Annotated in this window: 48 protein-coding genes and 3 tRNA genes (1 of these 51 cut by a window edge); 7 read left to right on the forward strand and 44 right to left on the reverse strand. The window is 56.6% G+C overall.

The window, feature by feature from the left end:
- Position 1: 1 nt before the first annotated feature.
- From NR195_RS21050 to tam, 9 genes are all read right to left on the reverse strand, one after another.
- Positions 2–75, reverse strand: a tRNA-Arg gene (locus tag NR195_RS21050).
- A 209-nt stretch (positions 76–284) separates the two neighbouring features.
- A tRNA-Arg gene (locus tag NR195_RS21055) sits at positions 285–361 on the reverse strand.
- An 8-nt stretch (positions 362–369) separates the two neighbouring features.
- Positions 370–462 (reverse strand) — tRNA-Ser (locus NR195_RS21060).
- Positions 463–745: 283 nt separating this feature from the next.
- Positions 746–931, reverse strand: a complete 186-nt coding sequence (csrA, locus tag NR195_RS21065) for a carbon storage regulator CsrA (protein ID WP_008927091.1) — start codon at positions 929–931, stop codon at positions 746–748.
- A gap of 250 nt (positions 932–1,181) precedes the next feature.
- Positions 1,182–3,809: an alanine--tRNA ligase gene (gene alaS, locus NR195_RS21070; protein WP_010248506.1), complete on the reverse strand. Its 2,628-nt coding sequence runs from the start codon at positions 3,807–3,809 to the stop codon at positions 1,182–1,184.
- A gap of 133 nt (positions 3,810–3,942) precedes the next feature.
- The gene (locus NR195_RS21075; RefSeq protein ID WP_010248508.1) at positions 3,943–4,461 is read right to left on the reverse strand and encodes a regulatory protein RecX; all 519 of its coding nucleotides are present in this window, start codon (positions 4,459–4,461) and stop codon (positions 3,943–3,945) included.
- Between the two features lie 123 nt (positions 4,462–4,584).
- Positions 4,585–5,652 carry a recombinase RecA gene (recA, locus tag NR195_RS21080; protein ID WP_010248510.1) on the reverse strand — a complete coding sequence of 356 codons (1,068 nt, stop codon included), beginning with the start codon at positions 5,650–5,652 and terminating at the stop codon, positions 4,585–4,587.
- A gap of 95 nt (positions 5,653–5,747) precedes the next feature.
- Entirely contained in the window at positions 5,748–6,242 is a 495-nt protein-coding gene (gene pncC / locus NR195_RS21085) for a nicotinamide-nucleotide amidase (RefSeq protein WP_033770019.1), read from the reverse strand.
- A 105-nt stretch (positions 6,243–6,347) separates the two neighbouring features.
- Positions 6,348–7,124 carry a trans-aconitate 2-methyltransferase gene (tam, locus tag NR195_RS21090; RefSeq protein WP_256844890.1) on the reverse strand — a complete coding sequence of 259 codons (777 nt, stop codon included), beginning with the start codon at positions 7,122–7,124 and terminating at the stop codon, positions 6,348–6,350.
- Between the two features lie 167 nt (positions 7,125–7,291).
- On the opposite strand from tam, the gene NR195_RS21095 reads away from it, so the two are divergent.
- Positions 7,292–8,179: a dihydrodipicolinate synthase family protein gene (locus NR195_RS21095; RefSeq protein WP_228312474.1), complete on the forward strand. Its 888-nt coding sequence runs from the start codon at positions 7,292–7,294 to the stop codon at positions 8,177–8,179.
- Positions 8,180–8,213: 34 nt separating this feature from the next.
- Here the strand turns inward: NR195_RS21095 and NR195_RS21100 are convergent, their stop codons facing one another.
- The 7 genes from NR195_RS21100 to NR195_RS21130 form a co-directional block, all read right to left on the reverse strand.
- Positions 8,214–8,549: a zinc ribbon domain-containing protein YjdM gene (locus NR195_RS21100; protein WP_064703503.1), complete on the reverse strand. Its 336-nt coding sequence runs from the start codon at positions 8,547–8,549 to the stop codon at positions 8,214–8,216.
- An 80-nt stretch (positions 8,550–8,629) separates the two neighbouring features.
- On the reverse strand, positions 8,630–9,712 hold the full coding sequence (gene mltB, locus NR195_RS21105) for a lytic murein transglycosylase B (RefSeq protein WP_010248519.1): 1,083 nt from the start codon (positions 9,710–9,712) through the stop codon (positions 8,630–8,632).
- Between the two features lie 149 nt (positions 9,713–9,861).
- Positions 9,862–10,539, reverse strand: a complete 678-nt coding sequence (gene narI, locus NR195_RS21110; protein WP_154210496.1) for a respiratory nitrate reductase subunit gamma — start codon at positions 10,537–10,539, stop codon at positions 9,862–9,864.
- Positions 10,536–11,264 carry a nitrate reductase molybdenum cofactor assembly chaperone gene (narJ, locus tag NR195_RS21115; RefSeq protein ID WP_256844879.1) on the reverse strand — a complete coding sequence of 243 codons (729 nt, stop codon included), beginning with the start codon at positions 11,262–11,264 and terminating at the stop codon, positions 10,536–10,538. The genes narI and narJ overlap by 4 nt, the downstream gene beginning before the upstream one ends.
- Entirely contained in the window at positions 11,261–12,805 is a 1,545-nt protein-coding gene (gene narH, locus NR195_RS21120) for a nitrate reductase subunit beta (RefSeq protein ID WP_010248525.1), read from the reverse strand. Before narH ends, narJ begins: the two co-directional genes overlap by 4 nt.
- Entirely contained in the window at positions 12,802–16,563 is a 3,762-nt protein-coding gene (locus tag NR195_RS21125) for a nitrate reductase subunit alpha (RefSeq protein WP_256844880.1), read from the reverse strand. The genes narH and NR195_RS21125 overlap by 4 nt, the downstream gene beginning before the upstream one ends.
- 101 nt (positions 16,564–16,664) lie before the next feature.
- A complete protein-coding gene (locus NR195_RS21130; protein ID WP_167423911.1) occupies positions 16,665–18,056 on the reverse strand; it encodes a NarK family nitrate/nitrite MFS transporter in 1,392 nt (463 codons plus the stop codon).
- A 316-nt stretch (positions 18,057–18,372) separates the two neighbouring features.
- On the opposite strand from NR195_RS21130, the gene narL reads away from it, so the two are divergent.
- Both narL and mutS read left to right on the forward strand, forming a co-directional pair.
- Positions 18,373–19,020, forward strand: a complete 648-nt coding sequence (gene narL / locus NR195_RS21135) for a two-component system response regulator NarL (protein ID WP_010248531.1) — start codon at positions 18,373–18,375, stop codon at positions 19,018–19,020.
- 306 nt (positions 19,021–19,326) lie between these two features.
- Positions 19,327–21,888 (forward strand): DNA mismatch repair protein MutS, encoded by a 2,562-nt coding sequence (gene mutS, locus NR195_RS21140; RefSeq protein ID WP_010248533.1) that lies wholly within the window; start codon positions 19,327–19,329, stop codon positions 21,886–21,888.
- 139 nt (positions 21,889–22,027) lie between these two features.
- Here mutS and rpoS read toward each other — a convergent pair whose 3' ends face one another.
- The 13 genes from rpoS to cysG all read right to left on the reverse strand — a co-directional run bounded on the left by rpoS (position 22,028) and on the right by cysG (position 33,400).
- Entirely contained in the window at positions 22,028–23,020 is a 993-nt protein-coding gene (gene rpoS / locus NR195_RS21145) for an RNA polymerase sigma factor RpoS (RefSeq protein ID WP_003849090.1), read from the reverse strand.
- A gap of 57 nt (positions 23,021–23,077) precedes the next feature.
- Positions 23,078–24,178 carry a murein hydrolase activator NlpD gene (gene nlpD, locus NR195_RS21150; RefSeq protein WP_010248535.1) on the reverse strand — a complete coding sequence of 367 codons (1,101 nt, stop codon included), beginning with the start codon at positions 24,176–24,178 and terminating at the stop codon, positions 23,078–23,080.
- 162 nt (positions 24,179–24,340) lie between these two features.
- Complete coding sequence (locus tag NR195_RS21155) at positions 24,341–24,967, reverse strand: protein-L-isoaspartate(D-aspartate) O-methyltransferase (RefSeq protein WP_010248537.1); 627 nt, start codon at positions 24,965–24,967, stop codon at positions 24,341–24,343.
- On the reverse strand, positions 24,961–25,722 hold the full coding sequence (gene surE / locus NR195_RS21160) for a 5'/3'-nucleotidase SurE (RefSeq protein ID WP_256844881.1): 762 nt from the start codon (positions 25,720–25,722) through the stop codon (positions 24,961–24,963). The genes NR195_RS21155 and surE overlap by 7 nt, the downstream gene beginning before the upstream one ends.
- Positions 25,723–25,913: 191 nt before the next feature.
- Positions 25,914–26,954, reverse strand: a complete 1,041-nt coding sequence (truD, locus tag NR195_RS21165; protein WP_122889666.1) for a tRNA pseudouridine(13) synthase TruD — start codon at positions 26,952–26,954, stop codon at positions 25,914–25,916.
- On the reverse strand, positions 26,951–27,433 hold the full coding sequence (gene ispF / locus NR195_RS21170) for a 2-C-methyl-D-erythritol 2,4-cyclodiphosphate synthase (RefSeq protein WP_010248541.1): 483 nt from the start codon (positions 27,431–27,433) through the stop codon (positions 26,951–26,953). The genes truD and ispF overlap by 4 nt, the downstream gene beginning before the upstream one ends.
- Positions 27,433–28,149, reverse strand: coding sequence for a 2-C-methyl-D-erythritol 4-phosphate cytidylyltransferase (gene ispD, locus NR195_RS21175; RefSeq protein WP_010248543.1), 717 nt, complete (start codon positions 28,147–28,149; stop codon positions 27,433–27,435). Before ispD ends, ispF begins: the two co-directional genes overlap by 1 nt.
- 3 nt (positions 28,150–28,152) lie before the next feature.
- Entirely contained in the window at positions 28,153–28,470 is a 318-nt protein-coding gene (ftsB, locus tag NR195_RS21180; RefSeq protein ID WP_010248545.1) for a cell division protein FtsB, read from the reverse strand.
- A 177-nt stretch (positions 28,471–28,647) separates the two neighbouring features.
- Positions 28,648–28,968: a DUF3561 family protein gene (locus NR195_RS21185; RefSeq protein WP_010248547.1), complete on the reverse strand. Its 321-nt coding sequence runs from the start codon at positions 28,966–28,968 to the stop codon at positions 28,648–28,650.
- A 54-nt stretch (positions 28,969–29,022) separates the two neighbouring features.
- Positions 29,023–29,628 (reverse strand): adenylyl-sulfate kinase, encoded by a 606-nt coding sequence (cysC, locus tag NR195_RS21190; protein WP_061703047.1) that lies wholly within the window; start codon positions 29,626–29,628, stop codon positions 29,023–29,025.
- Positions 29,628–31,055 (reverse strand): sulfate adenylyltransferase subunit CysN, encoded by a 1,428-nt coding sequence (gene cysN / locus NR195_RS21195; protein WP_010248552.1) that lies wholly within the window; start codon positions 31,053–31,055, stop codon positions 29,628–29,630. Before cysN ends, cysC begins: the two co-directional genes overlap by 1 nt.
- An 11-nt stretch (positions 31,056–31,066) precedes the next feature.
- On the reverse strand, positions 31,067–31,975 hold the full coding sequence (gene cysD / locus NR195_RS21200; RefSeq protein WP_010248554.1) for a sulfate adenylyltransferase subunit CysD: 909 nt from the start codon (positions 31,973–31,975) through the stop codon (positions 31,067–31,069).
- A gap of 9 nt (positions 31,976–31,984) precedes the next feature.
- On the reverse strand, positions 31,985–33,400 hold the full coding sequence (gene cysG / locus NR195_RS21205; RefSeq protein WP_010672131.1) for a siroheme synthase CysG: 1,416 nt from the start codon (positions 33,398–33,400) through the stop codon (positions 31,985–31,987).
- Between the two features lie 363 nt (positions 33,401–33,763).
- Here cysG and NR195_RS21210 point away from each other — a divergent pair, with 363 nt between their 5' ends.
- The gene (locus tag NR195_RS21210) at positions 33,764–34,777 is read left to right on the forward strand and encodes an aminopeptidase (protein ID WP_010672132.1); all 1,014 of its coding nucleotides are present in this window, start codon (positions 33,764–33,766) and stop codon (positions 34,775–34,777) included.
- Between the two features lie 9 nt (positions 34,778–34,786).
- Complete coding sequence (locus NR195_RS21215; protein WP_010248560.1) at positions 34,787–35,071, forward strand: YciI family protein; 285 nt, start codon at positions 34,787–34,789, stop codon at positions 35,069–35,071.
- Between the two features lie 60 nt (positions 35,072–35,131).
- On the opposite strand, the gene NR195_RS21220 is transcribed toward NR195_RS21215, so the two are convergent.
- The 3 genes from NR195_RS21220 to cysJ are packed head-to-tail and all read right to left on the reverse strand — an operon-like array spanning position 35,132 to position 39,395.
- Positions 35,132–35,866 (reverse strand): phosphoadenylyl-sulfate reductase, encoded by a 735-nt coding sequence (locus tag NR195_RS21220; protein WP_010672133.1) that lies wholly within the window; start codon positions 35,864–35,866, stop codon positions 35,132–35,134.
- On the reverse strand, positions 35,863–37,584 hold the full coding sequence (cysI, locus tag NR195_RS21225) for an assimilatory sulfite reductase (NADPH) hemoprotein subunit (RefSeq protein WP_256844882.1): 1,722 nt from the start codon (positions 37,582–37,584) through the stop codon (positions 35,863–35,865). Before cysI ends, NR195_RS21220 begins: the two co-directional genes overlap by 4 nt.
- On the reverse strand, positions 37,584–39,395 hold the full coding sequence (gene cysJ / locus NR195_RS21230; RefSeq protein WP_256844883.1) for an NADPH-dependent assimilatory sulfite reductase flavoprotein subunit: 1,812 nt from the start codon (positions 39,393–39,395) through the stop codon (positions 37,584–37,586). Before cysJ ends, cysI begins: the two co-directional genes overlap by 1 nt.
- A 299-nt stretch (positions 39,396–39,694) precedes the next feature.
- Between cysJ and queD the strand changes: the two genes are divergently transcribed.
- Complete coding sequence (gene queD / locus NR195_RS21235; protein ID WP_010248568.1) at positions 39,695–40,054, forward strand: 6-carboxytetrahydropterin synthase QueD; 360 nt, start codon at positions 39,695–39,697, stop codon at positions 40,052–40,054.
- Between the two features lie 109 nt (positions 40,055–40,163).
- Here the strand turns inward: queD and queE are convergent, their stop codons facing one another.
- From queE to rlmD, 6 genes are all read right to left on the reverse strand, one after another.
- Complete coding sequence (gene queE, locus NR195_RS21240) at positions 40,164–40,835, reverse strand: 7-carboxy-7-deazaguanine synthase QueE (protein WP_010248569.1); 672 nt, start codon at positions 40,833–40,835, stop codon at positions 40,164–40,166.
- Positions 40,836–41,235: 400 nt separating this feature from the next.
- The gene (eno, locus tag NR195_RS21245; RefSeq protein WP_256844884.1) at positions 41,236–42,531 is read right to left on the reverse strand and encodes a phosphopyruvate hydratase; all 1,296 of its coding nucleotides are present in this window, start codon (positions 42,529–42,531) and stop codon (positions 41,236–41,238) included.
- A gap of 76 nt (positions 42,532–42,607) precedes the next feature.
- On the reverse strand, positions 42,608–44,245 hold the full coding sequence (pyrG, locus tag NR195_RS21250) for a glutamine hydrolyzing CTP synthase (protein WP_010248572.1): 1,638 nt from the start codon (positions 44,243–44,245) through the stop codon (positions 42,608–42,610).
- A gap of 229 nt (positions 44,246–44,474) precedes the next feature.
- A complete protein-coding gene (mazG, locus tag NR195_RS21255; protein WP_050680051.1) occupies positions 44,475–45,263 on the reverse strand; it encodes a nucleoside triphosphate pyrophosphohydrolase in 789 nt (262 codons plus the stop codon).
- Between the two features lie 158 nt (positions 45,264–45,421).
- On the reverse strand, positions 45,422–47,653 hold the full coding sequence (relA, locus tag NR195_RS21260; protein ID WP_010248576.1) for a GTP diphosphokinase: 2,232 nt from the start codon (positions 47,651–47,653) through the stop codon (positions 45,422–45,424).
- A gap of 29 nt (positions 47,654–47,682) precedes the next feature.
- Positions 47,683–48,999, reverse strand: coding sequence for a 23S rRNA (uracil(1939)-C(5))-methyltransferase RlmD (gene rlmD / locus NR195_RS21265; RefSeq protein WP_256844885.1), 1,317 nt, complete (start codon positions 48,997–48,999; stop codon positions 47,683–47,685).
- A gap of 94 nt (positions 49,000–49,093) precedes the next feature.
- Here rlmD and barA point away from each other — a divergent pair, with 94 nt between their 5' ends.
- A complete protein-coding gene (gene barA / locus NR195_RS21270) occupies positions 49,094–51,823 on the forward strand; it encodes a two-component sensor histidine kinase BarA (RefSeq protein ID WP_069025325.1) in 2,730 nt (909 codons plus the stop codon).
- A gap of 54 nt (positions 51,824–51,877) precedes the next feature.
- On the opposite strand, the gene NR195_RS21275 is transcribed toward barA, so the two are convergent.
- From NR195_RS21275 to NR195_RS21300, 6 genes are all read right to left on the reverse strand, one after another.
- Complete coding sequence (locus NR195_RS21275) at positions 51,878–53,017, reverse strand: glycerate kinase (protein WP_031291930.1); 1,140 nt, start codon at positions 53,015–53,017, stop codon at positions 51,878–51,880.
- Positions 53,018–53,092: 75 nt separating this feature from the next.
- A complete protein-coding gene (gene garR / locus NR195_RS21280; protein ID WP_010248583.1) occupies positions 53,093–53,977 on the reverse strand; it encodes a 2-hydroxy-3-oxopropionate reductase in 885 nt (294 codons plus the stop codon).
- A gap of 19 nt (positions 53,978–53,996) precedes the next feature.
- A complete protein-coding gene (gene garL / locus NR195_RS21285) occupies positions 53,997–54,767 on the reverse strand; it encodes a 2-dehydro-3-deoxyglucarate aldolase (RefSeq protein ID WP_256844886.1) in 771 nt (256 codons plus the stop codon).
- Between the two features lie 45 nt (positions 54,768–54,812).
- On the reverse strand, positions 54,813–56,144 hold the full coding sequence (gene gudD / locus NR195_RS21290; RefSeq protein WP_256844887.1) for a glucarate dehydratase: 1,332 nt from the start codon (positions 56,142–56,144) through the stop codon (positions 54,813–54,815).
- A 10-nt stretch (positions 56,145–56,154) separates the two neighbouring features.
- Positions 56,155–57,501, reverse strand: coding sequence for an enolase C-terminal domain-like protein (locus tag NR195_RS21295; protein WP_010248589.1), 1,347 nt, complete (start codon positions 57,499–57,501; stop codon positions 56,155–56,157).
- A protein-coding gene (locus tag NR195_RS21300) for an MFS transporter (protein WP_010248591.1) crosses the window boundary here: on the reverse strand, positions 57,498–57,671 show its 3' end. 1,188 nt of this gene lie beyond the right edge of the window; the window shows 174 of its 1,362 coding nt (coding positions 1,189–1,362); its start codon lies beyond the right edge, outside the window; the stop codon is at positions 57,498–57,500. The genes NR195_RS21295 and NR195_RS21300 overlap by 4 nt, the downstream gene beginning before the upstream one ends.

Here is a 57,671-nt window from a genome sequence, read left to right on the forward strand (position 1 = left end):
GTGCATCCAGGAGGATTCGAACCTCCGACCGCTCGGTTCGTAGCCGAGTACTCTATCCAGCTGAGCTATGGATGCATAAATCAAATTCTTGTACAACGCAGGGTGCTAACTACTCACCATGAAAGGAATTGCTAATTCGCTTTGTTTCGATGGTGCATCCAGGAGGATTACTCAGCTTGCGCTTCGCCCTGTGGGCCGTTGCTGATGCAACGTTATCCTCCTTAGTGCGGCCTGTACGCTAATGCGTCATGTCACACCGAGGCACTTCTCCATATTCGAAAATATGGTGCATCCAGGAGGATTCGAACCTCCGACCGCTCGGTTCGTAGCCGAGTACTCTATCCAGCTGAGCTATGGATGCATCGAAAATGGCGGTGAGGGAGGGATTCGAACCCTCGATACAGCTTTTGACCGTATACTCCCTTAGCAGGGGAGCGCCTTCAGCCTCTCGGCCACCTCACCTTACGCTTTCTTTCGAACTGTGCGTCTGAACGTTGTTTCTGCTCATCGGCACTGCGTGGCGCACATATTACTTTCCCGGACTTTTAAGTCAAACAATTTTTCCGAAACTTTGTTTGATTGAGCAAATCACACACAATTGGGACAAAATGGCGACAAAAAGAGTGAATTATCAACAATGAAAGATGATGGCGTTAACAAAACAGAGGAGGAACAGGTAGAAAGAAAAGGCAGGATTTTTACAGAAAGCGGTAGCGCCTCGCACAGGTGCGAGACGCTGAATCCGTTAAACGCTGGTTTGTTGCGTTTTTTCAGCCTGGATGCGTTGATAAATCTCTTCGCGATGCACAGACACTTCTTTCGGCGCGTTAACACCGATACGAACCTGGTTACCCTTAACACCCAGCACCGTTACAGTTACCTCATCACCGATCATGAGGGTTTCACCAACTCGACGAGTTAGAATAAGCATTCTTTGCTCCTTGAAAGATTAAAAGAGTCGGGCTTGTACAGGCTCCCGGCATTATCCATCATTTAACGCTGCACAATGTGTATGAGAAATACACCAATGCACATCGATGCGCCAATACATTCTGCTGATAGTTAGTTTAGCCGAAATACACTACATCAACCTGACTTTGTCATTTGCTGCTTTAGCATCGTATTAAAAAGCGCCGGAACAACCGTTCTGACGCTTTTTACGATGCCTTGTTTTAATTCACTTACAGACGGCTGCTGACCCAGTCCTCAACCCCTGCTAATGCGCCTTTCAGAGCACCCGCATCGTTACCACCAGCTTGTGCCATATCAGGACGGCCACCGCCCTTCCCGCCAACCTGCTGAGCCAGACCGGCAATCAACTCACCCGCTTTAACACGGTCAGTCAGATCTTTGGTCACACCCGCAATCAGCGACACCTTACCTTCAGTAACCGTTGCCAGCACAATAATCGCCGAACCCAGCTGATTCTTAAGATCATCAACCATGGTACGCAACATTTTAGGTTCAACATTGTTGAGCTCACTGACCAGCAGTTTCACTCCCTTAATGTCGATAGCATTGCTGCTCAGTGAAGCGCTCTCCTGCGCGGCTTGCTGATCGCGCAGTTGCTGCAACTCTTTCTCCAGAGCCCGTACATGATCGACCAGACCACGCACTTTCTCATTCAGGTTGCTGCTGTTCGCTTTTACCAGCTGCGCAAGATCCTGCAGCTGGCTGCTCTGCGCATTGACCTGCGCCAGCGCGCCTTCACCCGTAATCGCTTCGATACGACGAATACCGGCTGCGGTACCTGACTCCGCCTGAATACGGAACAGCCCGATGTCACCCGTGCGCGCAGCATGGGTACCACCACACAGCTCAACAGAGAAATCACCCATGGTCAGAACACGCACGCGCTGATCATATTTCTCGCCAAACAGTGCCATTGCCCCTTTAGACTTCGCCGCATCCAGATCCATCACTTCGGTTTCAACCGGCAGGTTGCGACGAATTTGCGCATTGACGATATCTTCGACCTGACGAATCTCCTGAGGTTTCATCGCTTCGAAATGCGAGAAATCGAAACGCAGGTACTTGTCGTTAACCAGCGAGCCTTTCTGCGCCACATGCTCACCTAAAACCTGACGCAAGGCGGCATGCAGTAAGTGAGTAGCAGAGTGGTTAAGACGGATGCGCGCACGGCGTGCTGCATCAACCTGCGCCTCAAGGCGATCACCGATACGCAACTGCCCTGCGGTCAGCTTACCGACATGACCGATTGCCTGACCATATTTTTGTGTATCCTGGACGCTAAATTCAGCATTCTTCCCTTTCAGCAGACCGGTATCGCCTACCTGGCCACCCGATTCGCCATAGAATGGCGTTTCATCCAGCACGACCACGGCATCCTGACCCGCGGTCACTTCATCAACCGCCTCGCCTGCAACATAGAGCGCTTTCACCGTGGCAGCTAAATCGAGCTGGTCGTAGCCTTTGAAGGATGAGGCGGCATCAATACGAATAACGTTGCTGTAGTCAGCGCCGAAGCCACTCGCTTCACGTGCGCGCTGACGCTGCTGCTCCATCGCCCGCTCAAAGCCGGCTTCGTCGATCTTCAGATTGCGTTCGCGGCAGACGTCAGCCGTTAAATCAGCCGGGAAACCAAAGGTATCGTAGAGACGGAAGACGATTTCACCATCCAGCGTGTCGCCCTGCAGTTTTTCCAGCTCTTCGTCCAGCAGCGCCAGTCCGCGCTCCAGGGTTCTGGCAAACTGATCTTCTTCGCTTTTCAGCACCTGCTCAACCTGAGCCTGCTGGCGCTGTAACTCTTCACCTGCGGCACCCATGACCTCAATCAGTGGCGCAACCAGTTTATAGAAGAAGGCCTCTTTGGCGCCCAGCATGTTGCCATGACGCACGGCACGACGAATGATACGACGCAGCACGTAGCCACGGTTCTCATTAGACGGGATGACGCCATCGGCAATCAGGAATGCACAGGAGCGAATGTGGTCGGCAATGACACGCAGCGATTTGTTACTGAGGTCAGTGGCACCGGTAACCTGTGCCACGGCCTGAATCAGTTTCTGGAAAAGGTCGATTTCATAGTTGGAGTTGACGTGTTGCAGAACGGCAGAAATACGCTCAAGGCCCATTCCGGTATCAACCGACGGTTTTGGCAGCGGCAGCATGGTGCCATCAGCCTGACGGTTGAACTGCATAAAGACGATGTTCCAGATCTCAATGTAACGGTCACCATCTTCTTCCGGGCTGCCCGGCGGGCCACCCCAGATGTGATCGCCATGATCGTAGAAAATCTCGCTGCACGGACCACAAGGACCGGTATCGCCCATCTGCCAGAAGTTATCTGACGCATACGCGCTGCCCTTGTTGTCGCCGATGCGAATAATGCGTTCACGTGGCACACCGATTTCGTTCGCCCAGATATCAAAGGCTTCATCGTCGGTTTCATAGATCGTCACCCACAGACGCTCTTTTGGCAGGCTGAACCACTGCTCGCTCGTCAGCAGTTCCCAGGCAAAACCAATCGCCTCTCTCTTGAAGTAGTCACCAAAGCTGAAGTTACCCAGCATTTCAAAGAAGGTGTGGTGACGTGCGGTGTAACCGACGTTTTCAAGATCGTTGTGTTTACCGCCTGCGCGTACACAGCGCTGTGACGTGGTCGCACGTGTGTAGTCACGTTTGTCCTGACCGAGGAACACATCTTTAAACTGGTTCATCCCGGCGTTAGTAAACAACAACGTTGGATCGTTATTCGGTACGAGGGAGCTGCTGGTTACAACCTCATGTCCCTTGCTATGAAAAAAGTCGAGAAACGCTTGACGGATCTCAGCAGTGCTCTTGCTCATATATATCCTGGAATCACGCTAACGAACGTTCCCTCTGATCGGCGCGACCACATTCTGGTGGTGCCTGATTAGCGGAACAAAAAGTGGGAATAAGATAAATTTTCTTCAGTGGGAAGTAAAATTACATCGGCTTTTAGTCATCAAAATTTCTGAAAATGGACTGGATATCTTCGCTCATAAAACCCTTTGACTGCAGATAGCGTAGTACTTTCGCTTTCTCTTTCCACTCTGTGGGCAGCGGGTGTCCGAATTTTCGTTCAGCCAGCTGAGCCGCACACGCCGCCCAGTCTACCTCTGTCTCTTCCATTGCAAGATCAATGGCTTCACGGTCGATGCCTTTCTGGCCCAGTTCAAGGCGCACGCGCTGCGATCCAAAGCCCTTACGGCTCCGGCTCTGAATAAATCGTTCGGTGAAACGCTCGTCGTTTAACCAGCCGCTTTCCTGACACCAGTTAAGAACCTGTTCCAGCAACGCTTCGGTAACAATTTCGGGCTCTTTTTTCTGCGCCCACGCAGCACGCTGCGCTGATTGTTGCAGTTTACGCGCTAACTCTGCACGGCTGTGGTCGCGCTGACCCAGAATACGCATCGCACGGTCAAGCAAACGAGAGTAAGAGACGACATTAGGTTGGGGCTGAGAGGGTTCAGTCATACTGCGCACCTTTTACAAACAGAGGGAGATTATGGCGACAGAACAGGACAGAGGAAAGGCAAGAAAGGTAATAGAGGGGGATAAAAACTACGGGAGAGGCTTTCGCCCCTCCCGCATCAGAGATTAGAAGTCTTCGTTCGCTTCAGCCGCGTCTTCTTTCTCAGCAGCCTTGTCGGCTGCTGCGAGTTTTTCATCCGCGCCGTTGAGCAACATCTCACGTAACTTCAGATCAATCTCGTTTGCCACAGCAGCATTCTCTTTCAGGAAGTTGCCGGCATTCGATTTACCCTGACCAATCTTGTCGCCATTGTAGCTGTACCATGCACCCGCTTTTTCAATCAGCTTGTGCTTCACGCCCAGGTCGACCAGCTCACCAAAGGTATTGATACCTTCGCCGTACATGATCTGGAACTCAGCCTGTTTGAATGGCGCGGCGATTTTGTTTTTCACCACTTTAACGCGGGTCTCACTGCCGACCACGTTATCGCCCTCTTTGATTGCACCGATACGGCGGATATCAAGACGGACAGAGGCGTAGAACTTCAGCGCGTTACCACCAGTGGTGGTTTCCGGGTTACCAAACATCACACCAATTTTCATACGGATCTGGTTGATGAAAATCAGCAGGGTATTGGACTGCTTCAGGTTACCGGCCAGTTTACGCATCGCCTGGCTCATCATACGTGCCGCGAGGCCCATGTGTGAGTCACCGATTTCACCTTCGATTTCCGCTTTAGGCGTCAGCGCCGCGACGGAGTCGACGATGATCACGTCAACGGCACCAGAGCGCGCCAGCGCATCACAAATTTCCAGCGCCTGCTCACCAGTGTCTGGCTGAGAGCAGAGCAGGTTATCAATGTCTACGCCGAGTTTCTTGGCGTAAACCGGATCAAGCGCATGCTCGGCATCGATAAAGGCACAGGTTTTACCTTTACGCTGTGCAGATGCGATAACCTGCAGAGTCAGCGTGGTTTTACCTGAAGACTCAGGTCCGTAGATCTCAACGATACGGCCCATTGGCAGACCGCCTGCGCCTAATGCGATATCCAGCGACAGCGAGCCGGTAGAGATAGTTTCCACATCCATTGAGCGGTCTTCACCCAAGCGCATGATGGAGCCTTTACCAAATTGCTTCTCAATCTGGCCAAGCGCGGCAGCTAAAGCCTTCTGTTTGTTTTCATCAATCGCCATTTCAACTCCTAATCAAGCCGGGTAAACACGCACTCAGGGTGCCTGTACTCTTTCTGTTGCCGACAATTATACTGTATAGTCATACAGTATCAAGTTTAATTTGTCAGAAATTCGCCATACAGTTTCTGCAGGGCCCATGCCACCGACTGGCGGCGTACGGCATCACGATCGCCGCTAAAATGCTGCTGAAAAGTCAATACGTTACCCTGCGGCCCGGCAAAGCCAAACCACACCGTGCCCACCGGTTTTTCTTCACTGCCGCCATCCGGACCGGCAATACCGCTGACGGAGATCGCGTAGTCAGCATGGGCCGCCCTGCGGGCACCCAGCGCCATCTCCCGCACCACCACATCACTTACCGCACCATACTGCAACAGGGAAGCAGCCTGAACACTGACCATCTGCTGTTTGGCCTGGTTACTGTAGGTCACAAAACCCCGCTCGAACCAGGCGGAGCTGCCGCTGATATCGGTAAAGACTTTGGCAATCCATCCCCCCGTGCAGGATTCCGCACAGGTTACGGTGGCATTGCGCTGCTTCAGCTTCTCACCTATCTGCGCACTAAGCGCCTGCAATTGCTGATCATCCATTGCGATTCTCCCTTTGGCTGTGGGTTGAAGGTGGTGCAGAAAAACTGCTTTTTCAAGGTCACTCACCATTATTACGCTGTTTTTGCGGTCAGCTTTCCACTGCACCTACCGGTTTTTCACCGCAACCATAAAAAGACGCGGGAAGGCGAGCAACACCTGACCATCGGCCTGAGCCGGATAAGCCGCGAGCAGACGCTGATGATAATCGGTCAGAAACGCCGTCTGTTCGGTCTCATCCAGCGTTGCCAGGAAAGGCCGTAAACCGGTCGCCTGCAGCCAGCTGATAATTGCCTGCGCATCGGCCATCACGTGATAATAGGTGGTACGCCAGATATCCACCTCACAGCCGGCCTGCGTCAGCAGATCGTAATACTCGCCCGTGGAAAGCAGCTGTGTACGTTCAGCGGCATCGGCATTGATGCGTGAACGCCAGCGATCCGTTGCCGCCACCTCGCGCATCAGCCGGTGCGACGGCTCATTGAGGTTATCAGGCATCTGGATCGCTAACACGCCACCGGGCGCCAGCTGGCTGACCAGATGGGGAAACAGCGCTGCGTGATTATCCAGCCATTGCAGAGACGCATTGGCGTAGACCACCTGCTGCGGCACATCGGCCTGCCAGTTGCGGATGTCCGCCTGGATAAAACGACAGTGCGGCAGGCGTTCAGCGGCCTGAGTTAACATCGTGGCGGAACTGTCCAGCCCGGTAATCTGCGCCAGTGGCCAGGCATCGGCGAGCAGTTCAGTGCTGTTACCGGGCCCGCATCCCAGATCGGTCACCTGCTCAACCTGTTCCAGGCTGAGGCGCGCCAGAAGTTCGCGGGCTGGACGGGTTCTTTCCGCTTCAAACTTACGGTACAGCACAGGATCCCACTCTTTCATCATGACCTCTCGCTCAGTTATCAGATGCATCCGCTTACTGAGACGGATGAAAAAGGAAAAAGTGCGACCCGTTGCTCATTTTTGAATCATGCGCTGGCAGAGACCTGCCGGAGTCATTAAGTTAAAACACTGTTTCATTTTTTTAACATCTGTTTCAGGAGTCATTTATGAGTGAAGAATCGCCCTTTGCCGGTGTCTGGTGCCCTTCAGTCACCCCGTTCAATGCGCAGGGTGCGGTCGATATTGATGCGCTCGGGCGACATTTCTCCCGCCTCAATGACTCCGGTATTGATACCTTACTGGTGATGGGCAGCATTGGCGAGTTCGCCTCACTGACGCAGCAGGAACGCTTACAACTGATTAAGGAAGCCAGACCCTTGTCATCGCTGAAGATGGTGGCGAACGTCTCGGCAACCTGCATTCCTGACATGCTGGAGCTGGCTGAAGCCGCCTGGAAAAATGATTTTGACGCGGTGATGGTGCTGCCACCCTACTATTACGGCCAGACGCAAAACCAGCTGATGCACTACTTCGAAACACTGGACGCCCAACTGGGTGGTAAATGGTTTGCCTACAACTTTCCGGCCCGCACCGGCTGCGATCTGACGCCCGCGCTGATTGCCGCCCTGGCGGCAAAGCTGCCCAACTTCGCCGGCATTAAAGATACGGTGGATTGCCTGTCGCACAACCGGATGATGATTGAAGAGACCCGCAAGGTGCGTAGCGATTTCGCCGTACTGTCGGGGTATGACGAGTACCTGCTACCGAACCTGCTGGCGGGCGGTGCCGGTGTAATTTCAGGACTGAATAATATTGTGCCGGAGTACTTTGCGCAGATGATGACGGCATGGCGAAGTGGCAATCTGCCGGAGCTGACGCACCTGCAGCAGCAGATCGGCCGTCTGATGGCGATTTACAGTATCGGAGATGATTTCGTAACAACAATTAAAACGGCCGTGGCACGGCGCTATGACTCGATGAGCAGCGGCTCACGAAACTACGGTGGCACGCTGAATGCGGAGCAGTGTGACGCAATTGATAAGCTGTTCAGCTAAGCAGGAAAGCGGGCGCATCCCTGCGCCCCCGATCTCAGTTCTTTTTCACAAACTCAGATTTTAATTTCATCGGGCCAAAACCGTCGATTTTACAATCGATGTTGTGGTCCCCTTCAACCAGACGAATGCTTTTCACTTTGGTGCCGATCTTCAGCGATGAAGAACTGCCCTTCACCTTGAGATCTTTGATCACCGTGACGCTGTCGCCATCTGCCAGCAGATTGCCGTTGGCATCACGCACTTCCAGTGTTGCGTTGCTGCTGTCAACTTCTCCCTCGGTCCAGATGTGACCGCAGGAGGGGCAGTTAAGGTTATCGCCATCTTGCCAGGTGTAATCGGCGTGACAAGCCGGGCAGGCAGGTAAAGACATAGTGACTCCAGAAATATCAGTGGCTGTGTGGCCTGAAAAAGGGCGTCATCATATAACCTTACAGTTAACAAGGATAGCCTTTATAACAGGCCGCCCTGGCGTGCCTTGCTCACCGCCTCACCCAGCTGCCACACCGCCATCGCATAATGGGTACTGTGGTTGTAGCGGGTAATGACATAGAAATTGGGTAAGCCGTACCAGTACTGGTAGCTGGTGCCCAAATCCAGGCGTAGCAGACTGACCTGATCGTTACCGTTCAGCGAGCCCTGTGGGGACAATCCTGACGCCGCCAGCATGCTCACGCTGTAACGGGTTTTGAAGCCATCTTCCAGCATCGGCGCCTGACCGCTGGCCGGTACCGCCACATTTTCGCCGCTGCGCCAGCCATGCTTCTGAAAATAGTGCGCCACGCTGCCGATAGCATCCACCGGATCCCACAGGTTTGCATGACCGTCGCCGTTGAAATCAACCGCATAATCATTGTAAGAGGAGGGCATAAACTGACCATAGCCCATCGCCCCGGCAAAGGAGCCTTTCAACGCCAGCGGGTCATCCTGCTCTTTGCGCGACATCAACAGAAAGGTTTCCAGCTCGCTGCTGAAGTACTCTGCGCGGCGCGGATAGTTAAAGGATAAGGTCGCAAGCGCATCCAGAATCCGCGTTTTCCCCATCACGCGCCCCCAGCGGGTTTCCACACCAATGATGCCCACGATAATTTCCGGTGGCACACCATAAACCTGCTGTGCGCGTTGCAGGGCATCCTGATACTGATTCCAGAACGCAACCCCATTCTGCACGTTATCGGGCGTAATGAACTTGTTGCGATAGCGGATCCAGGCGCCATTAGGTCCTGGCGCTGGCGTATAGCTTGGTGCCTGACGATCCATCAGTCGCAGCACATAATCCAGTCGTTTGGCCTGACCGATGATGTTGTGCAGTTGCTGACGGTCAAAGTCATGCTTCTCCACCATCTTATCGATAAATTGCTCTGCTGCCGGGTTACCGGCAAAGTCGCCAAACATCGCCTGTCCGCTGTGCGACGGCTGCAGTAAAAAACCGCCCTGTGGCGCAGCCAGCATCTTCTGCTGGGACGGGACTTCAGGTTTGCTGCTGCAGGAGGCCAGAAGCGGGATGAACGCAAGGAAGGCTAACTTGAGGCGCATCGGTTATCCATAAACGAGGGGTAATTTCAGATGCGGTAATAGTAGACGTTCAGCGCAATGACATACAGGGCAAAATCTTAAAAAAACGTCAAGGCAGCCGTGGGCTAAAATGGCTGCGGGGCTCTCTCTGCCCCGCAGCCATCATGCGCTTAGCGGCGGTTTCTCACCAGCTGATAGCGACGGGTCAGATACTCAACCGGCGCGCTCCAGATATGCACCAGCCGGCAGAACGGGAACAGCAGGAACAGCGTCATTCCCAGCACCATGTGCACGCGGTAGATAAACGCCACGCCGTTGAGATGCTGCGAAGCGCCACCGTGGAAGGTCACCACCGCCTGCGCCCAGCCCACCAGCTTCATCATTTCACTGCCGTCCATATGCTGGGCGGAGAAGGGAATGGTCAGCAGGCCCAGCGTCGCCTGAGCCACCAGCAGGGTCATGATCAGAATATCACCGACGCTACTGGTCGCCCGCACCCGTGGATTGGTCAGACGGCGCTTCAGCAGCAGTCCACCGCCCACCAGTGTCATCGCCCCGAACAGGCCACCGGCAATCATCGCCAGTTTCTGCTTCACGTCGATCGGCAGGAAGGATTCATACATCCAGTGCGGCGTCAGCATCCCGACGATATGACCGAAGAAAATACCGATGATGCCGATGTGAAACAGGTTGGAGGCGAGACGCATCCCTTTTTTGTCCAGCATCTGACTGGAACCGGCACGCCAGCTGTACTGCCCGTAGTCATAGCGCAGCCAGCTTCCCACCAGGAAGACCGTTCCGGCGAGATAGGGGTAAATATCGAAGAAGAAAGTGTTAATAAAATTCATGCTGATTCTCCTGTGGTACGCGCCGTCGCCGCGGCGATGTCCAGATACTGCGGCGCTACCGCCTCGGCGAAGCGACGCTGATGCATCGCCTGCTGCGCCGAGGCGCAGCCCTGCTCGCCGAGAAATTTAATCTGCTCCTCTTCCCAGACAGCATCCAGTGCTGCCGGCGTATCGTCGCGCGCTTCCTGCGCCACCTGTGGCTTGAGGGCCGCAGGATCAACCGCGCTACCGGACAGCGTCAGTAATACTGTGAAGAGATCGGCGTAGGGGCTCTGACGCTCTTCAAGCCGCGCCGCCAGCAAGGCCAGGATAGGCACGATGTCGTCCAGTCCCTGACACGCGGCCTCATCGCTTTTACAGGCGAGATACTCCAGGTAGAGCGGCAGGAAATCGGGCAGCTCTTTGCTGTCCAGCTCCAGACCATCGGCACGATACTGTTCCAGCAGATCAACCATCGCCTGACCGCGATCGCGTGACTCACCGTGCACGTGTTCAAACAGCAGCAGCGAGGTGGCGCGGCCACGATCAAACAGTTCGCAGTAGTCAGCCTGCACGTCGAGCAGTGGCCGGGCACAGAGCTGATTGATAAAACGCACCAGCCGTGCACTCTGCTGCAGGTTGAGTTCAGTGGCGTCATCCAGCGCCGCGATCAGGTCGGAAGAGTGGGTAAACAGCGCCTCGTCCGGGTAGTCCAGCAGCCGCGAAAGAATCCGTAACGTCATCATGAGGCATCCTCCGGACGAATGGTTTTCTTACTGACGTCGATGGCATCAATACGGCGGCTGTTGAACAGGTTGAATTTGCTGTCGCTGCCGTGACAGCCATCGCCAAAGCTAAAGCCGCAGCCTTTGCTTTCCGGGAAGGCTTCACGCGCCAGTTCGCGATGGCTGGAGGGCACCACAAAGCGATCTTCATAGTTCGCGATCGCCAGATAGCGGTACATCTCCTGCGCCTGCGCTTCGGTCAGGCCGACCTGCTCCAGCGCCCGGATATCATGCTCACCGTCCACGCTTTCTGCGCGTTTGTAATGACGCATTGCCAGCATCCGCTTCAGTGCCAGCAGCACCGGTGCGGTGTCGCCTGCGGTCAGCAGGTTCGCCAGATACTCAACCGGAATGCGCAGGCTTTCCACATCCGGCAGCACGCCGGTGTGCGCCAGCGCCCCGCCATCCACCGCCGACTGAATCGGTGACAGTGGTGGCACATACCAGACCATCGGCAGCGTGCGGTATTCAGGGTGAAGTGGCAGCGCCAGCTTCCACTCCATCGCCATTTTATAGACCGGTGAACGCTGTGCTGCGTCGATCACGCTCTGCGCAACGCCATCTTTCAGCGCCTGCGCAATCACCGCCGGATCGTTGGGATCAAGGAAGATATCCAGCTGGCTCTGATAGAGATCTTTCTCGTTTTCCGCTGCGGCCGCCTGTTCAATGCGGTCAGCGTCATAGAGCAACACGCCGAGATAGCGGATACGGCCGACACAGGTTTCTGAACAGACGGTGGGCTGGCCCGCTTCAATGCGCGGATAACAGAAAATGCATTTTTCTGATTTGCCGCTTTTCCAGTTGAAGTAGATCTTCTTGTACGGACAGCCGGTGAGGCACATCCGCCAGCCGCGACATTTATCCTGGTCGATCAGTACGATGCCATCTTCGCCGCGTTTGTAGATCGCGCCGCTTGGGCAGGTCGCCACACACGCCGGGTTGAGGCAGTGCTCACACAGGCGCGGCAGGTACATCATGAAGGTGTGCTCAAACTGACCGTAAATCTCCTTCTGGATGTTATCGAAGTTCTTATCCTGCGAACGTTTGGCAAACTCGCCGCCGAGGATCTCTTCCCAGTTCGGGCCGTTTTCGATCTTTTTCATCCGCTGACCGGTGATCAGCGAGCGCGGACGCGCAATCGGCTGATGCTTACCGGCGGGCGCATTGTGCAGATGCTGATAATCAAAATCGAACGGTTCGTAGTAATCATCCAGCGCGGGCACATCCGGGTTGGCGAAGATCTTCGACAGCAGACCGATGCGACTGCCCATGCGCGGCTCCAGCTTACCGTTGATCTTACGGATCCAGCCGCCCTTCCACTTCTGCTGATCTTCCCAGGCGTGCGGATAGCCGACGCCAGGCTTGCTTTCGACATTGTTAAACCAGGCGTACTCCATGCCCTCGCGGCTGGTCCAGACGTTTTTACAGGTCACCGAGCAGGTGTGGCAGCCGATACATTTGTCGAGGTTCAGCACCATGCCGACCTGTGAACGAATTTTCATGGTTTTACCTCCTGCTGGCTGCCCTGGCAGGCATCGTTGCCTTCCCCATCTAACCAGTTAACGTTGTTCATTTTTCTCACTACCACGAACTCATCGCGGTTCGAGCCAACGGTGCCGTAGTAGTTAAAGCCCCAGGAGAGCTGCGCATAACCGCCGATCATATGGGTCGGTTTCGGGCAGGTCCGCGTCACCGAGTTATGGATCCCGCCGCGCTGGCTGGTGATCTCCGAGCCAGGGATATTCACGATACGTTCCTGCGCGTGGTACATCATGGTCATACCGGCCGGGATGCGCTGGCTCACTACTGCACGTGCGGTCAGCGCACCGTTGGCATTGAACGCCTCGATCCAGTCGTTATCCACGATACCCAGCTCACGAGCGTCATCTTCACTCATCCAGACAATCGGTCCGCCGCGCGACAGTGTCAGCATCAGCAGGTTGTCGCTGTAGGTGGAGTGAATGCCCCACTTCTGGTGTGGCGTCAGGAAGTTCAGCGCCTTCTCCGGGTTACCGTTGGGTTTGCTGTTCAGCAACGGCTTCGCCGCGCGGGTATCGATTGGCGGACGATAGACCATCAGGCTCTCACCGAAGGCGCGCATCCACTCATGATCCTGATAGAGCTGCTGACGGCCGCTCAGGGTTCGCCACGGGATCAGCTCATGAACGTTGGTGTAGCAGGCGTTGTAAGAGACATGTTCATCTTCCAGCCCTGACCAGGTCGGACTAGAGATAATTTTGCGCGGCTGCGCCTGGATATCGCGGAAGCGAATCTTCTCATCTTCTTTATTGAGCGCCAGGTGGGTGTGGTCACGACCAGTAATCACGCCCAGTGCCTGCCAGGCTTTCACCGCCACCTGACCATTGGTTTCCGGTGCCAGCGCCAGGATCACTTCTGCCGCATCGATCGCCGTGTCGATATTCGGCCGCCCCGCTGCCGGGCCATCCGCTTTGACGTAGTTCAGTTGCTTGAGGAAATCGACCTCTTTGCTGGTGTTCCAGCTGATACCTTTGCCGCCGTTACCCAGGGTCTCCAGCAACGGTCCCAGCGAGGTAAAGCGCTCCCAGGTCGCCGGATAGTCGCGCTCCACCACCATAATGTGTGGCGCGGTTTTACCCGGAATCAGATCGCATTCGCCTTTTTTCCAGTCTTTCGCCTCAAAAGGCTGCGCCAGTTCCGCGGGTGAGTCATGCAACACCGGCAGAGTAACGACGTCCGTTTCAACGCCTAAATGACCCGGGCAGAGATCGGAGAAGGCTTTGGCGATGCCTTTGTAGATCTCCCAGTCACTTTTTGAGTCCCAGGCAGGATCGACGGCCGCCGAAAGCGGATGAATAAACGGATGCATATCCGAGGTATTCATATCGTCTTTTTCATACCAGGTCGCCGTTGGCAGCACGACATCGGAGTAGAGACAGGTGCTCGACATGCGGAAGTCGAGTGTGACCACCAGATCCAGTTTGCCTTCGGCACCCTGATCCAGCCACTCCACCTCTTCCGGCTTCACGCGGCCCTGCTGGCCTAAATCTTTGCCCTGAATGCCGTTTTCCGTGCCCAGCAGATACTTCAGCATGTACTCATGCCCTTTACCGGATGAGCCGAGCAGATTGGAGCGCCAGACAAACAGGTTACGCGGGAAGTTCTGCGGCTCGTCCGGCTGTTCAGCGGCAAACCGCATGGTGCCCTGCTTCAGGCTTTCCACGGTGTAATCCAGCGGCGACTGACCGGCGGCTTTCGCCTGCGCCGCGATGTGCAGCGGGTTGACGTTAAGCTGCGGCGCTGAAGGCAGCCAGCCCATACGTTCGGAACGGACGTTAAGGTCGATCAGGCTGCCGCTGTAGCGACTTTTATCCGCCAGCGGGGAGAGCAATTCGCTGGTGGCCAGGGTTTCATAGCGCCACTGACTGGAGTGGTTGTAGAAGAAGGAGGTGCTGTTCATCTGGCGTGGCGGACGCTGCCAGTCCAGGCCAAAGGCCAGCGGGGTCCAGCCGGTCTGCGGACGGAGTTTCTCCTGGCCGACATAGTGCGCCCAGCCACCGCCGCTCTGACCGACGCAGCCGCAGAAAATCAGCATGTTCATCAGGCCACGATAGTTCATGTCCATGTGATACCAGTGGTTCATACCGGCACCGACGATGATCATCGAACGACCGCGGGTCTTCTCGGCGTTTTCGGCAAATTCACGGGCAATGCGAATGATGTTCTGACGGGAGACACCCGTAATCTGCTCCGCCCAGGCCGGGCTGTACGCTTTGATGTCGTCGTAGGTTTGCGCGCAGTTGGCATCATCCAGACCGCGATCCAGACCATAATTCGCCAGCGTCAGATCGTAGACGCTGGTGACCAGTGCTTCACTGCCATCCGCCAGTTGCAGGCGTTTCACCGGCAGCTTATGCAGCAGGATTTCGTCCAGCGCAACGCTGTTGAAATGCTCGCTGGTAATGCCACCGAAGTAAGGGAAACCGACCTCGACCACCTCATCGTGGCTGCCGAGCAGGCTGAGCTGCAGTTCAACTTCCTGATGTGACGCCCCATCACGCTGCTCGAGGTTCCATTTGCCTTTTTCGCCCCAGCGGAAGCCGATAGATCCCTGCGGCGCGGTCAGTTCCCCGGTCGCCTCGTTGATCGCGACGGTTTTCCACTCCGGGTTATTCTCCTGACCGAGCCCATCCACCAGATCGCTGGCGCGCAGCTGACGGCCGGCGGCGTAAAAACCGCCCTCACGGGGTTCCAGCAGTACCAGCATCGGCATATCGGTGTAACGGCGCACATAGTCGCGGAAATAGCCAACTTCGCGATCAAGATGAAACTCTTTCAGCATCACGTGGCCCATCGCCAGCGCCATCGCGCTGTCGGTGCCCTGCTTCGGACTCAGCCACTGGTCACACAGCTTCGCGACCTCAGCATAGTCCGGCGTGATCGCCACGGTTTTCGTCCCTCTATAGCGGACTTCCGTAAAGAAGTGCGCATCCGGGGTACGGGTCTGCGGCACGTTAGAGCCCCAGGCAATAATGTAGGAGGAGTTGTACCAGTCAGCCGATTCCGGCACGTCGGTCTGCTCGCCCCAGGTCATCGGTGAGGCCGGCGGCAGATCGCAGTACCAGTCGTAGAAGCTCAGACAGGTTCCGCCAATCAGTGACAGGTAACGTGCGCCCGCAGCGTAAGAGACCATCGACATCGCCGGAATCGGTGAGAATCCCATAATGCGGTCAGGGCCGTAGGTCTTCGCGGTGCAGATGTTCGCGGCGGCGATCATCTCGTTGACTTCCTGCCAGCTGGAGCGGACAAAGCCGCCGCGTCCACGCGCCTGTTTGTAGCTTCTGGCCTTTTCAGGATTACTGATGATGGATGCCCAGGCGTCCACCGGGTCGCTGTGCTGCGCTTTCGCGTCGCGCCAGAGCTGAATCAGCTTCTTGCGCATTAACGGATATTTCAGGCGGTTAGCGCTGTAGAGATACCACGAGTAGCTGGCACCGCGTGGGCAGCCACGCGGCTCATGGTTTGGCAGATCGGGACGGGTACGCGGATAGTCAGTCTGCTGGGTCTCCCAGGTGACCAGTCCATTTTTGACGTAGATTTTCCAGCTGCATGAGCCGGTACAGTTAACGCCGTGCGTGGAGCGCACGATTTTATCGTGCTGCCAGCGACTGCGATAGCCATCTTCCCAGTCGCGGTTGCTGTTTAACGTCTGGCCATGCTGGCCAGAAAAGGGTTCGGCCAGCTGTTTGAAATAGCGAAACCGATCAAGAAACTTGCTCATCCGGAATACTCCTGAAGGCTTAATGTGACATTGCTGACTCTGCATCTGTCCCGACACAGAAAGTGAAATTGTGCCGGTGCGCCACACCGGCTTTGTCGTTATCAGGCGCGTGATTTTCGGCCGTAAACCAGCCAGGTCACCGCGATGCAGCAGAGATAAAAGACCAGGAAGATTTTCATCGCGCCGGCGGGTGAACCGGTCATGGCGAGCGACAGGCCAAAAGTCTGCGGAATAAAGAAACCGCCCAGCGCGCCAATGGCGGAGATAAAGCCGAGCGCAGCAGAGGTTTCTGTTGCCGCTTCGCGCTGTGCCAGCGCATCGTCGCCGCCCTCAGCTTTGATACGTTCCAGCGTCAGCTTACGGAAGATCACCGCAATCATCTGGTAGGTGGAGCCGCTGCCCAGCCCGGACGTCAGGAACAGGCCCATAAACACGGCGAAGAAGGCCACGAACGAGCCATCATGTCCGGCACCCGGCAGGGTAAGGAACAGCAGCGCAGCAAACAGCGCCATCAGCACGTAGTTGATCAGCGTGACGCGGGTACCGCCGAAGCGGTCAGAAATGATGCCGCCTGCTGAACGGGCCAGCGCGCCAATAAAGGGGCCGAAAAAGGCGTAATGCATGATCACGACATCAGGAAATTGCGTCTTCGTCAGCATGGCAAAACCGGCAGAGAAACCGATAAATGAGCCAAAGGTGGCCAGATAGAGCAGCGCCATAACCCACAGGTGTGGACGTTTCAGCACCGGCAACTGCTCACGCAGCGAGGATTTCGCCGCCGCCAGGTCGTTCATGCCGAACCAGGCCGCCAGCGTGCCGATCGCCAGGAACGGCACCCAGATCCAGGCGGCATTTTCCAGCCAGATGCTGTCGCCGGTGACGGTGGTCTGACCCACATCGGCAAAACCAAAAATGGCACAGGAGATCGCCAGCGGGGCGACAAACTGCATTACGCTGACGCCAAGATTACCGAGGCCGCCGTTGATACCCAGCGCGCCGCCCTGACGGGCTTTGGGAAAGAAGAAGCTGATATTGCCCATGCTCGACGCGAAGTTAGCGCCACCAAAACCGCACAGCAGGGAAATCACCATAAAAGTGGTGAATGAGGTCTGGCTGTCCTGTACGGCAAAGCCGAGCCACAGGCAGGGAATGATCAGGATGCCGGTGCTGAAGGCGGTCCAGCGACGTCCCCCAAAGATGGGAATAACAAAAGAGTAAGGCACACGCAGCAACGCGCCAGAAACCGACGGCAGTGCGGTCAGTAAAAAGAGCTGCTCAGTGCTGAAGGTAAAGCCAACTTTATTCAGGTTAACCGCAACGGTGCTGAACAGCATCCAGACGCAGAAGCCCAGCAGCAGACAGAAGACAGAAATCCACAGGTTACGGCTGGCGATACGTTTACCACGCGCCTGCCAGAACGCATCGTTTTCCGGTTGCCAGTCCTGAATTAACGCGCCGCGCGTCGGGGTTTGCAAAGAGGTGGATTGGGTCATAAATCTCTCATCAGCAGAATAATAATTGTGCGTATCCTGCGCATCCGTCGTGGTGTCGGGCTTGATACAAATCAACGGCAATGCAGGTTACAGAGGCGCGGCGCCCTCTCTTCACCCCGGTTAAGTAGTTGACTGAATTCAGATAACCCTTATAAATCATAAGGTTTAAACACGGTCGCCCATGCCTTCTGTAAAAGGGTGTCCAACTGGAAATAAAGGAGTAGTCCATTGGGGGTATATAGCGACCCCGCTTCACCGGTAAGATAGGCTCTCCGCCCGCTCAGGGCTGGCGTATGTGACAGGAACAGGAGCCATTGTGACGGCAGAGAAATTTACGCTTTTATTGATCGACGACCATCCCATGCTGCGCAACGGCCTGAAGCAGCTGATTGCTCTGGATGAAAGACTGCAGGTGGTTGCCGAAGCGGGTAATGGCATTGATGGCCTGGCGCTGGCACAGCAGCATGATCCCGACCTGATCCTGCTTGATCTTAATATGCCAGGTCTGAACGGACTGGATACCCTGACCCAGCTGCGTGAGATAGCCCTTTCTGGCCGGGTAGTGGTGTTCAGCGTTTCAGATAATGAAGAGGATGTGGTCAGCGCGTTGAAGCGCGGCGCTGATGGTTATCTGCTGAAAGATATGGAACCGGAAGCCTTACTGAAAGCGCTGCATCAGGCTGCTGCCGGTCAGATCGTGCTGAGCGAGGCGTTAACCCCGATTCTGGTCGCCCGGTTGCGTGAAGCGCAGCCTGCTCAGACGCGCGACATCAATCAGCTGACCCGGCGCGAGCGCGATATTCTGCAACTGATCAGCGACGGGATGACCAATAAAGCGATTGCCCGCAAGCTGGCCATCAGTGAAAGCACGGTCAAGGTTCACGTTAAATATCTGCTGAAAAAGATGAACCTTAAATCCCGACTTGAAGCCGCCGTCTGGGCGCTGCAGAACGGGCTGCACTGACCTTTCCCCCTTCCCGATGCGGCGCAGTGCCGTCCTGCCGGCCATAAACTGCCGCAGAAATCGCGAGCCGCCTCGCAGCCCCGCATCAGCGTCATGAGAACAGGCACTTTTTTGTCGCCAGCCGCCGCCACATTTGCCAGGATGCCTGTCAGGTTACACCCGGTCAGGATCGCGGCTGTGCATCACGCTGGCATATGCCCTGCCCTATTCGTTATCATCTGATTATCCTGCGCGCCTGGAATCCCTTTCGGTTTCATGGGCGTTGACCGCCAGAAATTTACCGCATTAAAAATGAGCTAAAACCTTATGCAAGAGCCAACCGAAAAGGACTTTCCTTCCCACACGCCGATGATGCAGCAGTACCTGCGTCTCAAGGCGGAGCATCCTGACATTCTGCTGTTTTACCGTATGGGTGACTTCTACGAGCTGTTTTATGACGACGCAAAACGTGCCTCGCAGCTGCTGGAGATTTCACTCACCAAGCGCGGTGCGTCAGCGGGCGAACCGATTCCGATGGCGGGTGTGCCCTATCATGCGGTTGAAGGTTACCTGGCTAAACTGGTGCAGCTGGGCGAATCCGTTGCCATCTGCGAGCAGATAGGCGATCCGGCGCTGAGCAAAGGCCCGGTCGAACGCAAAGTGGTGCGCATCGTTACCCCAGGTACCATCAGTGATGAGGCGCTGTTGCAGGAGCGGCACGACAATCTGCTGGCGGCAATTGTGCAAAGCCCGCGCGGTTTTGGCTACGCCACGCTGGATATCAGCTCAGGCCGTTTTCGCCTCAGCGAACCTGCCGATGCTGAAACCATGGCGGCAGAACTGCAGCGCACCAATCCGGCGGAGCTGCTCTACCCCGAAGATTTCCAGGCGATGTCGCTGATCGATCAGCGACGCGGCCTGCGACGCCGTCCGCTGTGGGAGTTTGAGATCGACACCGCGCGCCAGCAGCTGAACCTGCAGTTCGGCACCCGCGATCTCAATGGCTTCGGCGTGGAGAATGCGCACCTTGGACTGAGCGCGGCGGGCTGCCTGCTGCAGTATGTTAAAGATACCCAGCGCACCACGCTGCCCCACATTCGCTCGCTGAGCATGGAGCGGCAGCAGGACAGCATCATCATGGATGCGGCCACCCGCCGTAATCTGGAGATCACCCAGAACCTGGCAGGCGGCACTGACAACACCTTAGCGGCGGTGCTGGATAAAACGGTCACCCCGATGGGTAGCCGGATGCTGAAACGCTGGCTGCATATGCCGCTGCGCGATGCGCGCATCATTAACCAGCGTCAGGAGTCGATTGCTGAGCTGCAAAATCTCAGCGACGTGCTGCAACCGGTGCTGCGTCAGGTCGGCGATCTGGAGCGAATCCTGGCTCGCCTGGCCCTGCGCACCGCACGTCCGCGCGATCTGGCTCGCATGCGTCATGCGTTTCAGCAACTGCCGGAACTTAACCAGCTGCTGGCCGATGTTGAGGCACCGCAGTTGCAAAAGCTGCGCACGCAGATGGGCGAGTTCACTGCGTTACGTGAGCTGCTGGAACAGGCGGTGATTGAGTCACCGCCGGTGCTGATCCGCGACGGCGGAGTCATTGCGCCCGGCTACAACGCGGAGCTGGATGAGTGGCGCGCACTGGCAGATGGCGCAACCGACTATCTAGACCGGCTGGAGATCCGCGAACGCGAGAAGCTGGGACTGGATACCCTGAAGGTCGGCTTTAACGGCGTGCATGGTTATTACATCCAGGTAAGCCGCGGACAGAGCCATCAGGTACCGATGCACTATGTGCGTCGTCAGACCCTGAAAAATGCTGAACGCTATATCATTCCGGAGCTGAAAGAGTACGAAGACAAAGTACTCACCTCCAAAGGTAAAGCGCTGTCGCTGGAAAAAAGCCTGTATGAGGCGCTGTTCGATCAGTTGCTGCCGCATCTTGAAGCGCTGCAGCTGAGTGCCGCCGCGCTGGCAGAGCTGGATGTGTTAAGCAACCTGGCTGAACGCGCCTGGTCCCTGAACTATTGCCGCCCGGTATTGCAGGATAAAGCCGGGATTAAAATCAGCGGCGGACGCCATCCGGTGGTGGAACAGGTTCTGAAAGAGCCGTTTATTGCCAACCCACTGTCACTGGCACCCCAGCGCAGAATGCTGATTATTACCGGCCCCAATATGGGCGGTAAAAGTACCTATATGCGCCAGGCGGCGCTGATTGCGCTGATGGCATGGATTGGCAGTTTTGTTCCTGCCGATGAGACGCTGATCGGCCCGCTGGATCGCATCTTTACCCGTGTCGGTGCCGCTGACGATCTCGCCTCCGGGCGCTCGACCTTTATGGTTGAGATGACCGAAACCGCTAACATCCTGCACAACGCCACCGAAAACAGCCTGGTGCTGATGGATGAGATTGGACGCGGAACATCCACCTACGACGGTTTATCGCTCGCCTGGGCCTGCGCCGAAAACCTGGCGAACCGTATCAAGGCGATGACGCTGTTTGCCACCCATTACTTCGAGCTGACAACCCTGCCGGAAAAAATGGAAGGCGTGGTCAACGTCCATCTGGATGCCGTTGAGCATGGCGACACGATCGCCTTTATGCACAGCGTCCAGGAGGGTGCGGCAAGTAAGAGCTATGGTCTGGCGGTGGCGGCGCTGGCCGGCGTACCCAAAGAGGTGATTAAGCGGGCGCGCAATAAGCTGAAGGAACTTGAGACCGTTTCAAACCACTCCGCGTCATCGACGGTCGATGGCTCTCAGCTGCCGCTGCTGGTTGAAGAGACCTCGCCTGCCATGGAGGCGCTTGAGGCGCTGGATCCGGATACGCTGACACCGCGTCAGGCACTCGACTGGATTTATCGTCTTAAATCGCTGGTCTGATATTACATCCCTTACATCGCACCGCGTTAATGCGCGGTGCGATGCTTGCTCGCCCGCAAATCACTTTTCTGCAGACATAAAAAAAGCGATGGTTTTCACCATCGCTTTTCGCATTCAAACTCAGATTTACTGTTAACGATTATTCACGAAACAGTGCTTCAATGCTGAGGCCCTGCGCCTGCAGGATTTCACGCAGACGGCGTAAACCTTCAACCTGAATCTGGCGTACACGCTCGCGGGTTAAGCCGATTTCACGACCCACATCCTCAAGTGTTGCCGCTTCATAGCCCAACAGGCCGAAACGACGTGCCAGCACTTCACGCTGCTTGGCGTTCAGTTCGAACAGCCATTTAACGATGCTTTGTTTCATATCATCGTCCTGCGTGGTGTCTTCCGGTCCGTTGTCTTTCTCATCGGCCAGAATATCCAGCAGCGCTTTTTCAGAATCACCGCCTAATGGCGTATCAACCGAGGTAATGCGTTCGTTGAGACGTAACATGCGGCTTACGTCATCAACCGGTTTATCAAGCTGCTCTGCGATCTCTTCCGCACTCGGCTCATGGTCGAGCTTGTGGGAAAGTTCACGCGCAGTACGCAGATAAACATTCAGTTCTTTCACAATGTGAATCGGCAGACGGATGGTACGGGTTTGATTCATGATCGCCCGTTCAATAGTCTGACGAATCCACCAGGTGGCGTACGTTGAGAAACGGAACCCGCGCTCCGGGTCAAATTTCTCTACGGCGCGAATCAGGCCGAGGTTACCTTCTTCAATCAGGTCCAGCAGAGCTAAACCACGATTGCTGTAACGACGAGCGATTTTCACCACCAGGCGTAAGTTACTTTCGATCATACGGCGACGGGAAGGGATATCACCCCGCAATGCACGGCGCGCGAAGAAGACTTCTTCCTCTGCCGTTAACAACGGAGAATAGCCAATCTCCCCGAGATAGAGCTGCGTCGCATCTAACACACGTTGCGTCGCACCCTGTGATAGCAACTCTTCTTCCGCTACGTCGCTATCACTGGCTTCATTTTCAACGAGTGCCTTCTCGTCAAAAATTTCAGCTCCGTTCTCATCGAATTCCGCGTTCTCATGTAACTCGTTTACTTTCAGCGTATTCTGGCTCATAAGCGGCTCCTACCCGTGATTCCAGGGCAGAACATAAACCTGTTTTGTTCTGCCGGATTATCGCTGCGGTAAATAACGCAACGGGTTTACGGATTTCCCCTTGTAACGAATTTCAAAGTGTAATCTGACTGAACTGGTTCCGGTGCTACCCATGGTAGCGATCTTTTGCCCCGCCTTAACTTCCTGTTGTTCCCGGACCAGCATTGTATCGTTGTGGGCGTAGGCGCTCAGGTAATCATCGTTGTGTTTAATGATGATTAAATTACCGTAACCCCGGAGTGCGTTACCTGCGTAAACCACTCGTCCTGAAGCAGTGGCGACCACAGATTGTCCGCGCGTCCCGGCGATATCGATACCTTTATTGCCACCTTCGGCGGCAGAGAAGTTATCGATGATCTTCCCGTCAGTCGGCCAGCGCCAGCTTCCGACCGGCGTTGAACTGTTGGTTGTACTGCTAACCGTTGGGGGTGCGGTAACGACTGGAGCTGTTGTCGTTGCAACATTTGCTCCATTCGAAGGCAACATTTTGCTGCCACCCGAATTACCTGAATCATCAGAATACGTAATAACAGGTTGCTGTGCAACAGCAGGCGATTTAATTTGTGGCGCCGCCGGAACGCCGCCCTGCGTTGCATCAGCAACGGTAATGGGATTGCCGCCAGTAATCGGCTGACCCGACCCATTGCCAATCTGCAAAGTTTGTCCGACATTCAGGCCATATGGCGCCGGAACATTGTTGCGCTGGGCTAAATCACGGAAATCGTTGCCGGTAATCCAGGCGATGTAAAACAATGTGTCGCCACGCTTAACGGTATAAGTTTCACCGGAGTAGCTACCCTTAGGAATGTTCTGATAACTGCGATTGTAAACAATCCGGCCATTCTGCGTCTCAACATTGCTGTTGGTACTAATCATTCCACCACTAGCGGGGGCAGATGCTGAATTTTTGCTTAACATTTGTCCCTGGGCTGGCGTGGCAGGAACGCCGCCTGAACTCATGTCTGCTCCAGACTGGTTAGTGTTCATGCCACCATTGTCGCCAACGCGACTGATGGGTGCCTGTGAGTTGTCGCTGGAGCTACAGCCTGCCAGCCAAAAACCTACCAGTGAAAGCGCCGCCAGACGGCGTAACTGAAAAAGTGTGCTTCCCGTGCTCATTAATCCCCCGTGATGGCAACTCTGATCTATCTGTTTCACTGTATCTGCCAGCAGGATACTCTGCGCGGCGCGATAAAATCTGCGTTTTCGATGAATAAACTGGATAGTAACAACATCAGGTACGTGGTGCTATGAAACAGTTGTGAAGAAATACGAAGAGGGTCAGGCCAGATCGCCCTGCACCAGCGGGACAAAACGCACTGGTTCGATGGTCTCTTCCATCACCTCTTCGCCCTGACGACGCAGGCGCTTCAGTACCTGCTGATCTTCACCAACCGGCAGCACCATGATGCCGCCTTCTGCCAGTTGTGCTATCAGCGCAATCGGAATTTCAGGCGGTGCAGCCGTGACGATGATGGCATCGAAGGGGCCACGTGAAGGCCAGCCCTGCCAGCCATCACCATGACGGGTTGAGACATTATGCAGATCCAGCTGTTTCAGACGGCGCTTGGCCTGCCACTGCAGCCCTTTGATGCGTTCCACTGAATAAACATGGTCCACCAGGTGGGCAAGAATCGCCGTCTGATAACCTGAACCCGTACCAATCTCCAGCACACGCGAATGCGGATTAAGTCCGAGCAGCGCGGTCATCCGCGCGACCATGTAGGGCTGTGATATCGTCTGACCGGAGCCGATGGGCAAGGCAACATTGTCCCAGGCTTTATGCTCGAACGCTTCGTCGATAAAACGTTCGCGCGGCACCTCGCTGATGGCTTTCAGCAGGTTTTCATCATCGATGCCCTGCTGACGCAGTTGTGACAGCAACGTCTCAATACGCCGATTCACCATGCCAGGTTCACCTCAGCTTTAGCCAGCCAGTCACTAAGCACGTTCTGCGCGCTGTGCGCCGTTAAATCGACATGGAGTGCCGTGACAGAGACGTAGCCCTGATCCACGGCGGCGAAGTCCGTATCGGGGCCCGCATCCAGTTTTTCGCCTGGCGGACCAATCCAGTAGAGTGTATTGCCACGCGGATCCTGCTGCGCAATCACCTGATCCGCCGGATGGCGACTGCCACAGCGCGTCACGCGGATGCCTTTGAGTTCAGACAACGGCAGATCGGGAACGTTGATATTGAGAATGCGGCCGGTGCGCAGCGGTTCATGCGTCAGCGCCCTGAGGAGCGCGCAGGTCACGGCCGCCGCGGTGGCGTAGTGCTGATGGCCATTGAGCGAAACCGCGATAGCCGGTAAGCCAAGATGTCGCCCTTCCATCGATGCCGCCACCGTGCCGGAGTAGATCACATCATCGCCCAGATTGGGGCCGGCATTGATGCCCGACACCACAATGTCGGGACGCGGCTGCATCAGCGCATTCACCCCCAGATAGACGCAGTCGGTCGGCGTCCCCATCTGGACGGCGATATCGCCGTTTTCATGGGTGAAGGTGCGCAGAGGCGTTTCCAGCGTTAATGAGTTCGAGGCACCGCTTCGGTTACGATCGGGGGCAACAACCTGCACGTCAGCAATCTGCCGCAGGGCTTTCGCCAGAGTCTGAATGCCTGGCGCATGAATGCCGTCATCGTTACTGAGCAATATCCGCATTTCGTTCTGACCTTTTTTTATTCGACTGGTCGCCGTGACGGAACCTGTTTTAACGGCATGGCAACAGGTGAGGAATGGACGGCGATTTTTGCATTCTAGCGAGGCGCGCAAGGAAGTGGTAGGCGTAAATCACACGACGGTGGGGGTTTGCCGCAACATTACCCACACTGCGGGTCAGGTTGCGGCGAAGATTACTCATCAATCTGATCGGGCGAGTCCGCGTGGGTCAGCAGCTCCCGGACCACGCTGGTGGCAAAGCTGCCCGCTGGCAGCCAGAATGCCAGTTCCAGCGTGACATCATCCCACCAGCTCCACTGCATATCGCGCGGCACCATCAACATAGCACGGCGTGCAGCATCGACCTTTTCACGTTCAATCAGTCCCAGCAGCAGCGTCTCATCAGCCAGCGCCTGCTGTTCAAAGGCCAGCGCGTCAGCCTGCGGGCCAGGCTCGCCCCGTCCCGGCAGCGGCGCGGTGATGCGCAGCTCATGCTGCTCAACCCGGCGCTGTGACTCTGCCAGTTCATCAGGCTGGGCGACAAACCAGCTGCCTCGTCCGGTCAGCTGCAACGCATCGCCGTTGAGCACCTGAGTCAGCCCACCCTGCTGTTGCAGACGCGCACTGGTCACCTGATTAAACAGCGCACTGCGCGCGGCAGAGAGCATCAGGCTGCGCTTGTTGCGGTCGCGAATAATGATCTCATTGCGCGCCCACTTTTCAGCCATCACCAGGTTATTGCCGCCGCGGCCAAAGCGCTGTTCACCAAAATAGTTGGGCACGCCCGCATCGCGAATCTGCGCCAGACGCATTTCAACCGCATCACGGTCACTGATCTGGCGGATGATCAGCCGGAACGCGTTCCCCGCCAGTGCGCCGATGCGCAGCTTACGTTTGTGGCGCACCGCCTGCAGAATCTCGACCCCTTCCAGCTCAAAACCGCGCAGATCGGGCATCGCATTACCCGGCAGGCGAAAACAGAGAGTCTGTTCCGTCACCGCATGGCGATCTTTCATTCCGGCATAACTCATGTCGCGCTGATGAATACCGAGATACTTCGCCAGTGCCTCAGCCACAAAGCGGGTATTTGCCCCCACTTTACGGATACGCACCAGCAGGTGCTCACCTTCACCATCCGCGCCATAACCGAGATCCTCAACCACCACGAAATCTTCCGGATTGGCTTTGATCACGCCGGAGGCCACGGGTGTGCCGTGCAGGTAATTCAGCATCATTGGCTGTCAGCTTTCAGGACTAACGCCACCGCTTCACAGGCGATGCCTTCGCCGCGCCCGGTAAAGCCCAGCTTTTCGGTGGTGGTCGCTTTGACGTTGACCGCATCCATATGGCAGCCCAGATCTTCTGCAATATTGATCCGCATCTGTGGCACGTGCGGCAGCATTTTCGGTGCCTGAGCAATAATCGTGACGTCGACATTACCGATGCGATAGCCTTTGGCTTCGATACGGCGCCAGGCCTCACGCAGCAGGCCGCGGCTGTCCGCCCCTTTAAAGGCCGGATCGGTGTCAGGAAACAGCTTGCCGATATCGCCCATCGCCACTGCGCCCAGCAGCGCGTCAGTCAGCGCATGCAGTGCCACATCGCCATCCGAATGGGCGATAAAACCCTGCTCAAACGGGATCCGCACACCGCCAATCACTAACGGACCCTCTCCGCCAAAGGCGTGAACGTCAAAACCGTGACCGATACGCATCATGCGCTCTCCTTTAATTGAATCTGACTCAGATAAAAAGCCGCCAGCGCCAGATCTTCTGGCCGGGTGACTTTGATGTTATCACTGCGTCCGCTGACTAACAGCGGGTGGTAGCCGCAATACTCCAGCGCCGAGGCTTCATCGGTGATGGTCGCGCCTTCTGCCAGCGCCCGCGTCAGGCAGGCGGTGAGCAGCGCATGAGGGAAAAATTGCGGCGTTAAGGCGTGCCAGAGATCGTCGCGCTCTACGGTATGGGCCACCGCGGCTTTGCCCGGCTCGCCCCGTTTCATGGTGTCACGCACTGGCGCGGCCAGAATCCCGCCAACGTGGCTCTGTTCACGCACGTTGAGCAGTTGCTGGAGATCGTCGGGATGCAGACAGGGACGCGCGGCATCATGGACCAGCACCCAGGCGGAACCCTGTGCGGCCTGCAATCCGGCCAGCACCGATTCGGCGCGGGTCTCTCCGCCTGTTACCCTGAGCACGCGCGGATCGCGTGCCAGCGGCAGTGAAGCGAAGTGCTGGTCATCAGGACTGAGGGCGACAATCACCTGTTTGATAGCGGGATGGGAAAACAGACGCGCAATGCTGTGTTCCAGAAGGGTGTGCTGACCAATCGTCAGATACTGCTTCGGACAGGTTGCCTGCATGCGGCTGCCGATCCCGGCAGCGGGCACCACGGCAATCACATCCGCAAGGGAGGCCAGAGTGTTCATGTTTTATCGTTGTTGGTTAAGCGCTGCTTGTTGCGCGTTGCGTTTGTTCTGGTCAGGCACCAGACGATAGAAAGTCTCACCGGGCTTAATCATGCCCAGTTCATTGCGTGCACGCTCCTCGATCGCTTCCGAGCCGCCATTGAGATCGTCAATTTCGGCAAACAGCTGATCGTTTCGCGATTTCAGTTTGGCATTGTTTGCCTGTTGCACCGCGACATCATCATTGACGCGCGTATAGTCATGGATGCCATTTTTCCCCAGCCACAACGAATATTGCAGCCAGCCAAGCAGCACCAATAACAGTAACGTCAGTTTTCCCATCCCGCCCCCTAAAAACGGCCCAATCATCCCATAACTTTGCACAGGACTCCACACCAGCGGAGAAAATGGCGCGCTTTGCTGCGCGTCTGCGCAAAATATGAATCAGTACCGATTCAGACAGGAAAAGATTTGTAACCTGCCGATGCGTTTGCACATCAGCGCGGGCGCACTGAGGGCTTACCAGCCAGAGAGAAAAGAGAACATTAACCAGAAGAGCGTGACCACCATGATCACCGTGGCGAGCGCGGCCCACAGCCACTGTCCACTCAGCAGCGTATTCAGCGCGATACCCGTGACCACCGCAACCGGCAGCAGCGCCAGAAAGAATGGCCAGGTATAAAGAAAGAAGAACAGCGTGTTAGAGCCGAACAGCAGGAAAGGAATCGCCAGCGCGCACCAGTAAGCGAGAAAGCCGATAACGCCGCCCGGCAGCAATGAGCGCGGCTCATCCGGGGAGGAGTCATCTTTTCGAGCGAGCATTGGGGTAATGTTCTGCATAGGCATCCTGTTGGCGCGAGGGCGGCAAATCAGAAACGATTTGCCGCTGTCTCTTCAGGATTTGATGATATCGCGGTCACGCAGCAGGTCTAACAATTGGGCGGCGAGTTTTGTAACCAATTGTTCGCCATCCAGCTGGATTTCCGGGCTATCGGGCGCCTCATAGACGCTGTCGATGCCGGTGAAATTACGCAGTTCACCGGCGCGCGCTTTGCGATACAACCCTTTCGGATCACGCACTTCACACACGGCTAACGGCGTATCGACAAATACCTCGATAAACTGTCCCGGCTCCAGCAGATCGCGCACCATCTGACGCTCGGCGCGATGCGGCGAAATAAAGGCAGTGAGCACCACGAGTCCGGCATCCACCATCAGTTTCGCCACTTCACCGACGCGACGGATATTCTCTTTACGGTCATCATCGCTGAAACCGAGGTCACGACAGAGGCCGTGACGCACATTGTCACCATCCAGCAGATAGGTGCTGACGCCGATGCGGTGCAGCGCCTGCTCCAGCGCACCGGCAACGGTGGATTTCCCCGAGCCCGAAAGGCCGGTGAACCACAGCACCACGCCCTGATGGCCATGCTGCTGTTCGCGTGAGGCGCGTGTCACCGGATGATCATGCCACACCACGTTATCGTCGTGCTGAGCCATTACTGACCGCCCAGCAGGTCGCGCGCATTCCAGTGTGGGAAGTGGCGGCGCACCAGCGCATTCAGTTCCAGCTCAAACGCGCTGAACTCGCCGGTATTAACCGGGGCATCATGGTTTGGCTGATGGATCATGCCGGCACCCACGGTGACGTTGCTCAGGCGATCGATAAAGATCATGCCGCCGGTTACCGGGTTCTGCTGATAGCTGTCGAGCACCATCGGTTCATCAAAGGTGATCTCAATGCGACCGATACCGTTCAGCGGCAGCGTATCGACCTGACGCGTCTCCAGTGAGTTGATCTCGACCTGATGCAGCACCTTCTCTACCCGGCCACGGGTTTTCTTACCGGCGATTTTCAGGTCATAACTCTGACCGGCCTGCAGCGGCTGTTCTGCCATCCAGACCACGTCAACGCTGGCAGACTGAACCGCTGCCAGCTCTTCACTGGCATCCACCAGCAGATCGCCACGGCTGATATCAATCTCATCCTGCAGCACCAGGGTAATCGCTTCGCCTGCACCCGCTTCCTGCAGATCGCCATCGAAGGTCACAATGCGGGCAATGGTCGACTCCACGCCAGAAGGCAGCACTTTAACGCGCTGGCCTACCTGCACGCTGCCCGACGCCAGGGTGCCGGCATAGCCACGAAAATCGAGGTTCGGACGGTTGACATACTGCACCGGGAAACGCATCGGCTGATGATCGACGACGCGCTTCAGCTCCACGGTCTCCAGCACATCCAGCAGCGTCGGGCCGCTATACCACGGCATGGTCTGACTGGCAGAAGCGACGTTATCCCCTTCCAGCGCCGACATCGGCACAAAGCGGATATCGAGGTCTTCCGGCAGCTGCGCAGCAAAGTCGAGGTAATCCTGTTTGATCTGTTCGAAGCGCTCCTGATTGTACTCCACCAGATCCATCTTATTGATCGCCACCACCAGGTGTTTGATCCCCAGCAGCGTCGAGATAAAGCTGTGGCGGCGGGTCTGATCCAGTACGCCTTTACGCGCATCGATCAGCAGGATCGCCAGATCGCAGGTTGACGCGCCGGTCGCCATGTTACGGGTGTACTGCTCATGTCCCGGCGTGTCGGCGATAATAAATTTACGCTTTTCGGTCGAGAAGTAGCGGTAGGCCACATCAATGGTAATGCCCTGCTCACGCTCAGCCTGCAGACCATCCACCAGCAGCGCCAGATCGAGCTTCTCGCCCTGGGTGCCGTGACGTTTGCTGTCGTTGTGCAGCGATGAGAGCTGATCTTCATAGATCTGACGGGTGTCGTGTAGCAGACGTCCAATCAGGGTACTTTTTCCGTCGTCAACGCTGCCGCAGGTCAGAAAACGCAGCAGGCTCTTGTGTTGTTGCGTGGTCAGCCAGGCTTCAACGCCGCCCTGGTCGGCAATCTGTTGTGCAATTACGGTATTCATCTGGCGTCTCCTTAGAAATAACCCTGGCGTTTTTTCAGTTCCATCGAACCGGACTGATCGCGATCGATCATGCGGCCCTGACGCTCGCTGGTGGTGGAAACCAGCATCTCTTCGATGATCTCCGGCAGCGTCTGCGCCTCGGACTCTACCGCGCCGGTCAGCGGCCAGCAGCCGAGCGTACGGAAACGGACCATCCGTTCGGTGATCTCTTCACCCGGCTGCAGGTTGATGCGATCGTCATCGATCATCATCAGCATGCCATCACGCTCCAGCACCGGACGCGGTGCGGCGAGATAGAGCGGCACGATCTCGATGTTTTCCAGGAAGATGTACTGCCAGATATCCAGTTCGGTCCAGTTCGACAGCGGGAAGACGCGGATGCTTTCACCCTTGTTGATCTGACCGTTGTAGTTGTGCCACAGCTCAGGGCGCTGGTTTTTCGGATCCCAGCGATGGAAGCGGTCACGGAATGAGTAGATACGCTCTTTGGCGCGTGACTTCTCTTCATCACGACGTGCGCCGCCAAAGGCCGCATCAAAACCATATTTGTTCAGCGCCTGCTTCAGCCCTTCGGTTTTCATGATGTCAGTGTGTTTGGCACTGCCGTGAACAAAGGGGTTGATGCCCATCGCCACGCCTTCCGGGTTGCGGTGAACCAGCAACTCTGCGCCCATCGCTTTCACGGTGCGATCGCGAAATTCGTACATTTCACGGAATTTCCAGCCGGTATCCACATGCAGCAATGGGAACGGCAACGTGCCTGGGTAGAAGGCTTTACGCGCCAGATGGAGCATGACCGAGGAGTCTTTGCCGATGGAGTACATCATCACCGGATTGCTGAACTCCGCCGCCACTTCGCGAATGATGTGGATACTCTCCGCCTCCAGCTGACGCAGATGAGTGAGTCGTTTTTGGTCCATGATTTTCCCTCAAGCCAGATTGACAACGGCGGACTCGCGAGCCCCCTGCTGTGCTGAATGTTTAAACCAGGCGAGTTGCCCGTGCAGATTAACCACCTCTCCGATCACCAGCAGCGCCGGAGTGGGTGCCGAGGCGGCCAGCGCCTCAAGTTGTTCTAAGGTGCCGGTCAGCACCTGTTGATCCTGACGGGTGCCGCGACTGATCACCGCCACCGGCGTTGATGGCGCGCGACCGTGCTGAATCAGCGCCTCGCTGATGGCAGCGGCTTTAACGGTTCCCATGTAGATCGCCAGCGTCTGACGCGCACGCGCCAGCGATGGCCAGTCAATGTCATCCCCATCGGGACGGCAGTGACCGGTAATAAACATCACGCTCTGCGCGTAGTCACGGTGGGTCAGCGGAATACCGGCATAAGCCGTCGCACCGGCTGCCGCGGTGACGCCCGGCACCACCTGGAACGGCACACCCGCCTGCTGAGCCGCCTGCAGCTCTTCGCCGCCGCGGCCAAAGATAAAGGGATCGCCGCCCTTGAGGCGCACGACGCGCTTGCCTTTCAGCGCCAGTGAAACCAGCATCTGATTGATCTCTTCCTGCGGCAACGTGTGCGCGCTGGCCCGTTTGCCGACGCAGATGCGATCGGCATCGCGGCGCACCAGATCCAGCACCTCTTCGCTGACCAGATGGTCGTAGAGCACCACATCGGCTAACTGCATCACCTGCAGGCCACGCAGCGTCAGCAGACCGCTGTCGCCCGGCCCGGCGCCCACCAGAAAGATCTCGCCCTGACGGGTCGGCTCTTCCTGCAGTTCGCGGTCCAGCGTGCGTTTCGCCTCTTCGACGTTACCGGCAGACATCTCACTGGCGAACCGGCCGTCGAAAGCGCGTTCCCAGAAGCGCCGACGGTCAGACATGCGGCTGAAGCGCTGTTTGACTTTATCGCGCCAGAGTCCGGCCACTTCAGCCATCTGACCCAGACTGGCAGGCAGCAGCGTTTCGATTTTTTCGCGCAGCATGCGTGCCAGCACCGGTGCGGTGCCGCTGGAGGAGATCGCCACCACCAGCGGTGAGCGGTCAACAATCGAGGGGAAGATAAAGGTGCATTTTGGCTGGTCATCCACCACGTTAACCAGCTTATGCCGCGCATTGGCGGCTTCAAACACCTGGGTGTTGAGATGGTTGTCGTCGGTGGCGGCAATCACCAGGAAAACGCCATCCAGCTGGGCCGGGTCAAATTCGGTCGCCAGCCACTCCAGCTCCTGCTTATCCAGCAGTGCCTGCAGTTCAGGGCAGAGTTCACGAGATGCGATCAGAACGCGCGCGCGTGCACGGCGCAGCAGTTCAATTTTTCGCGCCGCAATATCTCCCCCGCCGACAACCAGAACCGGGCGGCCAGAAAGATCGGCAAAAAGAGGCAAATAGTCCACGTTAACCCTGATGTTTTAACTTTGTATTAACGCGACTATACGTCGCTGGGTTTATCCAGATGAAATTACGAATTGGAATGAGTAGTTACCGAATGGAATAACGACGCCGCAAAGCACAGAACAATTTGGTCTTAGCAGATGAAATTTAATGGCTTTTTCGTGAACAGGCTCACATATTGAAAGCCACACCTGCGGCAGCAAAAGCAGATAAGTGCCAGCGATAATGGTCCGTTACGCCTTTCGGTAGTGACAGCGCCCGATTCCACTAACAAAGTCACGGGACAAAAAGGATATAATGCGCGCGGCATGGCTGGCCCTGGTCCCCATGCGGAACGGCTCCCGAATAATGAAAAAGGATGCACTATGTTTTATTCCCTCCGCTTGAGGGTAGCGACAATTTTATTTGGCGCACTCATTTCTCCGCTGGCTCTGGCCACTCCGCCTGGCCAGTTTGCCGAACAGCAGGTCCGGCACATCGCCACCTTGTTTCCTGGCCGGATGAGCGGCAGCCCGGCTGAGCTGATGGCAGCCGACTACCTGCAACAGCAATTTACCGCGCTGGGGTATAAGACCAATACCCGCCAGTTCAGGACCGGCTATAAGTGGCAGGAAGAGGACGGCACGCAGCGCTGGCATAAGCTCACGGCAACCTCGGTGATTGCCGCGCGTGCAGGCAGCGTGCCGCAGGAGATTCTGATCGTGGCACATCTGGATACCTGGACGCCGCAAAATAGCAGCCAGGCCCAGCACAACCTGGGCGGCTTACGCCTGCAGGGCGTCGATGATAATGCTTCGGGTCTTGGCGTAATGCTGGAGCTGGCGCAGCAGCTGAGCCGCAAACCGCTGCATTACGGCATACGCTTTGTGGCGCTGAGCGCCGGAGAGGCGGATCTGCACGGCATGGATGATTATGTTGAGCGGATGAGCACGCGTGAGAAGAAGAATACCCTGCTGGTCATCGATCTGAATAGCCTGATCACCGGCGATCATCTCTATTTTAACAGCGGCATGAATACGCCCCGGGCGGTGCGCAAGCAGACCAGCGAACGAGCCCTGTTACTGGCACGCCAGCAGGGCATTCCCGCCGCCAGTCATCAGCTGAACCGTAAAGATTTTGACGCTCTTAATGCCTTCGACAAGGCGGGCTTTCCGCTGCTGGATGTGACCGCCAGCAACTGGACGCTGGGTAATAAAGATGGTGCGCTGCAGCGTCATCGTAGTCCCCACTTTCCTGATGGCGTTACCCGCCATCAGACTGACCTGGATAATCTGAGCTATCTCGACCGCTGGCTGCCGGGGCAGATAACCTTGCGAACCCGCGACAGCGTTCGCGTGCTGCTGCCGCTGCTCAGTGAACTGACCAATCCCAAAGTGTAAGGATCTGACATGTACGTGGTCTTTCTGAATTACGTTCGTCCGGTAGAAGAAGTTGAAGCGCTGCTGGCAGCCCATATCGAATGGCTGGATCGCTATTTTGACGCGGGCTTTTTTATTGCAGCGGGACGTAAAGATCCGCGCACGGGCGGCATGTTACTGGTCAGGGAGATGGAACGAGAAGAGCTGGATGCAATTTTAGCGGAAGATCCGTTTGTCACGGTGGCAGAGTATGAGGTGACGAAAGTGAATGTGACCCGTGCAGCAGAGGCGTTTGCCGGATTAAAAGGCGCTTAGCTTTCCGCCTGACTGCAGCCAAAAACTTCTCTCCCTGTGTGCGGGGAGAGAAGTCCTGCGTCAGCCTTCGTGCAGACCACACTCGCGCTTGAGGCCGAAGAAGCGCGTCTCTTCTTCTGCCATACCCGGCTCCCACTTGCGGGTGGTATGGGTATCGCCCACCGATAGATAGCCTTCATCCCACAGCGGATGGTACTTCAGCTTATGCTGCTCCAGATACTGATGAATCTGGCGGTTATCCCAGTCGATAATCGGCAGCAGCTTAAAGACGCCACGCTGGACGCCCAGCACCGGCAGATTCGCCCGGCTGCCCGACTGGTCGCGGCGCAATCCGGCAAACCAGGTCTGCGCGCCCAGGGTTTCAATGGCGCGATTCATCGGCTCAACTTTGTTGATCTCGTTATATTTCTCAATCCCCTCGACGCCCTGCTCCCACAGTTTGCCGTAGCGCGCTTCCTGCCAGGCCGGTGAGGTTTCGGCACGGAACACTTTAAGGTTGAGATTGAGCTGGTCCGCCAGCTCATCAATAAAACGATAGGTCTCCGGGAACAGATAGCCGGTGTCGGTCAGGATCACCGGAATATCGGGCTGCAGACGCGTCACCAGATGCAGCGACACCGCGGCCTGAATACCGAAACTGGAGGAGAGCACATAGGCACCCGGCAGATTCTCCAGCGCCCAGCTGACCCGCTCTTCCGCAGATGACTTCTCCAGCTGCGCATTGGTCGCGGCCAGCGCCATAGCACGCTGGACTTTGGACATCTCATTCAGTGCTGCGAGGTCGGGGTGACTCATTTTGCTTCCTCCCAAAAATCGCGTGCCGGGTCCAGCACCGGCGCAACAATGCCCGCGCGGATGGTGAAGTCACCAAAGCCTTCAGCGGCCTGGCGCTCAGTGGCCCAGCGTCCCACCAGCTCATCAATGGTGGCGAGAATTTCGCTTTCGTTAATGTTTTCACGGTACATGCGGGGAATACGCGTTCCGCTGCGGTTTCCACCCAGATGCAGGTTGTAGCGACCTGGCGCTTTACCCACCAGCCCCAGCTCAGCCAGCATGGCACGGCCACACCCATTGGGACAACCGGTAACGCGTAACACTATGTGCTCATCGCCAACGCCATGCGCATGCATGATCCCTTCTACTTTGGTCACGAAGGCAGGCAGGAAGCGCTCGGCTTCTGCCATCGCCAGCGGACAGGTCGGGAACGCCACGCAGGCCATCGAGTTTTCGCGCTGTGCCGTAACGTGATCCATCAGACCATGTTCGCGCGCGATTGCTTCGATCTGCGCTTTTTCGCTTTCCGGCACGCCCGCCACAATCAGGTTCTGGTTAGCGGTCAGGCGGAAATCGCCCTGATGAATTTTCGCAATTTCAGCGATGCCGCTTTTCAGCGGTCGGCCCGGATAGTCGAGCAGGCGACCATTTTCGATAAACAGCGTCAGGTGCCATTTGTTGTCGATGCCTTTAATCCAGCCAATGCGATCGCCACGGGTGGTGAACTCATAAGGACGGATCGGCTCAAACGTCACGCCTGCCCGTTTTTCAACTTCGGCTTTAAAGGTCTCGACGCCAACGCGTTCCAGCGTGTACTTGGTTTTGGCGTTTTTACGGTCGGTGCGGTTGCCCCAGTCGCGCTGCGTCGTGACCACCGCCTCGGCAACGTTGAGGATCTTCTCCACCGGGAAATAGCCAAACTCGCTGGCGGTGCGCGCATAGGTCGCTTTGTTACCGTGCTCAATCGACAGCCCGCCACCCACCAGCAGGTTAAAGCCCACCAGCTTGCCGTGCTCGGCGACAGCGACAAAGTTCAGATCGTTGGCGTGCAGATCCACGTCGTTATGCGGCGGGATCACCACAGTAGTTTTGAATTTACGCGGCAGATACGTTTCACCGAGGATCGGCTCTTCGTCGGTGGTGGCGACTTTTTCTTTATCCCACCAGATCTCCGCATAGGCACGGGTGCGTGGCAGCAGATGCTCAGAGAGTTTCTTCGCCCACTCATACGCTTCCTGATGCAGCTCCGACTCAACCGGGTTCGACGTACAGAGCACGTTACGGTTGACGTCGTTGGCGGTCGCCAGCGCATCCAGCCCCACTTCATGCAGCATCTGATGCGTCGGCTTAACGTTCTTCTTCAGAATGCCGTGAAACTGGAAGGTCTGACGGTTAGTCAGACGGATGCTGCCATAGATGGTTTTATCGGTGGCAAATTTGTCGATAGCCAGCCACTGAGTCGGCGTAATGATGCCGCCCGGCAACCGGCAACGCAGCATCATGGCGTGGCGCGGCTCCAGCTTCTGCTCAGCACGTTCGGCACGAATATCGCGATCGTCCTGCTGGTACATGCCGTGAAAACGGATCAGCAGGAAGTTGTCGCCGGTAAAACCGCCGGTCAGACCCTCTTCCAGATCTTCTTTAATGGTGCCGCGCAGATAGTTGCTCTGCTTCTTCAGACGCTCAGCGTCTGCTAATTTGCCTTCTACAACCAGCGGTCCAGGGTGTTTATCGCTCATTAGTAAACGTCTCGCTGATAACGGCGCTCAATGCGCAGCTCACTTAAAAATTCGTCGGCCGTTTCACGATCCATTCCGCCGTGTTCGACCACCACATCCAGCAATGCCTGCTCGACGTCTTTTGCCATACGATTCGCGTCGCCACAGACATAAAGATGCGCGCCCTCTTCAATCCAGCGCCACACTTCGGCCCCTTTCGCGCGGATCTTATCCTGTACGTAAATCTTCTCTGCCTGATCGCGTGACCAGGCGAGGTCGATATGAGTCAGCAGACCATCTTTCACATATTTCTGCCACTCCACCTGATAGAGGAAATCGTCGGTGAAGTGCGGATTACCAAAGAATAGCCAGTTTTTGCCGCTGGCATCGTCGTTGTCGCGCTGCTGCATAAAGGCGCGGAACGGCGCGATGCCGGTGCCCGGACCAATCATGATCACTGGCGCATCCGGATTAGCCGGCAGGCGGAAGTTGTCGTTGTGTTCGATGAAGACCCGGACTTCGCCCTCTTCTTCGATGCGATCGGCCAGCCAGGTCGATGCACCGCCGCCACGCTGGCGACCTTCAATATCAAAGCGAACGGCACCGACGGTGATATGCACTTCGGTATCGGTTTCAGCCTGCGAAGAGGCGATAGAGTAGAGTCGCGGCGTCAGCGGTCGCAGCAGGCCGGTCAGCTGTTCAGCGCTGAGTTCAGACGGTGCCAGGCGCACCATATCCACAATCGGATAGTGCTGCGCATAGTGCTGCAGCCTGGCTTTATCATCCACCAGTGAGAGCAACTCCGCGTTGCGTGACAGCTGGGCATACTGCGCCACGATCTGCGCGGTGTTAACCGTCAGCTCGAAATGCTTTAGCAGCGCCTCCGCCAGCGGCAGGGTTTTCCCCTGAACCTCTACCGGCTCATCGCCTTTCAGCCAGACCAGCTCCAGCAGTTCGCTGACCAGCGCCGCATCGTTCTCATACCAGACGCCCAGCGCATCGCCAGGCTGGTAGCGCAGACCGGAATCGCCCAGATCGATTTCGATATGGCGCACATCTTTATCTGAGTCCCGTCCGGTAATTTTCTGATTCACCGCCAGACTCGCGCTGAGCGGCGACTCTTTAGTATAGGGGCTGGTGGTGACTTCGTTGACGCTGCCGGCTGCTGTCGCCGCAGCCTGCGCCGGGGATTCAGTGGGAACGCGTTTCTTGAGAATTTCCGTCAGTGCATTGCGCCAGGCGGCGGCCTGCTCCGCATACTCAACATCTGCATCGACGCGATCCAGCAGACGCTCGCCGCCCAGCTCCGCCAGTCGGCTGTCAAAATCTTTACCCGCCTGACTGAAGAATTCATAAGAGGTGTCGCCCAGGCCAAACACTGCGAAGGCGGCACCCTCCATTTTCGGTGCCTTTTTCGACATCAGGAATTTATGCAGCGCCACCGCCTCTTCTGGCGGTTCGCCTTCGCCCTGGGTGGAGGTTACAACCACCAGCATTTTTTCCTGGCCAATCTGTTTGAACTTGTAATCACCGGCATTCACCAGGTTTACGTTCAGCTTTGCGGCCAGCAGGTCATCACGCAACTGCTCAGCCAGACGACGTGCGTTGCCGGTCTGGGAAGCGGAAAGCAGCGTAATGGCGGGCGCTTCGGCCGGAGCCGGAGCAGATGCAGTGCTGGCGACGGCGCTACCCGGGGTCTGTTCCACCCTGCCCCAGAAATAGCCTGACAGCCACGCCAGTTGAGTCGGGGAATAATCTGTCGTCGCCGCCTGTAAGCGAGCGAGTTGTTCCGGGGAGAGCGGAAGCATTGAACCAGGTGCCTGAGTCGTCATCGCGTTAAAAATTCCAGTATCAGAAGTCCGGACCGTAAAATGGCGGAAGAGTGCGTAGGTTACCGGTCCGTATATTAACGATTAAATACACCTTCGACATATCAAATAACCAAAATGACTAAATGGTTTTCCAGGTAGGAATAATCGTTAAAAGTGGTAAGCAAAGCGGTGATATATCAGTTAATTAGCTGGACGACACTGTATAAACGCGCAGGAAAAGGTTCGGTTTGTGCGGTTCGGGTGCGAAAAAAGCGGTAATCAGGTAGAATTCAGCGGTTTTTTAATGTCTGAGAACCATTATGTCTACCACCTTGTTTAAAGAGTTCCAGTTCGAAGCCGCGCATCATCTACCGAATGTGCCGGCCGGACACAAATGTGGCCGTCTGCACGGTCATTCGTTCCTGGTTCGTCTGGAGATTACCGGCGAAGTGGATGCGCATACCGGCTGGGTTATGGATTTTGCTGAGCTGAAGGCGGCGTTTAAGCCTGTCTACAATCGGCTGGACCACTACTATCTGAATGATATTCCCGGCCTGGAAAATCCCACCAGCGAAGTGCTGGCGAAATGGATCTGGGATCAGATGAAGCCGCAACTGCCGCTGCTTAGCGCGGTGATGATCAAAGAAACCTGCACCGCAGGCTGCGTTTACCGCGGCTAACCCTGTCGGATCGAACCCTTCGATCCGACGCGGCTTTTCTCTCCGTCCTGCCTCTGACGCTCAACACTTCCCTGTGGTTAACGGCTCATTGCGTGCCGCTTTATCAGGATCAGGCGATATTGAGATATTTATGGGTCTGCATCGACAGACGCCAGTTACGAGCAATGCAGGTCTCAATACAGAGCCGGGTTGCATCATCTTTGCGGCTGATTGGCTGCAGGGCGATGATACGCGCTTTGGTGTCATCAATGCCTGCCAGCAGCCGATCCAGCGCTTCCACATCACGCTCGCGCGCCACCGGATGCTTGATTTCATCGGCCCGGCTCAGCGCCTGGGGCAGAACATCGTAGCCGCCGCGCATGTTGACCTTCGGCGAGACGGTCACCCAGGTCCGTTCGGAACAGTGAATCTCGTGGGTTCCGCTGGTCTCAATCTGGCACTGGAAACCGTGCTGCTCCAGCGCAGTGGTTAACGGACGCAGATCGTAAATCGCCGGTTCACCACCGGTGATGACCACATGACGCGCCGTCCAGCCCTGCTGCGCAATGGCACTCACCAGGGTCGCCGCGTCGGCATCACCCCAGGCGTCGCTTTCCACCGTCTTGATCAAAATATCGCCCAGCGACGTTTCCCGATCTGTCCGCTTTTCCCAGGTGTGTTTGGTATCGCACCAGCTACAGCCCACCGGGCATCCCTGCAAACGAATGAAAATGGCAGGCACGCCGGTGTAATAACCTTCGCCCTGCAGTGTCTGGAACATTTCGTTAATCGGGTATTGCATTACGGACTCGCTTGAAAAAAACAGGGCGCTGATTATGGCAGATTTGCCGCGCAGCTCAACCACGCGTTGTGCCTTTTCTCCGCGCCGGACAAAACACAAATGAGGGGCTTCAGACGGCTGACAGGCTCAGAACGTGGATGGCCAGGACCGAAGAGCAAAGCGTCCCGCGCTCAGGACAAAAACGCCGGAAGCGTTTTTGAACAACGCAAAACGTTGTCCCGGTAACGGGCGTACCTCAGGGATGAGGTGCGTAATCGCGCGGACCCGGCCGGCAGAGATGCCGCTTTGGCGATCGGGCCTTGCCATCTGCGTCTGCACACCGCCACCAACAAAAAGCCCCGCACAAGGCGGGGCTTCAGAGGCCGATGATGTCACTTAGCGCGACATCAACGCACAGTCATTACTGACCTTTAACTTCTTTCAGACCGTTGAATGGCGCTTTAGAACCCAGCGCTTCTTCAATACGGATCAGCTGGTTGTACTTAGCAACACGGTCAGAACGGCTCATTGAACCGGTTTTGATCTGGCCCGCTGCAGTACCTACCGCCAGGTCAGCGATGGTCGCATCTTCGGTTTCGCCTGAACGGTGAGAGATCACGGCAGTGTAGCCCGCGTCTTTCGCCATTTTGATCGCAGCCATAGTTTCGGTCAGAGAACCGATCTGGTTGAATTTGATCAGAATGGAGTTAGCGATACCTTTATCGATACCTTCTTTCAGGATTTTGGTGTTGGTAACGAACAGGTCATCACCCACCAGCTGGATTTTGTCGCCCAGTACTTTGGTCTGGTAAGCGAAGCCGTCCCAGTCAGATTCGTCCAGGCCATCTTCGATAGAAACGATCGGATACTGTTTAGTCAGATCTTCCAGGAAGTGGGTGAACTCTTCAGAGGTAAACGATTTACCGCCTTCACCGGCCAGAACGTATTTGCCATCTTTGTAGAACTCAGATGCCGCACAGTCCATCGCCAGGGTGATGTCTTTGCCCAGCTCGTAGCCTGCTGCTTTTACCGCTTCAGCGATAACAGCCAGCGCTTCGGCGTTGGAACCCAGGTTAGGCGCGTAGCCGCCTTCGTCACCCACTGCAGTGCTCATGCCTTTGCTTTTCAGCACTTTTGCCAGGCTGTGGAACACTTCAGAACCCATACGGATGGCTTCTTTCAGGTTCGGAGCGCCAACCGGCTGGATCATGAATTCCTGGATGTCGACGTTGTTGTCGGCATGTTCGCCGCCGTTGATGATGTTCATCATTGGCAGTGGCATAGAGTATTTGCCTGGGGTGCCGTTCAGTTCAGCGATGTGCTCGTACAGCGGCTGACCTTTAGAGGCTGCAGCGGCTTTAGCAGCTGCCAGTGAAACAGCCAGAATGGCGTTAGCACCGAAGTTAGATTTGTTCTCAGTACCGTCCAGGTCGATCATGATCTTATCGATGTTCGCCTGATCTTTCGCGTCTTTGCCTTTTACCGCTTCAGCAATCGGACCGTTTACTGCAGCAACGGCTTTGGTTACGCCTTTGCCCAGATAACGTGATTTGTCACCGTCACGCAGTTCCAGCGCTTCGCGTGAACCGGTAGAGGCACCTGATGGTGCAGCTGCCAGGCCTACGAAACCGCCTTCCAGATGCACTTCAGCTTCAACAGTCGGGTTACCACGTGAGTCGATAATTTCGCGACCGATGACTTTTACGATTTTGGACATTACGATTTTCCTCAGTACAAGTTAGTCAATCCTAAGACAAGCAACGCGCGAAAAGTTCGCGCGCTGCCTGTGAAACTTACTTCGCTAAACGCTTCTGATGCTCATGTGCGGCTTTAACAAAGCCGGCAAACAACGGATGGCCGTCGCGTGGGGTCGAGGTAAACTCAGGATGGAACTGGCAGGCCACAAACCACGGATGGTTCGGGATCTCGATAATCTCAACCAGTTGATCATCACCAGAGCGACCTGCTACGCGCAGACCGGCTGCTTCAATCTGCTTTAACAGCATATTGTTCACTTCATAGCGGTGGCGATGGCGCTCAACGATAGTGTCAGAGCCGTAGAGCTGGCGAACCTGGCTGCCCGGCGTTAACTGACACTGCTGGCTGCCCAGACGCATGGTGCCGCCCAGATCGCTCTGCTCGCTGCGGACTTCGACGTTGCCATCTTCGTCACGCCATTCGGTGATTAATGCCACCACCGGATATTTACAGTCTGGCACAAATTCCGTGGAGTTGGCGCCCGGCATCCCGGCGACATTGCGGGCGAACTCCATCAGCGCAACCTGCATGCCCAGGCAGATACCCAGGTACGGCACGTTGTTTTCACGTGCATACTGCGCGGTCATCAGCTTGCCTTCCACGCCACGGTAACCGAAGCCACCCGGGATCAGAATCGCATCCAGATCTTTCAGTAATTCGACACCGCGTGATTCAACATCCTGCGAATCGATCAGTTTGATGTTCACGGTGACGCGATTTTTCAGGCCGCCATGTTTCAGCGCTTCGATGACCGACTTGTAGGCATCCGGCAATTCCACATACTTGCCCACCATACCGATGGTGACTTCACCACCCGGATTGGCTTCTTCGTAGATCACCTGCTCCCATTCGGCCAGGTTGGCTTCCGGTGCATTCAGGTTGAAGCGCTTGCAGATATAGTCATCCAGGCCCTGCGATTTCAGCATGCCCGGAATCTTGTAGATGGAATCAACGTCTTTCAGCGAGATAACCGCTTTTTCAGGGACGTTACAGAACAGGGCGATTTTAGCGCGTTCGTTGGCCGGTACGGCACGGTCAGAACGGCAAATCAGCACGTCTGGCTGAATACCAATTGACAGCAGCTCTTTCACCGAGTGCTGGGTCGGTTTGGTTTTCACTTCACCGGCAGCCGCCATATACGGCACCAGCGTGAGGTGCATATACATGGTGTGTTCGCGGCCCACATCAACGGCCATCTGGCGAATCGCTTCCAGGAACGGCAGTGATTCGATATCCCCGACCGTGCCGCCGATTTCGACCAGTACCACATCATGACCTTCACCGCCTTCAATAATGCGTTCTTTGATGGCGTTGGTGATGTGCGGAATAACCTGAATGGTTGCGCCCAGATAGTCGCCACGGCGCTCTTTGCGCAGGACTTCTGAGTAGATACGGCCAGTGGTGAAGTTGTTACGACGCGACATTTTGGTACGGATGAAGCGCTCGTAGTGACCCAAATCCAGATCGGTTTCAGCGCCGTCATCAGTGACGAAAACTTCACCGTGCTGCGTCGGGCTCATGGTGCCTGGATCCACGTTGATATACGGGTCCAGCTTCATGATGGTCACGTTCAGACCACGGGCTTCGAGAATGGCTGCGAGGGAGGCTGCGGCAATGCCTTTACCCAGAGAGGAAACGACCCCGCCGGTCACAAAAATATAATTCGTTGTCATGCTGAACCTGAGAGTTTAGGTTTAAAGACGGTGGAATAACCAGGACGGGAAAACAGTATACTGGAAACCGCTATCAGCCACAATTGATGAATCACCGCCATCCTCCAACGCATTGCTGCGGCTAACATAGCCGATAGCCGCCAATGAAATGTTGACGTGCGTCACAAAGTTGCCGTCAGGCTGAATCGAGTAAGCGAAAGCGGTGACTTTATGCACAGCGCTGGAATAATCAGCGCTTCTCGCCCCGTTTCACCTGCTGCCAGGCGGCTTCCATCTGCTCCAGCGTGGCACCCGGCATACTTAACCCCTGTGCAGCGATGATCGCTTCGACTTCGCGGAAGCGGCGCTCAAACTTGTCGTTGGCCTTTTGCAGCGCAGTTTCCGCTTTGCTGCCCAGATGGCGCGACAGGTTAACCGTGGCGAACAGCAGATCGCCAATCTCCTCTTCCAGCTTCTCACCATCCACCACGCTCTGCTGCGCCTCGTGCATCACTTCATCAATCTCTTCATGCACCTTAGCCACCACCGGCCCCAGCGTGGTCCAGTCGAATCCGACATTGTGACAACGCTTCTGAATCTTGTGGGCGCGCATCAGTGCGGGCAGTGCCTTAGGGATATCATCCAGCGCCGAATGCTGGGCTTTGTCAGCCCGCTCAGCGGTTTTTATCGCTTCCCAGTTTTTCAGCACTTCGCTGCTGGTTTCTGCTGTGGCATCGCCAAAAATATGTGGATGACGGCGCTCCAGCTTGTCGCTGATTGCGTGGCAGATATCCTCAAAATTAAAGCGATCCTGTTCGCTGGCCATCTGCGCATAGAACACCACCTGAAACAGCAGATCGCCCAGCTCACCGCGCAGATCGTCAAAATCTTCGCGCTGGATAGCGTCCAGCACTTCGTAGGTCTCTTCCAGCGTATAGGGCGCGATGGTGGCGAAGGTCTGTTCACGATCCCACGGACAGCCATGTTGTGGATCGCGCAGGGTTTTCATTATGCCAAGCAGGCGCTCAATAGCGTTCATTCAGGAGGATCCTTGATTAGTGAGATGACAGGCAACGGGCGAAGAGGCAAAGCGTACAACACGGCAGGACGCTATTCACCGCGTCCGGCCGTGTCTGGTGGTGCAGAAAACGCCTGCGCAACCTCCAGCTGCCGGTTGCCTCAGTGCCTGCCTGAATATCAGTGCAGGCGACGGGCGTCAATGATATCAGAGACCTGGTTCAGACGCGCCAGGACACGTCCCAGTACCTGATGGTTGTAGATCTCGATATCCATGTCGATGGTCGCCAGCTGTTTTTTGGTGTCGCTGCGGCTTGAGACGCCCAGGACATTCACTTTCTCGTTGGCGAGAATGGTGGTGATGTCACGCAGTAAGCCGCTGCGATCGTTGGCGGTCACGCGCACCACCAGCGAATAGCCGCTGGAGTAACTTTCGCCCCACACCGCATCGACGATACGTTCCGGCGCATGCGAAATGAGTTCAGCCAGCTGGTCGCAGTCGGCGCGGTGAATAGAGATGCCGCGCCCCTGGGTGATGAAGCCGACAATATCATCCCCCGGAATCGGCTGGCAGCAGCGGGCAATGTGGTGCATCAGGTTGCCCACGCCTTCCACGACGACGCGTCCGCTCTCTTTGCGTGAAGAGGGAGTGTACGATTTCTGGGTCAGCTGACGCAGCGCTTCGCGATCTTCCTCTTCGGCGCTCGGCTTGTTCAGCTTCGCCTGCAGGAAGTTAACCATCTGGTTAAGACGAATATCGCCGCCGCCAATCGCCGCCAGCAGCTCTTCAAGCGAGGTCACGTTATAGCGCGGCAACAGCAGTTTTTCGGCTTCGCGCAGGCTGATATCCAGCTGATTCAGTTCGTTATCCAGAATCTGCCGTCCGGCGATAATATTCTTGTCGCGATCCTGCTTGCGGAACCAGTTGTGGATCTTCGAGCGTCCACGGTTGGTGGTGATGTAGCCCAGATTCGGATTGAGCCAGTCGCGGCTCGGGTTCGGCTGCTTCTGGGTGATCACCTCAACCTGATCGCCCATCTGCAGCTGGTAGGTGAACGGCACGATGCGGCCACCGATTTTCGCGCCGATGCAGCGGTGACCGATGTCGCTGTGAATATGATAGGCAAAGTCGAGCGGCGTCGATCCAGCGGGCAGATCCACCACGTCGCCTTTCGGGGTAAAGACGTAGACCCGGTCATCGAACACCTGGCTGCGGACCTCTTCCAGCAGTTCGCCGGAGTCCGCCATCTCTTCCTGCCAGCTGATAAGCTTACGCAGCCAGGCGATCCGCTCTTCATGACCGGCCGCGCCACGCGCGCTGCTGGAAGTTGGCCCCTCTTTATATTTCCAGTGCGCCGCCACGCCCAGCTCGGCATCTTCATGCATCTGGCGGGTACGGATCTGGATCTCCACCGTTTTGCCCTGCGGCCCTAACACCACCGTATGAATCGACTGGTAGCCGTTGGGTTTGGGGTTAGCGACGTAGTCATCAAACTCGCTGGGCAGATGGCGATAGAGCGTATGCACCGTACCCAGCGCACCGTAGCAATCCTGCAGGCGATCGGCGACGATGCGCACCGCCCGCACGTCAAACAGCTCATCAAAGGCCAGCGATTTTTTCTGCATCTTGCGCCAGATGCTGTAGATATGTTTCGGACGGCCATAGACTTCGGCGCGCACGCCCTCTTTGACCATCTCTTTGCGCAGATTGCTGACGAAGTTTTCGATGTACTGCTCACGGTCAATACGCCGCTCATGCAGTAATTTGGCGATGCGCTTATATTCGTCGGGATGCAGGTAGCGGAAGCAGTAATCTTCAAGCTCCCATTTGAGCTGACCAATACCGAGACGGTTGGCCAGTGGCGCATAGATATTGGTGCTCTCTTTGGCGGCCAGTACCCGCTCATCTTCCGGCGCATCTTTCATTTCGCGCAGGTTCATGATGCGTTCAGCCAGCTTCAGCACTACGCAGCGGAAATCTTCCACCATCGCCAGCAGCATGCGGCGAACGTTATCCACCTGTTCAGAGGCCATGGAGTCGTTGTGGATCGCTTTCAGCTGGCGGATAGCGTCCATATCGCGCACGCCGTGTACCAGCGAGACAATGCCTTTGCCGACGGCGGTTTCCAGCTCCTCTTCACTCACCACTTCATCGTTAGCCAGCGGGAAAATCAGCGCCGCACACAGGCTTTCGATATCCATGCTGAGCATTGAGAGGATTTCAACCATCTCAATACCGCGCCACAGCAGCAGCGACTGATCAGGATGGCCCTGCGTCTGCGCTTCGCAGTAGCGCCAGGTCTCGGCCACACGTTGACATGATTGCGGGTTGGCAATACCGAGACTGGCGATCCACTGGTCGAGGGCGAAATCCCCCTCAGTATTTAAATGCGCACTTCTGACCGCAACCATAACCTCTCCTGCACAACGACATACATCGCTTATGTTTTTCTGAACAGCACCATGGATTCGAGATGACGGGTATGTGGGAACATATCCAGCATCGCGACCCTTTCCAATTGGTAGCCTGCCGACAGCAATGTCTGGCTGTCGCGGGCGAGTGTGGTGGGATTACACGAAACATAGACCACGCGATCTGGTGCAAGTTTAACCACATGCGCCATTACGCCCGCAGCCCCGGCGCGTGCCGGATCGAGTAATACCTTGTTAAATCCCTGTGCCGCCCACGGCTGGCGCGACACATCTTCTTCCAGATTATGCTGAAAGAAACTGACATTTTTAAGATTATTCAAATCAGCATTATACGCTGCCTGCCGCACTAATGCTGCAATCCCCTCCACACCAACTACATTTTGTACGAAGATTCCTATAGGAAGTGTGAAGTTTCCCATGCCGCAAAACAGATCCAGCACCCGGTCTTCTGGCTGCAGATCGAGCCAGGCAATTGCCTTCGCGACCATCTGCTGATTAACATCATCGTTAACCTGAATAAAATCCTGTGGGCTGAAGGTTAGCTTAAGCTGGTGAGATTGATAAAACGGCGTCGACTCACTTAACGCACTCAACTCTTCCCCGCCCGCATCCAGGAACAGCATCAGCTGATGCTTATGCGAAAACTGTTCCAGTTTTTCACGGTCATCCGCATGCAGCGCATCAAGATGGCGCAGAATCATCAGCGGCCCGTTGTCTGCCAGCACCAGCTCTACATGCCCGAGACGCCTGACAGCGCGTAAGTCACTGAGACACTGGTGCAGTGGAACCAGTAAAGCCTCAAGTTCGGGCACTAAAATGGGGCATTGCTGAATATCAACCAGATCGTTGCTGGCTTCCTGACGGAAGCCCATCTGCAACCGCTGCGCCTTATTTTGCCATTGCAGCCCCAGACGGGCGCGACGACGATAGCCCCAGGGCTGACCGGCGATCACCTCATCCACCGCCACGTCTTGTGCGGCGGCCTGACGCAGCATCCGGCTCAGCGCCTGGGCTTTGCTCTGCTGTTGCAGCGCCACATCGGCATGCTGCTGCTGGCAGCCGCCGCAGCGTTCATAATGTGGGCAGCGCGGCGTGACGCGCGCCGGACTGCGGCTAATCAGTCGTGTCACTTTCGCCCGGGCAAATTGACGTTTATCCTCTGTCAGCATGACCTCCGCCTGTTCCCCAGGCAGGGCACCGGCGACAAAAAGGGTTTTGCCCTTGTGACGCGCCACCCCTTGTCCGAACGGATCAAGCGCCTCAATGGTGACGGTGATCCGTTGTTGCGTCGTCACGCGCTGTTTTGCAACGTAAAATTGCGCCATAGTGTTATTAATTCTCTTTATCGAAAACGACCTGCATTGTTTTTGTCGACAGCATGCACAGGGACGTTAATGCCGGAGTAGCCAGGCGACTATTATGACCAAATACAGCCTGCGGGCGCGAATGATGATTTTAATTCTGGCACCCACGCTGATGGTTGGCCTGCTGCTCAGCTCATTTTTTGTGGTGCACCGCTACAATGAACTGCAGCGCCAGGTTATCGATGCCGGAGCCAATATCATTGAACCGCTGGCGATCTCCAGCGAATACAGCATGACCTGGCACAACCGTGACGCCATGCGTGAACTGGTCAGCCTGCTGCACCGCCGCCATTCGGGCATCGTCCGGGCGATCTCGGTGTTTGATAATCACAACCAACTCTACGTCACCTCCAATCACAAGCAGAACCTCAGCCTGCTGCAGCAGGATGATATCCGCGCCCTGCCCGACGATGTCTCCATGGAGCGTCACGGCAACGTATTGATTCTGCGCACACCGATCACCACCGAGCGTTACGATGTGGATGAATTGCCGGACGAAGATGCCAAGCCGTCGGGCAATCCGCTGGGCTACGTGGCGATAGAGCTGGATCTGCAGTCGGTGCGCCTGCAGCAGTACAAAGAGGTGTTTGTCGCCACGCTGATGCTGCTCTTCTGCCTCTGCCTGGCCATGCTGTTTGCCTATCGTCTGATGCGCGATGTCACCGGGCCGATCCGCAATATGGTCACCACCGTTGACCGCATCCGTCGCGGCCAGCTCGACAGCCGCGTTGAGGGATACATGCTGGGTGAACTCAGCATTCTGAAAAACGGGATTAATGCGATGGCGATGTCGCTGACCGCCTATCACGAAGAGATGCAGCACAATATCGATCAGGCGACCTACGATCTGCGAGAGACGCTGGAACAGCTGGAGATTCAGAACGTTGAGCTGGATCTGGCGAAGAAACGCGCCCAGGAAGCGGCACGTATCAAATCTGAGTTTCTGGCCAATATGTCGCATGAGCTGCGGACGCCGCTTAATGGCGTGCTGGGCTTTACCCGGCAGATGCTGAAAACCCAGCTGCGCACCACCCAGCGCGACTATATGCAGACCATTGAACGTTCAGCCAATAACCTGCTCAGTATTATCAATGACGTGCTCGATTTCTCGAAGCTGGAAGCGGGCAAACTGATGCTGGAGGCGATCCCCTTCCCGCTGCGTGCCACACTGGATGAAACGCTGGTGCTGCTGGCCCCGTCGGCGCATGACAAAGGGCTGGAGCTGACGGTGGTGTGTGACAGCAGCGTGCCGGACAACGTGATTGGCGATGCGCTGCGCCTGCAACAGATTCTGATTAACCTGATCGGTAACGCCATCAAGTTTACCGAGAAAGGGTATATCGGCCTGCGTGTCGGACAGCGGGTGATCACACAGACGCGCGTCGAGCTGGAGATTCAGGTTGAAGATAGCGGCATCGGCATCTCTGAGCAGCAACAGACACAGCTGTTCCAGGCGTTCCGTCAGGCTGATGCCAGCATTTCACGCCGTCATGGGGGGACCGGGCTGGGGCTGGTGATCACCCAGAAACTGGTGCGGGAGATGGGCGGGGAAATCACCTTCAGCAGTCAGCCGGACAAGGGCTCCACCTTTGTGATTCGCGTACAGCTGGATCTCAATCCCAATGCGCCCGGCATGCCACGCGTGCTGGATGCGCTGTCACATGCGCGCATTGCCTATGTGGAAGCGGATGCTAACGTTGCCAGCGCAGCACTGGAGATGTTGAGCGCCACACCATTGCAGATCGATTACAGCGAAACGCTGGAGGGTTTAAAAGCGTCTCACTATCCGCTGCTGCTGATGGCGATGCCGGTCGACATCAGTCAGCCCGAGCTGCTCAATGAACGCATGATTAATGCGCTGCTGGATCGGGCCGACAACGTGCTGATGGCGCTCCCCAGCCCGATGATGTTGCTGGCGGATGAGCTGAAGGTACGCGGCATTGACGGTTGCATCGCTAAACCGATCTCCCTGACGCGACTCCTGCCGATGTTACTGGATCTGCATACCCGTCAGATCAGTGAACTGCCGCTTTCACCCCGGCTGCCGCTGACGGTGATGGCGGTGGATGATAACCCCGCCAACCTCAAGCTGATTGGCGCGCTGCTGGAGGAGCAGGTGCAGAACATCCTGCTGTGCAGCAGCGCCGAACACGCCATCCGCGAAGCACGTCAGCAGTCGCTGGATGTGATTCTGATGGATATTCAGATGCCGGACATCGATGGCATTCGCGCCAGCGAAATTATCCGCAGCATGCCGCATCATGCCAGTACCCCGATTGTGGCGGTCACCGCCCATGCGATTGATGGCGAGCGTGAACAATTGATCAAGGCGGGCATGAATGACTATCTTGCCAAACCGATTGATGAGAGCAAGTTAAGACAGTTGCTGGCGCGCTATACGCCACCACCGGTGGTCACCGTGCCGGAGCTGCTGCCAATATTACCCACGCTGGACTGGCAACTGGCGCTGCGGCAGGCGGCGAACAAAGCCGATCTGGCGCGCGATCTGCTGCGGATGCTGCTGGAATTTTTACCGGAAGTGCATGCGAAGATGGCGCAGTTTATGTCGACCAATGAGGTCAACGCCCTGCGTGAGATTATTCACAAGCTGCACGGCAGTGCCAGCTACAGCGGCGTGCCGCGCATGAAGCAACTCTGCCATCAGCTGGAAAGAGAGCTGCTGGAGGCCAGCGATATCGCTGCGCTGGAGCCGGAGCTGCTGGAGCTGCAGGATGAGATGGAGAACGTCGCCCGAGAAGCCCGCCAGCTGTTAGGGATTGGATAAGGCTGGCGGTGAGTTAAACCCGGCCGATGTGGAGTGGCCGGGTAATGCTGGTAGTTAGTTAAACCCGGCCAGCTTTAACGTGGCTGCCACATTACGCGCCGTCATCTCAACATTCTTTCCGGCGCTGGCGAGAGCCTCATCCAGCGTACAGATGCTGTAGAGCACGCTGAATACCGCATCGATCCCGTGCTGATGCACCACGCCGACATCGGCCGTCAGGCTTCCGGCGATGCCAATCACCGGCTTATTAAAGCGCTTTGCCACGCTGGCGACGCCGATCGGCACCTTGCCATTAATACTCTGGCTGTCGATACGCCCTTCACCGGTAATCACCAGATCAGCATCTTTTACCTCTTCCGCCAGCCCCAGCGCCTCAGTAACAATCTCAATGCCGCGCCGCAGCTCTGCCTGACAGAAGGCGTGCAGCGCCGCCCCCATACCGCCCGCTGCGCCGCCGCCCGGAATATGCAGCACATCAATATCGAGATCGCGGTGAATAATCGCGGCGTAATGGGCCAGCGCCTGATCGAGCTGCTGCACCAGCGCCGGTGTCGCCCCTTTCTGCGGGCCGAAAATGGCCGATGCACCCTCTTTGCCCGTCAGCGGATTGGTGACGTCACAGGCCACTTCAATGCGGCACTGATGAATGCGGGCGTCCAGCGCGTCAATATCGATGCTGGCAAGATCGGCGAGTGCACCGCCACCGTGACCGATCTCGCAGCCCTGGTCGTCCAGCAGCCGGGCGCCCAGCGCCTGCATCATGCCGGCTCCGCCATCATTGGTGGCGCTGCCGCCGATACCAATGATGATGTGGCCGACCCCCTTATCCAGCGCATGTCTGATCAACTCGCCGGTGCCAAATGAGGTCGTTATCAACGGGTCACGCTGCGATGCAGGCACCCGCTCCAGTCCACTGGCCGCGGCCATTTCGATATAGGCGGTGGACTCATCGCCGGACAGGCCATAGAAGGCGTCAACCTCTGTTCCCAGCGGCCCCGTCACCTTCAGCCTGACGATTTTTCCCTTCGTCGCCGCCACCATCGCTTCTACCGTTCCTTCACCGCCGTCGGCGACCGGTATTTTCACGTAATGCGCATCGGGAAAGATGTCACGGAAACCCGCTTCAATCGCCGATGCCACATCCAGGGCGGATAAACTCTCTTTATATGAATCCGGTGCGATTACGATTTTCATAGGCAATCCGAGCGCAGTTGAGTAATTGAAACGGCTCTGAACCAGTCCGGTTTCCGCAGAGACCGACACCGGGTTTTAGCGGGCGATTTCAACCTTCGCTAACTTCTCATAATAGCAGGCCAGCGCGCTGTGGTCGGCGCTACCCTGCCCGTCGTTACGCAGCGCCTGCATCATCTCCATCACAGCCGCCGTCAGCGGCAGATGCGCGCCGATGCTGTGCGAGGTATCCAGCGCGTTCGCCAGATCTTTGATATGCAGGTCAATGCGGAAGCCGGGTTTGAAGTTGCGATCCATCACCATGGGCGCTTTGGCATCCAGTACCGTGCTGCCGGCCAGGCCGCCACGAATCGCCTGATAGACCAGATCCGGATTCACACCCGCTTTGGTCGCCAGTGATAACGCCTCGGACATCGCCGCAATATTCAGCGCCACAATCACCTGGTTGGCCAGCTTAGTCACGTTACCCGCACCGATGTCGCCGGTATGCACCACCGATCCCGCCATCGATTTCATGATGTCGTAGCAGGTATCGAACACCGCTTTATCACCACCGACCATCACTGAGAGCGTGCCTTCAATCGCTTTAGGTTCACCGCCACTGACCGGCGCATCCAGCATTTTGATCCCTTTTTCTGCCAGCGCATCATGGACTTCACGGCTCGCCAGCGGCGCAATGGAGCTCATGTCGATGACCACCAGGCCTGGCTTCGCCCCTTCGATAATGCCATTTTTACCCAGACAGACTTCGATGACCTGCGGTGAGTTGGGCACCATGGTAATCACCACATCGCACTGCTCAGCCACTTCTTTTGGCGATTTCGCCACGGTCGCGCCCAGTTCAGTCAGTTCCGCTTCGTTGTCAGCGTTATGATCGCGCACCACCAGCGAATAACCGGCTTTCACCAGATTTTTACTCATTGGTTTGCCCATAATACCCAGGCCGATAAATCCAATTTTCATTGCGTTTCCCCTTGATTGATTAGCGCTTAAATTTGTCGCATAACGCCTGAGAGGCGTTGCGGAACATACCGACATCGCTGCCGACGGCGACAAAAGTGGCACCCCACTCCAGATAACGACGCGAGTCCGCTTCCACCGGTGCCAGAATGCCGCTCGGCTTACCGGCGGCTTTGGCGCGTTCAAAAATGTGTTTAATCACTTTCAGCACTTCAGGATGCGCAGGCTGACCGAGATAGCCCAGCGCAGCAGAGAGATCGCCCGGCCCGACAAAAATACCGTCGACACCGTCCACCGCCGCGATGGCGTCAATGTTGTCGACCGCCTGCTGGGTTTCGATCTGCACCAGCACCGTGATGTTGTCATTGATGGTGCTGTTGTAATCCGGCAGGGTGCCGTACATGTTGCTGCGATGCGAAACCGAGACACCGCGAATGCCGGCTGGCGGATAGCGGGTTGAGGCGACGGCACGCACTGCTTCCTCTTCGGTCTCGACAAATGGCACCAGGAAGTTGTTAAACCCGATATCCAGCAGGCGCTTAATAATCACCGGCTCGTTGCAGGGCGGACGCACCACGGGCGCACTGTGGCTGCCTTTAAGCGCCATCAGCTGCGGCACAAACGTGGTGATATCGTTGGGCGCGTGTTCGCCATCCAGGACCAGCCAGTCAAAACCGGCCAGCCCTAAAATCTCGGTAGAGATCGGGCTGGCAAGCGCACACCAGCTGCCGATCAGGGTTTCACCCGCTAACAAACGACGACGAAATCCATTTGGCCAGGCTGCATTACTCATGGTTAAACTCCTGTGACGATGGCTCCCCGTGGGGAGCCGAAAAGGTTAACGTACCAGGCAGGGACGTTTGTTGTCGTAGGTCCATCCCGGCACTAAAAATTGCATCGCTTCGGCATCGTCACGCGCGCCCAGCCCCTGCTTCTGATAGAGCGCGTTGGCCTGCATCACCTGATCCATATCCAGCTCGACGCCGAGACCGGGCTTCTGCGGTACCTGCACCATGCCGCCTTTGATCTGGAATGGCTCTTTGGTCAGGCGCTGATTGCCCTCCTGCCAGATCCAGTGGGTATCAATGGCGGTGATCGCGCCCGGCGCGGCAGCGGCGACGTGGGTGAACATCGCCAGCGAAATGTCGAAGTGGTTATTGGAGTGCGAGCCCCATGTCAGGCCGAAGTCGTGACACATCTGTGCTACCCGCACCGAACCCTGCATGGTCCAGAAGTGCGGATCTGCCAGCGGAATGTCCACCGACTGCAGCGACAGGGTATGGCCCATCTGACGCCAGTCGGTGGCGATCATATTGGTGGCGGTTGGCATGCCGGTGGCGCGGCGGAACTCCGCCATCACTTCACGGCCGGAGTAGCCCTGCTCCGCGCCACAGGGATCTTCTGCGTAGGCGAGCACATCTTTGAGCTGTTTGCCGAGCATGATCGCCTCGTTGAGCGACCAGGCCCCGTTGGGATCAAGGGTGATACGGGCTTCAGGAAAACGCTTAGCCAGCGCAGTAACCGCTTCGGCCTCTTCGCCGCCGCGCAGTACGCCGCCTTTGAGTTTGAAATCGTTGAAACCATATTTCTCATACGCCGCTTCCGCCAGCCGCACCACCGTCTCCGGGGTTAGCGCCTCTTCGTGGCGCAGGCGATACCAGTCGCAGGGATCGCTCTCCTGGCTCTGGTAAAAGAGGGACGTTTTGCGGCGGTCGCCGATGTAGAAGAGGTAGCCGAGCATCTCAACGCGGTCGCGCTGCTGTCCGTCGCCCAGCAGCGAGGCCACATTAACTTCCAGATGCTGACCCAGCAGGTCGAGCAGCGCCGCTTCAATGCCGGTCACCACATGAATAGTGGTGCGCAGATCGAAGGTCTGGGTGCCGCGCCCGCTGGCATCGCGGTCGGCGAAGGTGCTGCGCACCAGGCTGAGAATGTTTTTGTATTCGCCCACGGTTTTGCCAATCACCAGCGACGCTGCATCTTCCAGCGTCTGGCGGATTTTTTCGCCGCCCGGGATTTCGCCGACGCCGGTGTGTCCGGCGTTATCTTTGATAATCACAATGTTGCGGGTAAAGAATGGCGAGTGAGCGCCGCTGAGGTTCAGCAGCATGCTGTCGTAGCCTGCGACCGGAATAACCTGCATGGCGGTGACTTTCGGTGTTGAACTCATCTCCTGCTCCTTATGCTGTTGCACGGCCAAATGCCGGGCGTTTGCGATCAAATGTCCAGCCGGGGACCAGATATTGCATCGCCGTGGCGTCGTTACGCGCACCGGCGGGCAGTGACTGATAAAGCTGATTGGCTTTGTTTACCTGCTCCCAGTCGAGCTCAATGCCCAGACCCGGCGCATCCGGCACGGCAATTTTCCCGTTGCGGATTTGCAGCGGATTTTTCGTCAGGCGCTGATCGCCCTCCTGCCAGATCCAGTGGGTATCAATCGCGGTAGGATTACCTGGCGCCGCCGCACCCACATGGGTGAACATCGCCAGCGAAATATCGAAGTGGTTATTGGAGTGGCAGCCCCAGGTGAGGCCCCACTCATCGCAGAGCTGCGCGACCCGCACAGCGCCGCTCAGCGTCCAGAAGTGAGGATCCGCCAGCGGAATATCGACCGCATTGAGCATCACCGCGTGATTCATCTCTCGCCAGTTGGTGGCGATCATATTGGTGGCCACCGGTAAGCCGGTTGCGCGCCGGAACTCGGCCATCACTTCACGTCCCGAATAGCCCTGCTCCGCGCCGCACGGATCTTCAGCGTAGCTCAGCACATCCTGCATCCCTTTACACAGCGCTATCGCCTCGTCCAGCAGCCAGGCGCCGTTCGGGTCGACCGTAATGCGGGCGTCGGGAAAGCGCTGCTTCAGCGCCGCCGCGGTGGCAATCTCCTGCTCGCCCGGCAACACGCCGCCTTTGAGCTTAAAATCTTTGAAGCCATATTTATCCGCAGCCGCCTCAGCCAGCCGCACCACGGCATCGCTGGTCAGCGCTTCCTGATGACGCAGGTGATACCAGTCGTGGCTGGCCTGCTCACCACTCAGATAGGGCAGATCGGTCTTGCGGCGGTCGCCGAGATAGAACAGATAGCCCAGCACCGTCACTTCATCACGCTGTTTACCTGGCCCCAGCAGTTCAGCCACCGGTACGCCCAGACACTGTCCCAGCAGATCGAGCAGCGCCGCTTCCAGCGCCGCTACCGCGTTGACCCGCAACTCAAAAGTCCAGGCACCGTTGCCGAAGGTGGTGAAGTCAGCCGACTGATTGCCTTTGTGCACCTGCTGCACCAGACGGTTCATTCGCGCAATCTGCTGGCCTTTCACCTGCGGAATCGCTTCTACCAGCGTCTGATAGATGGTGTCGCCGCCGGGGGCTTCACCGACGCCGGTGTGACCGGCGCTGTCGGTGAGAACCACAATATTGCGGGTAAAACAGGCGTTGTGCGCACCGCCAATATTGAGCAGCATGCTGTCATAGCCGGCGACCGGGATAACCTGCATCTCAGTAATCACCGGCGAACTTTGCGTATTCATAATGCATCCTTACCGGGCCAGGTTTTCAGTTCGACACGTTTGATATCGCCCGCGATCACCAGGAAGCTGAATGCGGCGACAAAGGCATGAATACCGACATAGATCAGCGCGCCTTCAAAGGAGCCGCTGGTGGCGATGATGTAACCGATGGCGATAGGCGTCACGATGCC

It is taken from the genome of Pantoea sp. Ft-CA_14, from assembly GCF_024520875.1.
GTDB classification, from domain to species: Bacteria; Pseudomonadota; Gammaproteobacteria; order Enterobacterales; family Enterobacteriaceae; genus Pantoea; species Pantoea agglomerans.

Excerpts from the sequence above, each read along its gene's own strand:
- csrA (WP_008927091.1), bottom strand. The coding sequence starts at position 931 with ATGCTTATTCTAACTCGTCGAGTTGGTGAAACCCTCATGATCGGTGAT.
- alaS (WP_010248506.1), bottom strand. The coding sequence starts at position 3,809 with ATGAGCAAGAGCACTGCTGAGATCCGTCAAGCGTTTCTCGACTTTTTT.
- NR195_RS21075 (WP_010248508.1), bottom strand. The coding sequence starts at position 4,461 with ATGACTGAACCCTCTCAGCCCCAACCTAATGTCGTCTCTTACTCTCGT.
- recA (WP_010248510.1), bottom strand. The coding sequence starts at position 5,652 with ATGGCGATTGATGAAAACAAACAGAAGGCTTTAGCTGCCGCGCTTGGC.
- pncC (WP_033770019.1), bottom strand. The coding sequence starts at position 6,242 with ATGGATGATCAGCAATTGCAGGCGCTTAGTGCGCAGATAGGTGAGAAG.
- tam (WP_256844890.1), bottom strand. The coding sequence starts at position 7,124 with ATGAAAGAGTGGGATCCTGTGCTGTACCGTAAGTTTGAAGCGGAAAGA.
- NR195_RS21095 (WP_228312474.1), top strand. The coding sequence starts at position 7,292 with ATGAGTGAAGAATCGCCCTTTGCCGGTGTCTGGTGCCCTTCAGTCACC.
- NR195_RS21100 (WP_064703503.1), bottom strand. The coding sequence starts at position 8,549 with ATGTCTTTACCTGCCTGCCCGGCTTGTCACGCCGATTACACCTGGCAA.
- mltB (WP_010248519.1), bottom strand. The coding sequence starts at position 9,712 with ATGCGCCTCAAGTTAGCCTTCCTTGCGTTCATCCCGCTTCTGGCCTCC.
- narI (WP_154210496.1), bottom strand. The coding sequence starts at position 10,539 with ATGAATTTTATTAACACTTTCTTCTTCGATATTTACCCCTATCTCGCC.
- narJ (WP_256844879.1), bottom strand. The coding sequence starts at position 11,264 with ATGATGACGTTACGGATTCTTTCGCGGCTGCTGGACTACCCGGACGAG.
- narH (WP_010248525.1), bottom strand. The coding sequence starts at position 12,805 with ATGAAAATTCGTTCACAGGTCGGCATGGTGCTGAACCTCGACAAATGT.
- NR195_RS21125 (WP_256844880.1), bottom strand. The coding sequence starts at position 16,563 with ATGAGCAAGTTTCTTGATCGGTTTCGCTATTTCAAACAGCTGGCCGAA.
- NR195_RS21130 (WP_167423911.1), bottom strand. The coding sequence starts at position 18,056 with ATGACCCAATCCACCTCTTTGCAAACCCCGACGCGCGGCGCGTTAATT.
- mutS (WP_010248533.1), top strand. The coding sequence starts at position 19,327 with ATGCAAGAGCCAACCGAAAAGGACTTTCCTTCCCACACGCCGATGATG.
- rpoS (WP_003849090.1), bottom strand. The coding sequence starts at position 23,020 with ATGAGCCAGAATACGCTGAAAGTAAACGAGTTACATGAGAACGCGGAA.
- nlpD (WP_010248535.1), bottom strand. The coding sequence starts at position 24,178 with ATGAGCACGGGAAGCACACTTTTTCAGTTACGCCGTCTGGCGGCGCTT.
- NR195_RS21155 (WP_010248537.1), bottom strand. The coding sequence starts at position 24,967 with ATGGTGAATCGGCGTATTGAGACGTTGCTGTCACAACTGCGTCAGCAG.
- surE (WP_256844881.1), bottom strand. The coding sequence starts at position 25,722 with ATGCGGATATTGCTCAGTAACGATGACGGCATTCATGCGCCAGGCATT.
- truD (WP_122889666.1), bottom strand. The coding sequence starts at position 26,954 with ATGATGCTGAATTACCTGCACGGCACACCCGTGGCCTCCGGCGTGATC.
- ispF (WP_010248541.1), bottom strand. The coding sequence starts at position 27,433 with ATGCGTATCGGTCACGGTTTTGACGTTCACGCCTTTGGCGGAGAGGGT.
- ispD (WP_010248543.1), bottom strand. The coding sequence starts at position 28,149 with ATGAACACTCTGGCCTCCCTTGCGGATGTGATTGCCGTGGTGCCCGCT.
- ftsB (WP_010248545.1), bottom strand. The coding sequence starts at position 28,470 with ATGGGAAAACTGACGTTACTGTTATTGGTGCTGCTTGGCTGGCTGCAA.
- NR195_RS21185 (WP_010248547.1), bottom strand. The coding sequence starts at position 28,968 with ATGCAGAACATTACCCCAATGCTCGCTCGAAAAGATGACTCCTCCCCG.
- cysC (WP_061703047.1), bottom strand. The coding sequence starts at position 29,628 with ATGGCTCAGCACGACGATAACGTGGTGTGGCATGATCATCCGGTGACA.
- cysN (WP_010248552.1), bottom strand. The coding sequence starts at position 31,055 with ATGAATACCGTAATTGCACAACAGATTGCCGACCAGGGCGGCGTTGAA.
- cysD (WP_010248554.1), bottom strand. The coding sequence starts at position 31,975 with ATGGACCAAAAACGACTCACTCATCTGCGTCAGCTGGAGGCGGAGAGT.
- NR195_RS21210 (WP_010672132.1), top strand. The coding sequence starts at position 33,764 with ATGTTTTATTCCCTCCGCTTGAGGGTAGCGACAATTTTATTTGGCGCA.
- NR195_RS21215 (WP_010248560.1), top strand. The coding sequence starts at position 34,787 with ATGTACGTGGTCTTTCTGAATTACGTTCGTCCGGTAGAAGAAGTTGAA.
- NR195_RS21220 (WP_010672133.1), bottom strand. The coding sequence starts at position 35,866 with ATGAGTCACCCCGACCTCGCAGCACTGAATGAGATGTCCAAAGTCCAG.
- cysI (WP_256844882.1), bottom strand. The coding sequence starts at position 37,584 with ATGAGCGATAAACACCCTGGACCGCTGGTTGTAGAAGGCAAATTAGCA.
- cysJ (WP_256844883.1), bottom strand. The coding sequence starts at position 39,395 with ATGACGACTCAGGCACCTGGTTCAATGCTTCCGCTCTCCCCGGAACAA.
- queD (WP_010248568.1), top strand. The coding sequence starts at position 39,695 with ATGTCTACCACCTTGTTTAAAGAGTTCCAGTTCGAAGCCGCGCATCAT.
- queE (WP_010248569.1), bottom strand. The coding sequence starts at position 40,835 with ATGCAATACCCGATTAACGAAATGTTCCAGACACTGCAGGGCGAAGGT.
- eno (WP_256844884.1), bottom strand. The coding sequence starts at position 42,531 with ATGTCCAAAATCGTAAAAGTCATCGGTCGCGAAATTATCGACTCACGT.
- pyrG (WP_010248572.1), bottom strand. The coding sequence starts at position 44,245 with ATGACAACGAATTATATTTTTGTGACCGGCGGGGTCGTTTCCTCTCTG.
- mazG (WP_050680051.1), bottom strand. The coding sequence starts at position 45,263 with ATGAACGCTATTGAGCGCCTGCTTGGCATAATGAAAACCCTGCGCGAT.
- relA (WP_010248576.1), bottom strand. The coding sequence starts at position 47,653 with ATGGTTGCGGTCAGAAGTGCGCATTTAAATACTGAGGGGGATTTCGCC.
- rlmD (WP_256844885.1), bottom strand. The coding sequence starts at position 48,999 with ATGGCGCAATTTTACGTTGCAAAACAGCGCGTGACGACGCAACAACGG.
- barA (WP_069025325.1), top strand. The coding sequence starts at position 49,094 with ATGACCAAATACAGCCTGCGGGCGCGAATGATGATTTTAATTCTGGCA.
- NR195_RS21275 (WP_031291930.1), bottom strand. The coding sequence starts at position 53,017 with ATGAAAATCGTAATCGCACCGGATTCATATAAAGAGAGTTTATCCGCC.
- garR (WP_010248583.1), bottom strand. The coding sequence starts at position 53,977 with ATGAAAATTGGATTTATCGGCCTGGGTATTATGGGCAAACCAATGAGT.
- garL (WP_256844886.1), bottom strand. The coding sequence starts at position 54,767 with ATGAGTAATGCAGCCTGGCCAAATGGATTTCGTCGTCGTTTGTTAGCG.
- gudD (WP_256844887.1), bottom strand. The coding sequence starts at position 56,144 with ATGAGTTCAACACCGAAAGTCACCGCCATGCAGGTTATTCCGGTCGCA.
- NR195_RS21295 (WP_010248589.1), bottom strand. The coding sequence starts at position 57,501 with ATGAATACGCAAAGTTCGCCGGTGATTACTGAGATGCAGGTTATCCCG.